This window comes from Herbiconiux sp. (genome assembly GCF_023264855.1).
Classification (GTDB): Bacteria; Actinomycetota; Actinomycetes; order Actinomycetales; family Microbacteriaceae; genus Herbiconiux.
Map to the genome: position 1 here is coordinate 1 of NZ_JAHFUW010000025.1, position 57,085 is coordinate 57,085.

40 protein-coding genes are annotated in these 57,085 nt (G+C 70.3%); 24 read left to right on the forward strand and 16 right to left on the reverse strand.

The features are described 5' to 3' along the window. From pstC to Q0D75_RS11370, 6 genes are all read right to left on the reverse strand, one after another. Positions 1-838: phosphate ABC transporter permease subunit PstC (gene pstC, locus Q0D75_RS11345; RefSeq protein WP_291053453.1), on the reverse strand; the 838-nt coding region annotated here is incomplete at its 3' end. 226 nt (positions 839-1,064) lie between these two features. Continuing rightward, positions 1,065-2,192, reverse strand: coding sequence for a phosphate ABC transporter substrate-binding protein PstS (gene pstS / locus Q0D75_RS11350; RefSeq protein ID WP_291053346.1), 1,128 nt, complete (start codon positions 2,190-2,192; stop codon positions 1,065-1,067). A gap of 183 nt (positions 2,193-2,375) precedes the next feature. Then, positions 2,376-3,305 (reverse strand): NUDIX domain-containing protein, encoded by a 930-nt coding sequence (locus tag Q0D75_RS11355; RefSeq protein WP_291053349.1) that lies wholly within the window; start codon positions 3,303-3,305, stop codon positions 2,376-2,378. Then, on the reverse strand, positions 3,302-5,482 hold the full coding sequence (locus Q0D75_RS11360) for an RNA degradosome polyphosphate kinase (RefSeq protein WP_291053352.1): 2,181 nt from the start codon (positions 5,480-5,482) through the stop codon (positions 3,302-3,304). The genes Q0D75_RS11355 and Q0D75_RS11360 overlap by 4 nt, the downstream gene beginning before the upstream one ends. Positions 5,483-5,494: 12 nt before the next feature. Beyond that, on the reverse strand, positions 5,495-6,538 hold the full coding sequence (locus Q0D75_RS11365) for a LacI family DNA-binding transcriptional regulator (protein WP_291053356.1): 1,044 nt from the start codon (positions 6,536-6,538) through the stop codon (positions 5,495-5,497). 72 nt (positions 6,539-6,610) lie between these two features. Next, positions 6,611-8,155, reverse strand: coding sequence for a sugar ABC transporter ATP-binding protein (locus tag Q0D75_RS11370; RefSeq protein WP_291053359.1), 1,545 nt, complete (start codon positions 8,153-8,155; stop codon positions 6,611-6,613). Positions 8,156-8,436: 281 nt separating this feature from the next. On the opposite strand from Q0D75_RS11370, the gene Q0D75_RS11375 reads away from it, so the two are divergent. The 8 genes from Q0D75_RS11375 (at position 8,437) to Q0D75_RS11410 (ending at position 29,123) form a co-directional block, all read left to right on the forward strand. Further along, the gene (locus tag Q0D75_RS11375) at positions 8,437-9,438 is read left to right on the forward strand and encodes an ABC transporter substrate-binding protein (RefSeq protein WP_291053362.1); all 1,002 of its coding nucleotides are present in this window, start codon (positions 8,437-8,439) and stop codon (positions 9,436-9,438) included. A gap of 113 nt (positions 9,439-9,551) precedes the next feature. Further along, positions 9,552-11,078: a sugar ABC transporter ATP-binding protein gene (locus tag Q0D75_RS11380; protein ID WP_291053364.1), complete on the forward strand. Its 1,527-nt coding sequence runs from the start codon at positions 9,552-9,554 to the stop codon at positions 11,076-11,078. Continuing rightward, entirely contained in the window at positions 11,075-12,205 is a 1,131-nt protein-coding gene (locus Q0D75_RS11385; RefSeq protein WP_291053367.1) for an ABC transporter permease, read from the forward strand. The genes Q0D75_RS11380 and Q0D75_RS11385 overlap by 4 nt, the downstream gene beginning before the upstream one ends. Then, complete coding sequence (locus tag Q0D75_RS11390; RefSeq protein WP_291053370.1) at positions 12,202-13,254, forward strand: sugar ABC transporter permease; 1,053 nt, start codon at positions 12,202-12,204, stop codon at positions 13,252-13,254. Before Q0D75_RS11385 ends, Q0D75_RS11390 begins: the two co-directional genes overlap by 4 nt. A gap of 102 nt (positions 13,255-13,356) precedes the next feature. Further along, the gene (locus tag Q0D75_RS11395) at positions 13,357-18,303 is read left to right on the forward strand and encodes a family 43 glycosylhydrolase (RefSeq protein ID WP_291053373.1); all 4,947 of its coding nucleotides are present in this window, start codon (positions 13,357-13,359) and stop codon (positions 18,301-18,303) included. Between the two features lie 40 nt (positions 18,304-18,343). Then, a complete protein-coding gene (locus tag Q0D75_RS11400; RefSeq protein ID WP_291053375.1) occupies positions 18,344-21,604 on the forward strand; it encodes a cell wall-binding repeat-containing protein in 3,261 nt (1,086 codons plus the stop codon). A gap of 66 nt (positions 21,605-21,670) precedes the next feature. After that, positions 21,671-24,979, forward strand: coding sequence for a cell wall-binding repeat-containing protein (locus Q0D75_RS11405; RefSeq protein WP_291053455.1), 3,309 nt, complete (start codon positions 21,671-21,673; stop codon positions 24,977-24,979). Between the two features lie 52 nt (positions 24,980-25,031). Then, positions 25,032-29,123: a cell wall-binding repeat-containing protein gene (locus Q0D75_RS11410; protein ID WP_291053378.1), complete on the forward strand. Its 4,092-nt coding sequence runs from the start codon at positions 25,032-25,034 to the stop codon at positions 29,121-29,123. Positions 29,124-29,186: 63 nt separating this feature from the next. Here Q0D75_RS11410 and Q0D75_RS11415 read toward each other — a convergent pair whose 3' ends face one another. Beyond that, a complete protein-coding gene (locus Q0D75_RS11415) occupies positions 29,187-31,451 on the reverse strand; it encodes a glycosyl hydrolase family 8 (protein WP_291053381.1) in 2,265 nt (754 codons plus the stop codon). 190 nt (positions 31,452-31,641) lie between these two features. Here Q0D75_RS11415 and Q0D75_RS11420 point away from each other — a divergent pair, with 190 nt between their 5' ends. Beyond that, a complete protein-coding gene (locus tag Q0D75_RS11420) occupies positions 31,642-31,953 on the forward strand; it encodes a helix-turn-helix transcriptional regulator (RefSeq protein ID WP_291053385.1) in 312 nt (103 codons plus the stop codon). Positions 31,954-31,982: 29 nt separating this feature from the next. Here the strand turns inward: Q0D75_RS11420 and Q0D75_RS11425 are convergent, their stop codons facing one another. Continuing rightward, positions 31,983-34,964, reverse strand: coding sequence for an aminotransferase (locus Q0D75_RS11425; RefSeq protein ID WP_291053388.1), 2,982 nt, complete (start codon positions 34,962-34,964; stop codon positions 31,983-31,985). Then, on the reverse strand, positions 34,961-36,943 hold the full coding sequence (locus tag Q0D75_RS11430; protein ID WP_291053391.1) for an MOSC domain-containing protein: 1,983 nt from the start codon (positions 36,941-36,943) through the stop codon (positions 34,961-34,963). The genes Q0D75_RS11425 and Q0D75_RS11430 overlap by 4 nt, the downstream gene beginning before the upstream one ends. Before the next feature lie 307 nt (positions 36,944-37,250). Between Q0D75_RS11430 and Q0D75_RS11435 the strand changes: the two genes are divergently transcribed. The 9 genes from Q0D75_RS11435 (at position 37,251) to Q0D75_RS11475 (ending at position 46,849) form a co-directional block, all read left to right on the forward strand. Continuing rightward, the gene (locus Q0D75_RS11435) at positions 37,251-38,867 is read left to right on the forward strand and encodes an ABC transporter substrate-binding protein (protein WP_291053392.1); all 1,617 of its coding nucleotides are present in this window, start codon (positions 37,251-37,253) and stop codon (positions 38,865-38,867) included. 4 nt (positions 38,868-38,871) lie between these two features. After that, the gene (locus Q0D75_RS11440; protein ID WP_291053395.1) at positions 38,872-39,843 is read left to right on the forward strand and encodes an ABC transporter permease; all 972 of its coding nucleotides are present in this window, start codon (positions 38,872-38,874) and stop codon (positions 39,841-39,843) included. Continuing rightward, positions 39,840-40,733 carry an ABC transporter permease gene (locus tag Q0D75_RS11445; RefSeq protein ID WP_291053398.1) on the forward strand — a complete coding sequence of 298 codons (894 nt, stop codon included), beginning with the start codon at positions 39,840-39,842 and terminating at the stop codon, positions 40,731-40,733. The genes Q0D75_RS11440 and Q0D75_RS11445 overlap by 4 nt, the downstream gene beginning before the upstream one ends. After that, positions 40,730-41,737, forward strand: a complete 1,008-nt coding sequence (locus tag Q0D75_RS11450) for an ABC transporter ATP-binding protein (protein WP_291053400.1) — start codon at positions 40,730-40,732, stop codon at positions 41,735-41,737. The genes Q0D75_RS11445 and Q0D75_RS11450 overlap by 4 nt, the downstream gene beginning before the upstream one ends. Next, positions 41,734-42,489, forward strand: coding sequence for an ATP-binding cassette domain-containing protein (locus Q0D75_RS11455; protein WP_291053403.1), 756 nt, complete (start codon positions 41,734-41,736; stop codon positions 42,487-42,489). Before Q0D75_RS11450 ends, Q0D75_RS11455 begins: the two co-directional genes overlap by 4 nt. Next, on the forward strand, positions 42,486-43,538 hold the full coding sequence (locus Q0D75_RS11460) for a P1 family peptidase (RefSeq protein WP_291053406.1): 1,053 nt from the start codon (positions 42,486-42,488) through the stop codon (positions 43,536-43,538). The genes Q0D75_RS11455 and Q0D75_RS11460 overlap by 4 nt, the downstream gene beginning before the upstream one ends. After that, positions 43,535-44,668, forward strand: a complete 1,134-nt coding sequence (locus tag Q0D75_RS11465; RefSeq protein WP_291053408.1) for a P1 family peptidase — start codon at positions 43,535-43,537, stop codon at positions 44,666-44,668. The genes Q0D75_RS11460 and Q0D75_RS11465 overlap by 4 nt, the downstream gene beginning before the upstream one ends. Before the next feature lie 57 nt (positions 44,669-44,725). Continuing rightward, on the forward strand, positions 44,726-45,799 hold the full coding sequence (locus Q0D75_RS11470; protein ID WP_291053411.1) for a C45 family autoproteolytic acyltransferase/hydolase: 1,074 nt from the start codon (positions 44,726-44,728) through the stop codon (positions 45,797-45,799). Between the two features lie 63 nt (positions 45,800-45,862). After that, positions 45,863-46,849, forward strand: coding sequence for a LacI family DNA-binding transcriptional regulator (locus Q0D75_RS11475; RefSeq protein ID WP_291053415.1), 987 nt, complete (start codon positions 45,863-45,865; stop codon positions 46,847-46,849). A 131-nt stretch (positions 46,850-46,980) separates the two neighbouring features. On the opposite strand, the gene zapE is transcribed toward Q0D75_RS11475, so the two are convergent. The 3 genes from zapE to Q0D75_RS11490 are packed head-to-tail and all read right to left on the reverse strand — an operon-like array spanning position 46,981 to position 49,782. Continuing rightward, positions 46,981-48,189 (reverse strand): cell division protein ZapE, encoded by a 1,209-nt coding sequence (zapE, locus tag Q0D75_RS11480; RefSeq protein WP_291053417.1) that lies wholly within the window; start codon positions 48,187-48,189, stop codon positions 46,981-46,983. Further along, positions 48,189-49,121, reverse strand: coding sequence for a mycothiol synthase (mshD, locus tag Q0D75_RS11485; protein ID WP_291053419.1), 933 nt, complete (start codon positions 49,119-49,121; stop codon positions 48,189-48,191). Before mshD ends, zapE begins: the two co-directional genes overlap by 1 nt. After that, entirely contained in the window at positions 49,090-49,782 is a 693-nt protein-coding gene (locus tag Q0D75_RS11490; RefSeq protein ID WP_291053422.1) for a response regulator transcription factor, read from the reverse strand. Before Q0D75_RS11490 ends, mshD begins: the two co-directional genes overlap by 32 nt. Positions 49,783-49,859: 77 nt before the next feature. On the opposite strand from Q0D75_RS11490, the gene Q0D75_RS11495 reads away from it, so the two are divergent. The 4 genes from Q0D75_RS11495 (at position 49,860) to Q0D75_RS11510 (ending at position 53,260) form a co-directional block, all read left to right on the forward strand. Then, positions 49,860-50,126 (forward strand): hypothetical protein, encoded by a 267-nt coding sequence (locus Q0D75_RS11495; RefSeq protein ID WP_291053425.1) that lies wholly within the window; start codon positions 49,860-49,862, stop codon positions 50,124-50,126. 132 nt (positions 50,127-50,258) lie between these two features. Then, the gene (locus Q0D75_RS11500) at positions 50,259-50,933 is read left to right on the forward strand and encodes an FABP family protein (protein ID WP_291053428.1); all 675 of its coding nucleotides are present in this window, start codon (positions 50,259-50,261) and stop codon (positions 50,931-50,933) included. A 4-nt stretch (positions 50,934-50,937) separates the two neighbouring features. Continuing rightward, positions 50,938-52,137, forward strand: a complete 1,200-nt coding sequence (locus tag Q0D75_RS11505) for a glycine cleavage T C-terminal barrel domain-containing protein (RefSeq protein ID WP_291053431.1) — start codon at positions 50,938-50,940, stop codon at positions 52,135-52,137. Between the two features lie 7 nt (positions 52,138-52,144). Next, positions 52,145-53,260, forward strand: a complete 1,116-nt coding sequence (locus Q0D75_RS11510) for an FUSC family protein (RefSeq protein ID WP_291053434.1) — start codon at positions 52,145-52,147, stop codon at positions 53,258-53,260. Positions 53,261-53,287: 27 nt separating this feature from the next. On the opposite strand, the gene Q0D75_RS11515 is transcribed toward Q0D75_RS11510, so the two are convergent. Both Q0D75_RS11515 and Q0D75_RS11520 read right to left on the reverse strand, forming a co-directional pair. Beyond that, positions 53,288-54,151, reverse strand: a complete 864-nt coding sequence (locus Q0D75_RS11515) for an LCP family protein (RefSeq protein WP_291053437.1) — start codon at positions 54,149-54,151, stop codon at positions 53,288-53,290. Continuing rightward, complete coding sequence (locus Q0D75_RS11520; RefSeq protein ID WP_291053440.1) at positions 54,093-54,419, reverse strand: hypothetical protein; 327 nt, start codon at positions 54,417-54,419, stop codon at positions 54,093-54,095. The genes Q0D75_RS11515 and Q0D75_RS11520 overlap by 59 nt, the downstream gene beginning before the upstream one ends. Before the next feature lie 94 nt (positions 54,420-54,513). On the opposite strand from Q0D75_RS11520, the gene Q0D75_RS11525 reads away from it, so the two are divergent. Further along, positions 54,514-54,942 carry a hypothetical protein gene (locus Q0D75_RS11525; protein ID WP_291053441.1) on the forward strand — a complete coding sequence of 143 codons (429 nt, stop codon included), beginning with the start codon at positions 54,514-54,516 and terminating at the stop codon, positions 54,940-54,942. Between the two features lie 17 nt (positions 54,943-54,959). On the opposite strand, the gene Q0D75_RS11530 is transcribed toward Q0D75_RS11525, so the two are convergent. Further along, complete coding sequence (locus Q0D75_RS11530) at positions 54,960-55,775, reverse strand: class I SAM-dependent methyltransferase (protein WP_291053444.1); 816 nt, start codon at positions 55,773-55,775, stop codon at positions 54,960-54,962. Between the two features lie 44 nt (positions 55,776-55,819). On the opposite strand from Q0D75_RS11530, the gene Q0D75_RS11535 reads away from it, so the two are divergent. After that, positions 55,820-56,575, forward strand: coding sequence for a phosphoglyceromutase (locus Q0D75_RS11535; RefSeq protein WP_291053447.1), 756 nt, complete (start codon positions 55,820-55,822; stop codon positions 56,573-56,575). Between the two features lie 79 nt (positions 56,576-56,654). Here Q0D75_RS11535 and Q0D75_RS11540 read toward each other — a convergent pair. After that, on the reverse strand, positions 56,655-57,085 hold a 431-nt coding region (locus tag Q0D75_RS11540), incomplete at its 5' end, for a PhoU domain-containing protein (protein WP_291053450.1).

Consider the following 57,085-nt stretch of genomic DNA (forward strand, 5'->3'; position numbering starts at 1 on the left):
CGAACAGCAGCAGGCCGGTGCCGATCAGGGCCTCGCGCTGCAGGGTGGTGGCGATCGGGAAGTTGAGGGCGATGTTCGCGGCGATGGTCTGCGAGTTCTCACCCTCGGTGAGCATCCGCACCGACACCAGGATGGCGGGCGAGATGATCAGCGCGATGGCCATCGTCTCGCCGAGCGCGCGGCCGAGGCCGAGCAGGGTGGCGCTGATGACTCCGGAGCGGCCGTAGGGGAAGACGGCGAGCTTGATCATCTCCCACTTGGTGGCGCCGAGCGCCAGGGCGGCCTCTTCGTGCAGGCGCGGGGTCTGCAGGAAGATCTCGCGGGAGATCGAGGTGATGATCGGCAGGATCATCACGGCCAGCACCACGGCGCCGGCGAGGATGGTGGACCCGGTGGTCGACACCTGGCCGCCGAAGAGGGGGATCCAGCCGAGGTAGGTGTTCAGCCAGTCGGAGAGCGGCAGCAGGAAGGGGCGGATGACGATGATGCCCCAGAGGCCGAAGACGATGGAGGGCACCGCGGCGAGCAGATCGACCAGGTAGCCCAGGATGCCGGCGAGCCGGCGCGGTGCGTAGTGCGAGATGAACAGGGCGATGCCGATGGCGATCGGGGCGCCGATGATCAAGGCGATCGCGCTGGCGAACAGCGTTCCCCAGATCAGCGGGCCGACGTACGACCAGAAGCTGTCGTAGCCGGCGGTGGGGCCCTCGGTGAGGTCGGTGTTGGTGGTCCAGTCGGCGAAGATCGCCGGCACCGCCTGGATGATCAGGAACAGCGCGACGCCCGCCAGGATGACCATGATCGAGATCGCGGATCCGGCGGACAGGCCGTAGAAGATGCGGTCGGCCGGGCGGGCCTTGGCCTTCACCTTCCGGGAGGCGCTCTTCGGAGCACCTCCCGGTGAGGTGGAGGAGGTGGTGGCCGATCCGGCCGTCGTCCTGTCGTTCACGCTCGAGCTCCCTGCGGCGGATTGAACAGCTGTGGATTCGCTCACTGCACTCTTTCTCAAGGGTATCGGCGTGGACGCTCAGTACGGCGGCCGGATCAGGCGGGGTGGAGCGGTGTTACTTGACGAGCTCGAGGCTCGTGGTGATCTCGGCCAGCATGTCGGCGGGGATCGGTGCGGAGCCGGCGTTCTTGGCAGCGACCTGCTGGCCGACCTCGCTCGCGATGAACGAGATGTAGCCCTTGGTGACCTCGGCCTGCGCCTCGTCGGCGAAGGTGGTGCACAGGATCGCGTAGGAGACGAGCGGGATCGGGTAGGCGTCGGCATCCGTGATGGCGGTGTAGTCGATTGTCTGGGCCAGGTCGCCCTCGATGCCGGTGTCCTTGGTGGTGGCGGCGGCGGTGAAGGCGTTGGATGCGCCCTCAGCGGAGAACGGCACGTAGTCGGTGCCGGTGCCCACCTGGATGTTGGCGGAGGTCAGGTCGCCGATGGCGCTGTGGTCGGCGTAGCCGATGGTGCCCTCGCCGGACTTGACGGTGTTCACGACACCGGAGCCACCCTGCTGGGCGGAGGAACCGGCGATCGGCCAGGCGTTGCCGGGCGCGTTGGTCCAGATGCTCGGCTGGGTCTGGCTGAGGTAGTTCGTGAAGTTGGTGGTGGTGCCCGATCCGTCGGAACGCGTCACGGTGGTGATCGCGGTGGCGGGGAGGGTGGCATCCGGGTTCTCGGCGGCGATGGCCGGGTCGTTCCAGGTGGTGATCTGGAGCGAGAAGATCTTCGCCAGGGTGGCCGACGACAGGTTGAGGTCGGTGACGCCCGCGAGGTTGTAGATGACCGCGACGCCGTCGAGGTAGATCGGCAGGTTGAGCGCGCCGCCGGGGCCGCAGAGGGTCTGGGCGGAGGCCTGCTGGTCGTCCTTCAGGGGCGAGTCGGAGCCTGCGAAGTCGTAGCTGCCGGCGAGCCAGTTGGTGACGCCGCCGCCGGAGCCCTGCGACTTGTCGTAGTTGATGGTGACGCCGGAGGCCTGCGCGGTGAATGCGGTGGTCCAGGCGGCCTGGGCGTTGGCCTGAGCGGAGGAACCGCCGGCGGTGATGGTTCCGGCGAGCGAGCTGTAGTCGACCGCTGCGGTCGTGGGCGTCGTCGACTCGGCCGGCGTTCCGCTGCTGTCGCTGCTGGCGCATGCCGAAAGTGCGAGGGCGCTGACGAGGACGATGCTGCCCACCGCCGCCACGTTCTTGAGCTTCACTGTGTTCCCTTCGAATTGGGTTATCTCGCGGGCGGCCGCAGTGAATATCGAGAGATCGATCACAGCCGCACGGATCGGGTCGGTGCTGACCCGTCAGCGACGCTAAGCGCGACGTCTGACCAGTCACCCGCACCCAGGTGAACGGAAGGTTAACGGAAGCCGACGATCGGCGTACGGCCGTCGTCAGGTCTGCGGCGTGTGCGTCTCGATGGCGATGATGCCCGCGTTCGGCCGATCGGCCGAGAGGTGCAGCACCGAATACCCGGCGACGGGCAGGTCGCCCGCGCGCGACACGGTCACGGCGGGGGCTGTTCCGGTGGCCCGTGCCACCTCGCGCACGATCTCGGGCAGCACGGGGCCGTGGCTGCACAGTACGGCGGTGACTCCCTTCGCGATGCGGCGGCCGACGACGGAGCGGATGTCGCTCTCGCCGTACTCGAAGGCGTCCTGGCTGATCGCATCCGTGGTCTTGACGCCGAGGGCGAGGGCCTTCGCGAGCGGCTGCACCGTCTGGCGGCAGCGCAGGGCGGTGCTCGAGACGATCTTCTGCGGGGCGAACGACAGCAGGCCGGGAACGATCGACCGTGCCTCGCCGAGGCCGCGTTCGGTGAGCGGCCGCTCGGCATCCGGGCCCGGGAACTGATAGGGCGGCGCGGCCTTCGCGTGCCGCAGCGCGATGATCGCGAAGGTGCGCGTGACGCCCTCCTCCACCAGCATGGCGAAGCGGTCGAGGATGGCGCCGTCGCGGTCGTAGGTGAGGGCGGCGCGGGCCTTCTTGATCGAGAGCCACTCCCGGGCCGCGACCTCGGCGTTGGGACGGAAGGTCGAGACGCGCACGGCCTCGTCGGTCACCTCGGCGGCCCAGTAGTGCACCACCTTCTCGCGCCCGTTGGGCATGGTGTAGTTGGTGACGCCGAGCGGCACCCCGAGGTGCACGCCGAGCCCGGTCTCCTCGGCGATCTCGCGCACCGCGGTCTGCGGCAGCGTCTCGCCCGGATCGACCTTGCCCTTGGGCAGCGACACGTCGCGGTGCGCGGTGCGGTGGATCACCAGCACCCGGATCTTGCCCTCGACGACCCGCCAGCACACGGCCCCCGCCGCGAAGACGGTCACCGCGTGGTGCCCGGGCGCTTGCGGCGGCTGATCTGCTGCATCAGCTCGTCCTGCAGGTCGATCAGGGGGGTGCCGTCGGCGGCGAGATTGGTGCGCGTCCAGTCGCCGGACTCCTCCAGCGACCAGGATGCGACGCCGTCCGACATCGCCAGCTCGAACAGGCTCTCGATCTCTTTGAGATGGCCGGGATCGACCAGGCGCACCAGCGCCTCGACGCGGCGGTCGAGGTTGCGGTGCATCATGTCGGCGCTGCCGATGAACACCTCGCGGTCGCCGTTGTTCTCGAACGAGAAGATGCGCGAGTGCTCGAGGTAGCGGCCGAGGATGGAGCGCACGCGGATGTTCTCGCTGAGACCGGGCTGCCCCGGCTTCAGCGCGCAGATCCCGCGCACCCACACGTCGACCGGGACGCCGGCCTGGCTGGCCCGGTAGAGGCCGTCGATGATGGCCTCGTCGACGATCGAGTTCAGCTTGATCTTGATGCCGGACGGGAGCCCCTGACGGGCGTTCTCGGCTTCGGCCTCGATGCGCTTGAGCAGGCCCTTGCGCAGGTGCAGCGGGGCCACCAGCAGGCGCTTGAACTTCTTCTCGATGGCGTAGCCGGAGAGCTCGTTGAACAGCCGGGTGAGGTCTTTGCCCACCTGGTCGTCGGCCGTGAGCAGCCCGAGGTCTTCGTAGATGCGCGAGGTCTTGGGGTTGTAGTTGCCGGTGCCGATGTGGCTGTAGCTCTTCAGGCGCCCCTTCTCCTGGCGGATGACCAGGGCGAGCTTGCAGTGCGTCTTCAGGCCCACCAGGCCGTACACCACGTGCACGCCCGCCTTCTCGAGCTTGCGCGCCCAGGAGATGTTGGCCTGCTCGTCGAACCGGGCCTTGATCTCCACCAGCGCGAGCACCTGCTTGCCGGCCTCGGCCGCGTCGATCAGCGCCTCGACGATGGGGGAGTCGCCGCTGGTGCGGTAGAGCGTCTGCTTGATGGCGAGCACGTGCGGGTCGGCGGCGGCCTGCTCGAGGAAGGCCTGAACACTCGTGGCGAACGACTCGTAGGGGTGGTGCAGCAGGATGTCGCCGCGCGAGATGGCCTTGAAGATGTCGGGCTTCGCGTTGGGCTCGGGCGGCAGCAGGGCCGCAGCCGTGGTGGGCACGTGCTTGGGGTACTTGAGGTCGGGGCGCGCGATGCGGTTGAGGTCGAACAGGCCGCCGAGGTCCAGCGGCGCGGGCAGGCGGTACACCTCCTGTTCGGTCACGTCCATCTCGCGCACGATCAGCTCGAGCGTCACCGGATCCATGTCGTCGGTGATCTCGAGGCGGATGGGCGGGCCGAAGCGACGGCGCAGCAGCTCCTTCTCGAGGGCCTGCAGCAGGTTCTCGGTCTCGTCCTCGTCGACCTCGACGTCTTCGTTGCGGGTGACGCGGAAGACGTGGTGCTCCACGATCTCCATGCCCGGGAACAGATCGCCGAGGTGGTTGGCGATCAGGTCTTCGAGGGTGATGAAGCGCAGTTCGTCGCTGGTCTCGCGGTGGTCGACGCGGATGAACCGGTTGAGCACCTGCGGCACCTTGAGGCGCGCGAACTCCTCCTTGCCGGTCTTGGAGTTGCGCACGCGCACCGAGAGGTTGAGCGAGAGGCCCGAGATGTAGGGGAACGGATGCGCGGGGTCGACCGCGAGCGGCATCAGCACCGGGAAGATCTGGTTCGAGAAGATCTCGTGCAGGTTCTCGCGGTCGGCCTCGTCGAGCTCGTCGTAGCGCACGATGCGGATGCCCGCCTCGCCGAGGGTGGGACCCACCAGGTCTTGCCAGGCCTTTGCATGGCGGGCCTGCAGTTCGTGGGCCTTGACGGAGATGTCTTCGAGCACATCCGTGGGCCGGCGGCCGACGTTGGTGGGCACGGCGAGGTCGGTGAGGATGCGGCGCTTGAGACCGGCGACCCGCACCATGAAGAACTCGTCGAGGTTGCTGGCGAAGATGGCCAGGAAGTTCGTGCGCTCCAGAACCGGCAGGGTGGGGTCTTCGGCGAGCTCGAGCACGCGCGTGTTGAACGCGAGCCAGCTGAGCTCACGGTCGAGATAGCGGCCCTCGGGCAGCGGCGGACCGGCCGTGGTCACGGCGAGTTCGTCGTAGTCGTCGTCGAAGTCGGTGACGACTCCGGCATCGAGCGAGATCATGTCGTCGTTCATGCAGCCATCATGTCACCCGTGTGTGTCCGTCGGGTGTGCTGTCGTGAGAGCGACGGGCGCCACGGCGGAGGAGCGCACGACCAGCTGCGGCACCGCCTGGTGCACCGGCGCGGGTTGCTCCCCGTTGATCCGGGCGAGCAAGGTGACCAGCAGGTCGGTTCCGAGCTGCCGGAAGTCCTGACGCACGGTGGTGAGAGGTGGGGAGAAGTGCGCCGCCTCGGGGATGTCGTCGAAGCCCACGATGCTCACGTCCTCCGGTACCCGCAGGCCCCGCTCGGTGAGCGCGTGCGTCAGCCCGAGCGCCATCTGGTCGTTGGCGGCGAACACCGCGGTGACCTCGTGGGCGGGAAAGGCCGAACCGAAGGCGAAACCGGCCGCCGGAGTCCAGTCACCGGTGCCGATGACACGGGCGGAGAGCCCGTTGTCGGCGAGCTCGTCGCGCCAGCCGCGTTCGCGCTCCCGGGCGTCGACGGCATCCCTCGGCCCGGCGAGGTGGGCGATCTCGTGGTGGCCGAGGCCGATCAGGTGCCGCACGGCCGCACGGGCGCCCTGGTACTGATCGGTGCCGACGGTCACGATCCCGGCCAGCTCGGTGGCCTGCAGCACCACGAGCGGCACGGTCAACTCCATGCCGGCCACGATGTCGGTGACGCCCTCGTGCGCGCTGATCACGGCGATGCCCTCGACGCTCTGACGCAGGAAGGCCTCGACCGCCGTGCGCACCGAGCCGGGATCGCCGTCGACCATGTTCGCGGTGAAGACCGACCAGCGGGCGTCCCGGGCGGCCGCGTTGAAGTACAGCACCGTCGACGACGGCCCGAACTCGGTGCCCCCGGTGGCCACGACGCCGATCGTGCGGGAACGCCGGGTGACCAGCGCCCTGGCGGCGGGCGAGGGCACGTAGCGCAGCTTCTTGATGGCGTCCTGCACCCGCACCTTGGTGGACGGCCGCACGTTGGGGAGGTCGTTGAGAACCCGCGAGACCGTCTGATGGGAGACGCCGGCGAGCCGGGCGACGTCGAAGATCGTGGCTTGGCGAGGGCTGTCAGCGGGCACGGATCACCCCCCTTCGGCGTGACTGGAAGACTAATGCACCGCTGTCGATGCTCGGCATCGCCGCGGCGGCCCTCATTGCTCGCTCCGCGCCGGCGGCGCGTCGGCGATGGCCGCCAGCAGGCTCGCGACGCTGAGGTCGTGGTTGGGCAGGTCGGCCACCTTGCGCCGGTCGCGCAGCACGGCCACGCGGTGGCTGATGCGCAGCACCTCTTCCAGCTCGGCCGAGATGAACACCACCGAGAGCCCGTTCTCGGCCAGATCGGTGACGAGCTTCTGGATCTCGGCCTTGGCGCCGATGTCGATGCCGCGGGTGGGCTCGTCCAGCACCAGCAGGCGGGGCGCGATGGCGAGCCAGCGGGCCAGCAGCACCTTCTGCTGATTGCCGCCCGACAGGTTCTTCATCAGGGCGTCGGGGTCGTTCGGGCGGATGTCCATGGCCTGGATGTAGCTCGCGGCCAGTTCGTCCTGCCGGGCCCGCGGGATGCGGCGGAACCAGCCGAGATCGGCCTGCAGGGCGAGCGCGATGTTGTCGCGGATCGTCAGATCGCCGATGATCCCCTCGGTGCGGCGGTTCTCGGAGGCGTAGACGATGCGGCGCTTGAGTGCCCGGCGAACCGTGCTGAGCCGGGCGGGACTGCCCTCCACCGCGATCGTGCCCGAGTCGGCGCGATCGATCCCGGTGAGAAGGCGTGCCAGCTCGGTGCGCCCTGAACCCAGCAGCCCCGCGATGCCCACGATCTCGCCCTCGTAGATGCGCAGATCGATCGGCTCGAGGGCGCCGCTTCGGCCGAGGCCGACCGCGGCCACGAAGGGCTGCTCGTCTTCGAGCGAGTCCTCCAGATGGCTGGACTCGAGCCGCTGGTGCAGGTCGTCCAGTGCCGTCAGCTCCTTGCCGATCATCTTCTGCACCAGGTCGATCCGCAGCAGTTCCTGCGGCAGGTACTCACCCACCAGGCGGCCTTCGCGCAGCACGGTGAGCCGATCGGAGATCTCGTAGACCTGGTCGAGGAAGTGCGAGACGAACAGGATGGCCACGCCCTCGGACTTCAGCAGCGCGATCACCCGGAAGAGCTCGGTGACCTCCTCGGCATCCAGGCTCGAGGTGGGCTCGTCGAGAACCAGCACCCGGGTCTGCACCGCCACGGCCCGCACGATGGCGACGAGCTGCTGCACGGCGGGCGGGTGGTCGGCGAGGGTCGAGGCCGGATCGATGTCGAGGCGCATCACCTCGAGCAGCTCCCGGGTGCGGGCACGCATGGCCTTCCCGTCGATGCCGCCCCAGCGGGTTCGGGGCTCGCGGCCGAGCATCACGTTCTCGGCCACCGAGAGGTTCGGCAGCAGATTGATCTCCTGGTAGACGGTGCTGATCCCGGCCCGCTGCGCGTCGGACACCCCGGAGAACGACACCTCGTCGCCGCCCACCAGGATGCGCCCGCCCTGCGTGCGGTACACGCCGGTCAGCGCCTTGATCAGGGTGGATTTGCCGGCGCCGTTCTCACCCATCAGGGAGTGCACCTCGCCCGGGAACAGGCGCAGGTCGACGCCGTCCAGAGCCAGCACGCCCGGGAAGCCGACGGACACGCCGATGAGCTGCACGACGGGTGTGGGCGCGGTCATCTCGGCTCTCCAGTGAGGCAGGGGATCGCGGCCAGTGCTGGATGTTAGGGCTCACATCCCTTGACCGCAAGGAAGTCTATCGCGCGCCATGGCCCGGGAACAAGCGGATGTGAGCGTTCTCAAAATGAGACTTGACACTGACGGGATTTCGTCGCTAACGTTCAGCGCATCGGGTTTGTGAGCGCTCACAAAAGGCGCTCGACTCTCCGCACGCACCACTGCAGCAGACACATTCACACCGCTGCCCGACGAAGGGCCGGCGGATCTCGAGGAGGAGATCAATGTCTAAGACAGCATCGTTCCGCGCATTCGCGGGCATCGCACTCGTGGGGGCCATGGCGCTCGGCATCACGGCGTGCTCGGGCGGCTCGTCCGCCGAGTCGACCGGCGCCGCCGGCTCCGACGGCGAGCTCACCACCATCGGCTTCGTCGCCGTCGGCCCCGAGGGCGGCTGGCGCACGGCCAACGAGCAGAACATCCAGGACTCGTTCTCGAAGGAGAACGGCTTCGACCTCAAGTACGCCCCGGCCACCAACGGCGACCAGAACTCGCAGATCACCGCGTTCACCTCCTTCATCGACGAGGGCGTCGACGCCATCCTGCTCTCGGCCACCGAGGCCACCGGCTGGGAGAGCGTGCTCGAGCGCGCTCAGGAGGCCGAGATCCCCGTGGTGCTGCTGGACCGCGGCATCGAGCCCAACGACACCTCGCTCTACACCAGCCACATCGCGCCCGACAACGTGGGCATCAGCGCCTCGGCCGCCGAGTGGGCGAACGCGCAGTTCCCCGACGGCGCCAACTACGTCGTGCTCGAGGGCCCTCCCGGCCTCTCGGTGGTCAACGACCGCAACAAGGGCTGGGACGAGACGATCGACGCCAACATGAAGAAGCTGGAGAGCCAGTCGGCCAACTGGTCGACCGAAGAGGCCAAGAGCGTCTTCGAGACCATCCTCAAGGCCAACAACAACGACGTGCAGCTCGTCTTCGCCCAGAACGACGAGATGGGCCTGGGCGCCGCGCTCGCCGTCGAAGAAGCGGGCCTGAAGCCCGGTACCGACGTGAAGATCATCACGATCGACGGCACCAAGGCCGCGCTGACCGCCCTCTCCGAGGGCCGGCTCAGCTTCGTCGCCGAGTACAACCCGTTGTTCGGCGACACCGCCATCGACGTGGTCAAGTCGGCGCTCGCCGGCGAGACCGTCGAGTCGGACATCGTGGTGCCGAGCGTGACCTTCGACTCGCCCGAGGCGGCGACCGAGGCACTGCCCACCCGTCAGTTCTGATCCGCCCCGCGCCGCCCGGTTCCTCTCCCGCAGAGGAACCGGGCGGCCCCGGCTCCGGCCGGGTACCCCTTCCAGCGACGACGCCGGGCATCCGGCAGAACGACCAGGCAGACATGGCAGCGACAGAGCCGATCGTCGAGATGAGCGACATCTCGATCGAGTTCCCCGGCGTGAAAGCCCTCCAGCACGTGGACTTCCGGCTGTTCCCGGGCGAGGTGCACACCCTGATGGGCGAGAACGGCGCCGGCAAGTCCACGCTGATCAAGGCGCTCACCGGCGTCTACAAGATCGACGGGGGCAGCATCCGCGTGGCCGGGGCGCCGCGCTCGTTCAGCGGAACGGCGGATGCGCAGAGCGCGGGCATCTCGACCGTCTACCAAGAGGTCAACCTCTGCGACAACCTCACCATCGGTGAGAACGTGATGCTCGGTCACGAGGTGCGGGGACACTTCGGCATCAACTGGGCGAAGACCCACAGCGCCGCGCACGACGCGCTGGTGGGCCTCGGCCTCGGCCACCTCGACACGAAGCAGCCGCTCTCCAGCATCTCGCTCGCGCTGCAGCAGCTGGTGGCCATCAGCCGGGCCATGGTGACCAAGTCGAAGGTGCTCATCCTCGACGAACCCACCTCGAGCCTGGACGCGAACGAGGTCGAGGGGCTCTTCGCCGTGATGCGGCGCCTGCGCGACCAGGGCGTCGCCATCCTCTTCGTCTCGCACTTCCTCGATCAGGTCTACGCCATCAGCGACCGCCTCACCGTGCTCCGCAACGGCGAATTCGTGGGGGAGTACCGCACCTCGGAGCTCGACCGCAGCCAGCTCATCTCGAAGATGATCGGCAAAGACTTCGGCGCCCTCGCGGCGCTCGGCTCCAACCGCGGACGCACCGTCGACGCGGATGAGCCCGCCTTCTACTCGGCGACGGATCTCGGCCGCAAGGGCTCGATCGATCCCGTCGACATCCAGGTGCACCGGGGCGAGGTGGTGGGCCTGGCCGGCCTGCTCGGCTCCGGGCGCACCGAGCTCGGCCGCCTGATGTACGGCGCCGACCGGCCCGACACGGGCGAGGTCACCATCGGCGGCACGACCGTCGAGGTGCACAGTCCCACCGCGGGCCTGGCGAAGAAGATCGCCTTCTCGACCGAGAACCGACGCGACGAGGGCATCATCGGCGACCTCACGGTGCGCGAGAACCTGATCGTGGCCGTGCAGGCCCGCCGCGGCTGGGCCCGCCCGCTCTCCCGTCGCGAGCAGAACGAGCTCTGCGAGAAGTACCTGGTGTCGCTGAACGTGCGGCCGGCCGATCCCGAGCTCCCCATCAAGAACCTCTCCGGCGGCAACCAGCAGAAGGTGCTGCTCGGCCGGTGGCTGGCCACCCAGCCCGAGCTGATCATCCTCGACGAGCCCACGCGCGGAATCGACATCGGGGCCAAGGCCGAGATCCAGGAGGCGATCGCGACGCTGGCCGAAGAAGGCATGTCGGTGGTGTTCATCTCGTCCGAGCTCGAAGAAGTCGTCAGACTGAGTGAACGGATCGTCGTGCTGAAGGACCACCGCAAGATCGGCGAGATCGTGAACGGCCCGGAGATCACCGCAGAGACCATCGTCGACCTCATCGCCACCGAAGGGACCACCCCATGAGCGCGCCAACGCCGCCGCGAGCGAGCATCCCGCGATCCGGAGCCCGGCAGTTCGCCGTCTCCGTCGTGCGCCAGCCCTACATCTGGGCCGTCGTCGCCCTGCTGCTGCTGATCGTGATCAACCTGATCAAGGATCCGGGCTACCTCGGCATCTCGGTGAACGCCACCACCGGCAACCTCTCGGGCAACGTCATCGACATCCTCCGGGCCAGTGCGCCCATCATGATGATCGCCATCGGCATGACCCTGGTGATCGCCACCCGCGGCATCGACCTCTCGGTCGGCTCGGTGATGGCGGTCTCGGGCGCCGTCTCGATGGAGTTCATGAACAGCTCCGGAGACGGCAGCGTCGGCGGCGCCATCCTCGCCGCGGCCTTCGCCATCGGCATCAGCGCCGTGCTCGGCGCGGTCAACGGCGTGCTGGTGTCGATCGTGGGTCTGCAGCCCTTCATCACCACGCTGATCACGATGCTCGCCGGCCGTGGACTCGCGAAGGTGATCACCTCCGGCCAGAACACCTCGGCCAGCAACGAGCCGTTCCGGTGGATCGCGAACGGCACCGTCTTCGGCTTCCCGGTGGTGTTCGTCATCGGCGCCGTGATCGTAGCCATCGTCGCCGTGCTCATCCGCCGCACCGCCCTGGGCCTCATGATCGAGTCGATCGGCATCAACCCCAAGGCCGCGCGGATGGCGGGCATCCGGCCCATCGGCATCCTGATCTCGGTCTACATCGTCAGCGGCATCCTGGCCGGTATCGCCGGCATCTTCTCGACCGCCAGTGTGATGACGGTCGAGGTGGCCAAGACCGGCCTCTCGGCCGAGATGGACGCCATCCTCGCCGTGGTCATCGGCGGTACCTCGCTGGCCGGCGGCAAGTTCTCGTTGACCGGGAGCGTGATCGGCGCGCTGCTGATCGCCACCCTCGACAAGACCATCGTGTTCCTCGCCATCCCCTCCTCGGCCACGCCCGCGTTCAAGGCGCTCGTGATCGTGGTGATCTGCCTGCTGCAGTCGCGCCGGGTCAGAGCGCTGTTCAACCAGCGCCGAGCGCCCCGCACACCGTCGGCCCCCACTGCTCCGGCGCCCACCGCGCCGCGCACGACCCGAAAGGAGACGGTGTCGGCATGAGCACCCTCATCGAACGGCCGCTCTCCGGCCCCTCGGGTTCGCCGGCTCCGGCCCGCCCGACCCCGCTCTCGCGCCTGAAGCCCAAGCTCGAGACGCTGCCCACGCTCGCCGCGGTCGTGATCTTCATCGGCATGATCGTCTACGGCGAGATCGCGTATGGCCGGATCGTGCAGTTCAGCACCGTCTCGAACCTGCTGATCAACAACTCGTACCTGATCATCCTGGCCGTGGGCCTGACCTTCGTCATCCTCACCGGCGGAGTGGATCTCTCGGTCGGCGCGGTGATCGCGATCAGCAGCCTGGTGGGCGTGATGCTGGCCAACCAGGGCTGGAACCCGATCGCCGTCGTCGTGCTGATGATCCTGATCGGCTCGGCCTTCGGACTCGCCTCGGGCATCCTGATCCAGTTCTTCAACGTGCAGCCGTTCATCGCCACCCTGGCGATGATGTTCCTGGCCCGGGGGCTCGCCGCGATGCTGAGCACCACGCCGGAACGCCTCGCCGACGACTCGCCCATCCGCAGCCTGTCGACCGAGTGGAAGGTCATCGACGGGCCGAAGATTAACGACCTCGTGATCACTCCCACCGTGCTGATCGCCGCCGTCGTGGTGATCGTGGCCTTCGTGGTGCTGCACCGCACGCGCCTCGGCCGCACCGTCTACGCGATCGGCGGATCCGAGCAGTCGGCGCTGCTGATGGGGCTGCCCGTGGTGCGCACCAAGCTGCTCATCTACGTCATCAGCGGCACGCTCGCGGGCCTCGCCGCGGTGGTGTACACCTCCAAGCTCGGCATCGCGCAGAACATCACCGGCGTCGGCTGGGAACTGGATGCCATCGCCGCGGTGATCATCGGCGGAACCCTGCTCACCGGCGGTGCGGGCTTCGTGCTCGGCTCGGTGGTGGGGGCCCTGGTGCTCGGCCTGATGAACGTGTTGATCACCCGCGACGGCAGCATCCCGCCCGAGGCCACGACCATCATCACCGGCGGCATCCTGCTCGTGTTCGTGCTGCTGCAGCGGCTCGTGGTGTCGCGCAAACGCAAGACCTAGACCGCCTTCCGGGCCCTTCGGGGCACCTTCTCCCAGCACAGCTCTGCCCTCGTGCAGCTCCGCCCCCGTTCGACGATGAAGCCGATTCAGGAGACATTCCGCATGACACGTCCATCCTTCAAGGCGCTGGTCGCCGCCACCGCCGTGGCGCTCACCGTGCCGTTGCTGAGCGCGACCCCCGCGTTCGCCGAACCCGCCGACCACCTCGTGGCGCACTACGCCCTCGACGAGACGACGGGGAGCACGGCCGTCGACAGCTCCGGCAAGGGCCACGACGCCCAGATCGCCGGCGCACCTGTTCTGGGCGGTGATGCCGGGCTGACGCTGGACGGTGTGGACGATCACGTCGCGCTGCCGAACGACATCCTCGCCGGCCTGGACTCGATCACCGTGAGCACCGAGGTGCTGGTGCGCGGCGAGCAGGGCACGCCGTACTTCGTGTTCGGTCTCGGCAACCCGGCCACGAGCAGCTCGGGTACCGGCTACCTCTTCGCCACCGGCAACACCTACCGGGCCGGCATCACCACCGGGAACTGGAGCGGCGAGCAGGTCGTCGGCTCCGATGCGAACCTGGCCCGGGACACCTGGAAGACGCTCACCTACACGCTCGACGACGCGAGCGACACCGCGCGCCTCTACCTCGACGGCGCCGAAGTGGCCGTGAAGACCGGCGTCACCGTGAAGCCCGGCGAGCTCGGCGGCGGAACCACCACCGCCAACTACATCGGCCGCTCGAACTACGCCTCCGACCGGTACCTCGCCGGCAGCGTGCGCGACTTCCGCCTCTACGACACGGCGCTGAGCGCCACCGAGGTGGCCGCCCTGCAGCCGAGCGACGAGGTACGCCTCGCCCGCGACGCCGAGCAGCTCACGCTCGGCGACCTCTCGGCCGTGCAGAGCGACCTGGTGCTGCCCGGCACCGGCCTGAACGGCTCGACGGTGACCTGGAGCTCGGATGCTCCGGGCACCATCTCGACGACCGGTGCGGTCACGCGCCCCGAGGCCGGCCAGAGCGACGCCACGGTGACGCTCACCGCGACCCTCGCGCGCGGCACGGGCAGCACCACGAAGGACTTCACGGCCACCGTGCTCGCCCTGCCCGACGATCAGTCCGAGGTCGACTCCGCGGCCACCGCCCTGGTGATCAACACCCTCGACGACGTGCGCGGCAACCTGACGCTGCCCGCCGCACCGGAGGGCATCTCGCTGGAGTGGACCTCCTCGGATCCGTCGATCGTGTCGGTCACCGGCGAGGTGACCCGCCCCGAGGCCGACACCGCGGTGACCCTGACCGCCCAGCTCGGCAAGGGCTCGGCCACCGCCACCCGCACCTTCACGGCCCAGGTCAAGAAGGCCGCCGACCTCGCCGCGTACGAGGGCTACGCCTTCGCCTACTTCACCGGCAACTCCCTCGCCGGCGAGAACATCTACTTCGCCGCGAGCGAGGGCAACAACGCCCTCGACTGGAAGGAGCTGAACGGCGGCCGGCCGGCGCTGAGCTCGACCGAGGGCACGAAGGGTCTGCGCGATCCGTTCGTCATCCGCTCTCCCGAGGGCGATAAGTTCTACCTGATCGCCACCGACCTCTCGATCGGCAGCGGCACCTCGTGGGGCGACTCGGTGCGCACCGGCAGCAAGTACATCGAGGTCTGGGAGTCCAGCGACCTGAAGAACTGGTCGGCGCAGCGTCACGTCAAGGTGGCCCCCGACAACGCGGGCATGACCTGGGCGCCCGAGGCCTACTACGACGACACCATCGGCTCCTACGTGGTGTTCTGGGCCTCGGCGCTCTACGGCGACGACGACCCGGGCCACACCGGTGCCACCTACCACCGCATGATGTACGCCACCACGCGCGACTTCGTCACCTTCAGCACGCCCGAGGTGTGGCAGGACCAGGGGGTGTCGCGGATCGACTCCACCGTCATCGAGGAGAGCGACGTCTACTACCGCTTCACGAAGGACGAGGGCGCCGGCGGCACCGGATGCAGCGACATCATCCAGGAGTCCTCCACCGACCTGCGCGCGACGCTCGACTCGTGGACGGTGATGGACAGCTGCATCGGCCGTGACGCCGGCACGAGCGCCGTGGAAGGCCCCACCGCCTTCAAGGCGAACCCCGGCGACGTGAACGGCGACAAGTTCTACCTCTTCGTCGACGAGTACGGCGGACGCGGGTACATCCCGCTCGCCACCGACGACATCGCCCACCCCGACTGGAAGGTCGCTGCGGACTACGACCTGCCCGCCAGCCCCCGCCACGGCACCGTGATCCCGGTCACGGCCGACGAGCTCGCCGCGCTCAGCGTCGACGAGCCGGTCGTGCCCCCGGCACCCGCCAATGAAGACGGCGAGATCGTGCGTTACGACTTCTCCGACGGCTCCGGATCGGTGCTGCACGACGTCTCCGGCAACGGCCAGGACGGCAGCATCCAGGGCGGCGCCACGTTCGCCGACGGCGCTCTGCTGCTGGACGGCGGCGACGACTACGTCGACCTGCCCGACAACCTGCTGGCCGGTGTCGTCGACACCACGGTCGAGGCGGATGTCTGGATCAACTCCGGGCAGGCCACTCCGTACTTCATCTACGGACTGGGCAACACCGTCTCGGGTGCCGGCAACGGCTACCTCTTCTCCACGGGCAACGGTTACCGCACCAGCCTCGCCACCGGCAACTGGACGACGGAGCAGACGGTCGCGCAGGGCGGCGACCTGCCCCGAGGCCGATGGGCCCACCTCACCTACGTGCTGAAGGACACCACCGCCACGATCTACCTTGACGGCATCGCGGTGGCCTCCGGCACGGTCACCACCGATCCCGGCGACATCGGCCAGGGAGTGACGACGGCCAACCACCTGGGCAAGTCGAACTACGACGGCGACCGCCTGCTGAACGGCCGGCTCCGCGGGTTCGCGATCTACAACCGCGCGCTCTCCGACGCCGAGGTGCTCGCCGCCTCGGGCAATACCTCGGCCCTGGCCGGCGTGACACTCGCAGAAGACGTGCTGAAGACTGCACCGATCGTCGACTCGGCCGCCCATACCGTCGTGTTCCCGGTGAAGCCGGGCACCGACCGGAGCGCGCTCACGCCGCAGTTCGCGACCGCGGCCGGTGTGCAGGCGAGCCCCGCATCCGGAACGACCGCCGACCTGCGCGAACCGGTGACGGTCACGCTCACCTCGGCCGGCGCGGACCCCGTCACCTGGACGCTGAGCGCCATCGAGATGGGCAGCCCGAGCATCCCGGGGCTCTACGCCGACCCGAACATCGTGGCCTTCGGCGACACGTACTACATCTATGCGACCACCGACGGCTTCCCCGGCTGGGGCGGCAAGGAGTTCTTCGTCTGGTCGTCGAAGGATCTTGTGGACTGGACGCGATCCGAGACGCCGATCCTCACGCTCGACGGTGCCGACGGGAACGTGCCGTGGGCGACCGGCAACGCCTGGGCGCCGACGATCGCCGAGAAGGACGGGAAGTACTACTTCTACTTCAGTGGGCACAACGCCGAGCTGGACCGCAAGACGATCGGCGTCGCCGTGGCCGACAGCCCGACCGGGCCGTTCGTGGCCCAGCCCGAAGCGATGATCCTGAACGACGAGGCCGTGACCTCGGGCCAGGCGATCGACCCGGCGGCGTTCACCGATCCGGAGACCGGGAAGCACTACCTGTTCTGGGGCAACGGATCGCCGGTGTACGCCGAGCTCTCGGACGACATGCTCTCGATCAAGGCCGAGACGCTGAAGCCGATCTCCGGACTGACCGACTTCCGGGAGGGCACGTTCCTCAACTACCGTGACGGCCTGTACCACCTCACCTACTCGATCGACGACACGGGTTCGGCGAACTACAAGGTGGGCTATGCCACGGCGACCAGTGTCGACGGGCCGTGGACGTACCGCGGAGTCCTGCTGCAGAAAGACACCACCAAGGGCATCCTCGCCACCGGGCACAACTCGGTGCTGAACGTGCCGGGAACGGATGACTGGTACATCGCGTACCACCGCTTCGCGATCCCGGGCGGCGATGGTCAGCACCGCGAGACCACGATCGACGAGCTCACCTTCGACCCGGCCACCGGTCTCATGCAGACCGTGACGCCGACGCTGGAGAGCGTGGCGCCGCAGACCATCGTGACGGCTCCGGTCGAGCCCGAGGTGGGGCGCATCGGGGGCGCGGATCGGTTCGAGGTGTCGGCGAACACGTCGAAGGCCGGCTGGCCGGATGGTTCGTCCACGGTGTATGTGGCGTCGGGCGAGGTGTTCCCGGATGCCCTGTCCGCCGCATCGGCGGCCACGGTCGCGGGTGCGCCGATCCTGCTGGCTCGGTCGGGCGCGGTGCCCGCCGCGGTGAAGGCCGAAATTCAGCGACTCGGCGCAACGGACATCGTGATCGTGGGTGGGCCGAACACCATCGGTGCGGGTGTCGAGGCGGAGCTCGCGAAGCTCGGTGCCGTGACCCGCATCGGGGGAGCGGATCGGTTCGAGGCGTCGCGGAACATCGCGGAGCACGCCTTCCCGGATGGTGCGGAGGTGGCGGTTCTGGCCACGGGCCTGACCTTCCCGGATGCGCTCTCCGCAGGTGCTGCCGTGGCCGGTCGCGGCCCGGTGATCCTGGTGAACGGCGGGGCTGCGGGTCTGGATGCGGCGACGAAGGCGCTGCTGACCGACCTCGGGGTCGATGAGATCGCGGTCGCCGGTGGCACCAACTCGGTTTCCACGGGCATCCAGTCGGATGCGGCGAAGATCGCCGACACCGTGCGCCTCGGTGGCGCGGACCGGTTCGAGGCGTCGCGCACGATCACCGCGCACTTCGTCACCTCGGCGAAGAACGTGCTGCTGGCGACGGGTTCGAACTTCCCGGATGCTCTCTCGGGTTCGGCGTTCGGCCCCCGTACGGGTGCCCCGCTGTTCACGGTTCAGGGTTCCTGCATCCCGGCGGAGACGCTGGCGCAGATCACGGCTCTGGGTGCCGAGCAGATCACTCTCCTGGGCGGCCCGAACACGCTGAGCCCCGCGGTCGAGCAGCTCCAGCCCTGCGCCGGCTGAGCCGTACCATCCTCCATCACTACGACGAAGTAGGAAACGAATGAAGCGACTCCTCTCGACCCGCGGTGCGCTGGTCGCCTCCGCCCTGGCCGTGCTCCTCGCCACCTCCGCGGCCGTGCCCGCCGGCGCCGCCACGGCGGGCACGGCCGGCACGGTTGCGGTGGCCGACGGATCGGCCGACCTGGCCGCGCTCGTCATCCCCTCCGCCGACGACGTGCGCGGAAACATCCATCTCCCCGAGGCCGGCAGTGTGAGCGGCAGCCCCATCACCTGGAGCTCCTCGAACGAGGCGGTCGTCTCCGACACGGTCGCCGAGACCGCCGAGGGCAGCATCGCCCCCGGCGCGGTCACCCGGGGGAGTGCGGACGTCTCCGTGCAGCTGACGGCGACCGTGGAGGGGCAGTCGAAGACCTTCGAGCTGCACGTGCGGGCCGCGGCCCCGGCCGTCGACCCCGCCGGCTACCTCTTCAGCTACTTCGCCGGTGAGTCCACCGACGCGGGCGAAGAGATCTACTTCGGCACCAGCGAGGGCGACAGCCCCCTCGAGTGGGACGAGCTCAACGGCGGCCAGCCGGTGCTGAACTCGGAGTTCGGTGAGAAGGGTCTGCGCGACCCGATGATCATCCGGTCGCCCGAGGGCGACCGGTTCTACATCGTGGCCACCGACCTCAAGATCTACCCGAACGGCGACTTCGGCCGCGCCCAGCGCACCGGCAGCGCCTACCTCGAGATCTGGGAGTCGACCGACCTCGTCACCTGGTCCGACCAGCGGCACGTCAAGGTGTCGGATGAGGCCACGGTGGGCAACACCTGGGCCCCCGAGGCCTTCTACGACGAGACCATCGGCGAGTACGTCGTGTACTGGGCATCCAACCTCTACGACGCCTCCACCCCGGTGTCGGCGCGCGACAACTTCGCCACCTACAACCGCATGATGTACTCCACCACGCGGGACTTCGTGACCTTCTCGAAACCGCAGATCTGGAGCGACTCGAAGCGCGGCAACGGCCTCGGACTGATCGACTCCACCGTCATCCAGGACGGCGACACGTACTACCGCTTCACCAAAGACGAGGGCACGATGAACGTGCTGCTGCAGAAGTCCGACTCGCTCCGCGCCACCAGCGGCGACCCGATGGTGGTGACCGACGACCCGAACGCCTGGTCGCTCGTCACCCGCGAGATCGGCCGCAACCAGAGCTACTCGGCCATCGACGGCTCGACCCGCACCTACACCGGCGGCGAAGGCCCCACGGTGTTCAAGGACGTGCGCGACGACGGCACCTGGTGGCTGTTCATCGACCAGCCCGGATACCACGGCGGAGTCGGCTACGTCGCGTTCCGCTCCACCGACAAGGGGCTCACCTGGGAGGCCCAGGACTCCTCGGGCCTGCCCGGAGTTCCGCGCCACGGAACGGTGCTGCCCATCTCAGCCGAGGAACAGGCACGCCTGCGCACCGCCTACAACACCATCGAGAGCGTGCAGTCCACCACCTTCGCGATAGAGGCCGTTCAGCGGAACGCGCCCGACCTGCCGCGGTCGGTGCAGGCCACCTACACCTCGGGCGCCGTCGGCTCCGCGCCCATCACCTGGGACGCGATCGACCCGGCGTCGTATGAACGACCCGGCACGTTCAGCGTCTCGGGACACGTCGACGGCTTCGCCACGGAGCTCACGGCCACGGTGACGGTCGTCGAGGCGCCCAGCCTGGAGAGCGGATTGGTGGCCCGGTACACGCTCGACGAATCCGACGGCACGGCCGTGACCGATTCCTCCGGCAACGGCCGCGACGCGGTCGTCGAGGGAACACCCCAGTGGCGCGGAGCCGAGGGCTTCGAGTTCACCGGCGGATCCGTGGCCACGGGCAACCGCATCAAGCTGCCGAACGACCTCGTGACCGGACTCGACGACGTCTCGGTGAGCTACGACCTCTGGGTCGACCAGGGGCTGCCGCAGAACACGATGTCGTTCGTGGTGGGCAACCCGTCCACCGCGAACAGCGGCTACCTGTTCGTCACCGCCCGCGACTACAACAACGTGTTCCGTGGGGCGATCACCCGCACGAGCGGCTCGTCGGAGCAGAGCTCGGCCGGTTCCGCCCTCCTGCCCCAGGGCGAATGGGTGCGGGTCACCTACACCGTGGCCGGCGGCGACAGCACGAACCCCGGTGTGGCGAAGCTCTATCAGAACGACGCCCTCGTGGCGACGAACACCGGCATCACCACCACGCCGGGCGCCCTCGGCGACGGCTCGACGACCTTCAACTACCTGGGCCGCTCGTCGTGGGCGGCCGATCCGCTCTTCGACGGCCGGATGCGCGACTTCCGCGTCTACGACCGGGCGCTGGATGCCGCGTCGGTCGCCATTCTCGCGGGCGACGGCGTCGAGCCGCAGCCCGAGCCCGAGGTGTCGCGGATCGCGGGTGCGGACCGGTTCGAGGTGTCGGTGAACACCTCGAAGGCCGGCTGGTCCGACGGGTCCGACACCGTGTACGTGGCGTCGGGCGAGGTGTTCCCGGATGCCCTGTCGGCTGCTTCCGCGGCCACGGTCGCGGGTGCTCCGATCCTCCTGACGACGTCGGGGTCGCTCCCGGCCTCGGTGCGTGAGGAGATCGTGCGACTGGGTGCGACGGACATCGTGATCGTGGGTGGCTCGAACACCATCGGCGCTGCGGTCGAGACCGAGCTGAAGACGCTCGGTACCGTCACGCGGATCGGTGGCGCCGACCGGTTCGAGGCGTCGCGGAACATCGCGGAGCACGCCTTCCCCGACGGCGCCGAGGTCGCAGTTCTGGCCACGGGCTTGAACTTCCCCGACGCCCTCTCGGCCGGTGCCGCGGTCGCAGGTCGTGGCCCGGTCGTGCTGGTGAACGGCGGCGCCACGGGTCTGGACGCGGCGACGAAGTCGCTGCTGACCGACCTCGGCGTGCACGAGATCGCGGTGGCCGGCGGCACCGCATCCGTCTCGGCGGGCATCCAGACGGATGCGGCGAAGATCGCCGACACCGTTCGTCTCGGTGGTGCCGACCGCTACGAGGCGTCGCGGACCATCAACGCGCACTTCGTCACCTCGGCGAAGAACGTGCTGCTGGCGACGGGTTCGAACTTCCCGGATGCCCTCTCGGGTTCCGCGTTCGGCCCCCGCACCGGCGCCCCGCTCTTCACCGTCCAGGGCACCTGCGTTCCGGCGGAGACCCTCGAGCAGATCACGGCTCTGGGCGCCGAACAGATCACCCTCCTCGGTGGCGAAGCGACCTTGTCGCCCGCCGTCGAGCAGCTCCAGGCCTGCGCGAGCAGCTGACGAGCATCCCGACACCCGACGATCACCCGAGCAACTGACGACGACGACAGGAAGCAGACGACCGTGATGCGCGACGTATTCAAGAGGACGGCGGCGGTGGCGACATCGCTGCTGCTGGTGGGTGGCTTCGGCGCGGTCTCGGCGGGAGCTGCAGCATCCGCTGCCGCCGCCGAGACTGCGGCGCCGAGGGACGGTCTGATCGGGGAGTACCTGTTCAGCCAGACTTCCGGAACCACGATCGCCAACGCGGCCACCGGAGACGGTGCGCTGGCTGCCGCCACCGTGGTCAACGGCGACGACAGCCAGTGGACCGGTGATGCGCTGCAGTTCACCGGCGGGGCGAAGTCGAGCTCCACCGCGAACTGGGTCGAACTGCCCGACGGCATCCTCACCGGTGCCTCCTCGGCCACCATCACCACCGAGGTGAAGATCGACGTCTCGATGAAGTCGACCTTCAACTTCCTCTGGAACATCGGCAACGACACGACCGCGCAGTACTACTTCACCTCGGTGCGCGACACCCCGCGCACGGCCATCACCACGAACGGCGGCGGGGGCGAGATCAACGCCCGGTCGGCGGCCGCCCTCGACGCCGACCGGTGGTACAGCCTCACCTCGGTGATCGACGGCACGGCCGGCACCATCGCCTTCTACGTCGACGGCGTGAAGGTGGGCGAGGCGGTGAGCACTCTCACCCCGGCCTCCATCGCCGACCAGTCGCTGAACGCGATCGGCCGTTCACCTTGGCCCGATCCGTTCTTCAAGGGCGAGGTCTCCTCGTTCCGGGTCTACGACCGGGCACTCACGGCCAGCGAGATCGGCGCGGTCTCCGACGCGGATGCGACGGCGCACGCCGCCAGCTTCCAGGCGGTGGCGCAGGCCACGGTCGACGCCCTGTCGCCCGTGACCATCGACGACAGCTCGCTCGTGCTGCCCGACCTCGGCGGCTCGGTGAGCTGGGCATCCGACACCCCGGGCATCGCGATCGGGGCCGACGGCGTGACCGCCACGGCGGTGCAGCCCGAGCCCGGCCAGCCGGCGCTGACCGGCACCCTCACCGCCACGGCGACCGTGCGCGGCGTGACCGCTTCGCGGAGCGTCGAGGTGACGGTGACACCGATGGCCGAAGCCGGTGACGATTACGGCTACCTCATGGTGCACTTCATCGAGGACTCCGCGGGCTACGCCGAGAAGATCTACCTCGACGTCTCGCGCGGCGACAACCCCGAGCAGTGGGATCCGCTGAACGGCGGCGTGCCCATCCTGGCCTCCGACCTCGGCACCACCGGCGTTCGCGACCCGTACCTCACCTACAACCCCGAGACGAAGACCTACTACGTCATCGCCACCGACCTGCGGGTGTTCGGCGGCGACTCGGGCTCCGGAAGCTGCACCACCTGGTGCTACTGGACGAAGAACGCCAGTACCAAGCTCAACATCTGGGAGTCGAAAGACCTCGTGACCTGGGGAGACCTGCGGCAGATCGACATGGCCGTCGACGCGAACGGCGGCACCGTCGCCGAGCTCGGCATGGCCTGGGCTCCCGAGGCCACCTGGGTCGACGACTACTACCCCGACGGGCGCGGCGCCTTCGTCGTGTACTGGGCCTCGAACGTGTTCCCGGCGAACGACCCGAACCACGACACCGCGAGCTACAACCGCGTGCTGTGGGGCGCCACCAGCGATTTCACGCAGGGCACCTACGCCTTCGGCGGCGACTTCGTGAACACCGGCGGCAACGCCATCGACACCACGATGATCCAGAACGACGGCACCACCTACCGCATCACCAAGGACAACGGATTCGGCGACGGCATCTACATGGAGTCGACGACCGCACCCCGCTGGTGGGAGGCGGGCACGGCCTGGACGCGCATCCAGTCGAAGATCGGCGCGGTGTGGGCCGGGGGCAACGCGGGCGGAGTCGAAGGACCCGCGGTGTTCAAGAGCCACAGCGAAGACCGCTGGTACCTCTACGTCGACGTGATCCCCAGCACCGGGTACCGCCCGATGGAGACCACCGACCTCGATGCCGGCTGGACCCAGCTGACCGACCCCGGCTTCTCGATGGCCCCCAACACGAAGCACGGCGGCATCGTCTCGCTCACGAAGGCGCAGTACGACACCGTTCGAGCGGCGGATGCGACATCGGCCGTCACGGCCGACCTCGGCACCACCTCGCTCGGCCAGGGCGGCACGGTCGAGGAGCTCGCCGCGGCCCTGCCGGCCACCGCTGCGGTGAACCTTGCCTATGGGCGGGGCACGGCGGACCTTCCGGTGGAGTGGGACACCTCGGCGGTCGACCTCGCGACGCCCGGCACCTACGCCGTCACCGGCACGGTGCGCTCGCTCGGCGCCAACCTGAACGACTGGGTGGGTGAGGGCGGTTCGACCGCGTGGAACGCACCCGGCAAGGAACTGTTCAGCTCGAGCGCCATCACCGTCACGGCCGAGGTGGCGGTCACAGCGCCGGTGGCGCCGGAGGTGGATCGCATCGGGGGTGCGGACCGGTTCGAGGTGTCGGTGAACACCTCGAAGGCCGGCTGGCCCGATGGTTCGTCGACCGTGTATGTGGCGTCGGGCGAGGTGTTCCCGGATGCCCTGTCCGCCGCGTCGGCGGCCACGGTCGCGGGGGCACCGATCCTCCTCACCACGAAGGGCTCGCTGCCGGCGTCGGTGACGGCGGAGATCCAGCGTCTCGGCGCGACGGACATCGTGATCGTGGGCGGGCCGAACACCATCGGTGCCGGTGTCGAGGCTGAGCTGGCGAAGCTCGGCACCGTGACCCGGATCGGGGGAGCGGATCGGTTCGAGGCGTCGCGGAACATCGCGGAGCACGCCTTCCCGGAGGGTGCGGAGGTCGCGGTTCTCGCGACGGGTCAGACCTTCCCCGACGCGCTTTCGGCGGGTGCCGCTGTTGCGGGTCGTGGCCCGGTGATCCTGGTGAACGGTGGTGCTGCCGGTCTGGATGCGGCGACCACGACGCTGCTGACCGGGCTCGGGGTCGAGGAGATCGCGGTTGCCGGTGGCACCGCATCCGTCTCCGCGAGTATCGAGACGGATGCCGCGGAGATCGCGGACACGGTCCGATTGGGCGGCGCGGACCGGTTCGAGGCGTCGCGCACGATCAACGCTCACTTCGTCACCTCGGCGGAGAACGTCCTGCTGGCCACGGGGTCGAACTTCCCCGATGCCCTCTCGGGTTCGGCGTTCGGCCCCCGGATCGGTGCCCCATTGTTCACGGTTCAGGGTTCCTGCATCCCGGCGGAGACGCTGGAGCAGATCCGCAGCCTCGGAGCATCGCAGGTGACGCTCCTGGGAGGCCCGAACACCCTGAGCCCCGCGGTCGAGCAGCTGCAGACCTGTGCCGGCTAGCGCCGGAACGAACTCGAAGACGAGCGAAGGATCGACGATGTTGAAAAGAATCATGACCAGGAGCGCGGCAGCCGTCGCGTCGCTGGCCGTCGTGGCCACGAGTCTCGTGAATGCCGGAGCGGCCACGGCCGCCGAGCGACCGGCCGACGGGCTGATCGGGGAGTACGTGTTCTCCCAGACCGCCGGCGACTCGGTGGCGAACGCCGCCGCCGGTGCCGGCGCGCTCGGCGCCGCCTCGGTGGTCAACGGCACCGACGCCGCCTGGACGGGCGACTCACTCGTCTTCTCCGGCGGAGCCAAGTCGAGCGGCGCCACCTGGGTGCGCCTGCCGAACGACATCCTCGCCGGAAAGACCTCCGCCTCGGTCACCACCGAGGTGAAGATCGACGCCTCGATGAAGTCGACCTTCAACTTCCTCTGGAACGTGGGCAACGACTCGCCCACCTCCTACTTCTTCGCCTCGGTGCGGGACACGCCCCGCACGGCCATCACGACCGGGTCCAACGCCGGAGAGGTGAACGCCCGCTCCGGAACCGCACTCGAGCCCGACCGCTGGTACAGCCTCACCTCGGTGATCGACGGCGCGGCCGGCAGCATCGCCTTCTACGTCGACGGCGTGAAGGTGGGGCAGGCCGAGACCGCTCTGACACCGGCCTCCATCACCGACCAGTCGCTCAACGCCATCGGCCGCTCACCGTGGCCCGATCCGTTCTTCCAGGGCGAGGTCTCCACTTTCCGGGTGTACGACCGCGCGCTGTCCGACGCGGAGGTGGCCGCCGTCTCCGACACGGATGCCGCGATCCACGCCGAGCAGATGGCCGCGGCCGCCCAGGGCATCCTCGACGGTCTCGATCTCGCCGACCAGACGGTCGACAGCAGCTACGTCGGTCTGCCCACGGCCGGTGGTGCCGTGACCTGGGCCACGTCCGATCCGGCGATCGTCGCCGCCGACGGCACCGTGAACCAGCCCGGTGAGGCCGAGGGCCCCGCGACCGTCACGGCCACCGCCACGAGCACCGTGCGCGGCGTCACCGCGACCACGAGCATCACCCTCACCGTGCTGCCCACCAGTGACGACGAGCGGGTCGCGGCGGCGGCCGCCGGCTACGTGCTTCCTCCCGTGGTGGTGTCGGGCAGCATCCTGCCCCCGGCCGTCGACGGCACGTCGGTGACGCTGCAGAACGCCCAGGGCATCGCGATCGCGGCCGACGGCACGGTCACGGCCGCCGAGGGAGCCGCGGTCGACGCCGACGGATCCGTCACCGGCACGGTCGACGCCATCGTGTCGAAGACCGGCACGCCCGACGTGACGGTGCAGAAGCGCTTCACCGTGACGGTGCTCCCGGTCGAGGGCACCGAACAGCTGCTCGGCTATCACCGCACGCCCACCAGCGCGAACGAGGCCAACAACGCCGACGTGGCGCTGAGCCTGCACCTCGCTCTGAAGACTCCGGATGCCGCCGACTGGACGCCCCTGAACGAGAACTACGGCATCTTCTTCCCGAAGACCTCGGTGACGCCCCCGGCCGAGGGAACCTCGGACGCCATCATCCGGAGCCTGGTGAACCCGTCGGTGTTCACCCTCGAAGACGGCTCCTACGGCGTCATCGCCACCCGCACCGCCCGAGGCGGCGGGGCCGATGGCACGGCCACCTCGAGCGTGCTCATCGCGACCTCGGCCGATCTGCTCTCGTTCGACGAGGTGGGTCTGCTCGACCTCGGCGAGACCAACGGCGTCAACGCGCCCCACGCGGTCTACGACTCGGCGGCCGACACCTACCTCGTGGCCTGGACCGACGACTCCGGCACCGCGAAGCACACCACGGTCGGCGACCTCGCCGATGCCGGCACACGCGGCGCCGTGGTGGCCGGTGCAGTGACCTCGCAGGGCGCGGTCGACGCCGCATCCGGAATCGACGACTTCGTGGCCGGTCGCGCCATACCCGTGCCGGCGGCGACGGTCACGGCGCTCCAGGAGCGCTTCGGCCGCATCGCGAACACGGGATACACGCCGTTCGGCGACGTCACCACCGCGGTGGGAACGGATGCCTCGACGCTGGAGCTGCCCGGAACGGTGGGCCTGGACTACTCCGACGGCTCCACCGGATCGCTGCCCGTGACCTGGGACACCAGCACCGTCGACACCTCGACGCCCGGCACCTACCCGGTGACCGGCACGGTGAAGCAGACCCCGTATCCGGTTCCGTTCGCCGACGAGCGCGCCGACCCCTCGGTGTACAAGTACGACTGGAACGGCACCACGAAGTACCTGATGATCGCCACCAACGACCTCTACGGCTCCAACATCGAGCAGCAGGGCGCCGCCAAGATGCCGATCCGGGTCGCCGATTCCATCACCGGGCTGTCGGATGCCGCGGGCGCGCCGGAGATCGACCTGCTGAAGCGAGGTGACACGGATGCGGAGGGCGCCGCGATGACCGGCTGTTTCTGGGCGCCGGAGTACCACGAGATCGACGGGCGCCTGTCGATCCTGTTCATGCCCTGTTACGGCAGCAATCCCGACATGTGGTCGGGCCGCGCGTCCATCATGCAGCTGAAACAGGATGCGTCCGGTCTCGACCTCGACCCGGCCGTGCCGGCGAACTGGACCAAGCCCGAGAAGGTGCTGCGCACCGACGGCTCCGACCTCAACCAGGTGGCCGGCATCTCGCTGGACATGACGTTCTTCCAGGACGAGAAGGGCCGGTCGTACTACGCCTGGCAGCAGCTCGGCGCCATCTTCATCGCGAAGGTCGACCCCGCCGAGCCCACCCGGCTCACCTCGGAGCCCGTGCGCATCCTGGCGCCCGAGTACGCCTGGGACAACACGATCGCCGAGGGCCCGAACGTGGTGAACCACGACGGCGTGCTGCAGCTGATCTACTCCGGATCGACCGTGGGCGACACGTACACGACGGGCCTCGCCACGGCGGACGCCTCGGGTGACACCGACCTCACCTCGCCCTCGGCGTGGACGAAGCTGAACTACCCCATCCAGAAGTCGGGCCTCTACGACGGCGCCTGGCAGCTCGGCACCGGGCACGGCATGTGGTCGGAAGACGAGGACGGGAACATGATCTACGTCTTCCACGCCCGCACCGATCACAACGACCTGAGCGGGCGCGACATGTTCGTGCGCCGGGTGCACTGGTCGGCCGAGGGCCTGCCGGTGCTCGACATGGAGTCCGAGGAGGAGCTCGCCACGCCCACCGTCACGCTCGACGTGGTGGTGACGGGCGTGCCGGAGCTCGCGGTGGATCGGGTGTCGGGCGCGGATCGGTTCGAGGTGTCGGTGAACACGTCGAAGGCCGGGTGGCCGGACGGTTCGTCGACCGTGTATGTGGCGTCGGGCGAGGTGTTCCCGGATGCCCTGTCGGCTGCGTCGGCGGCGACCGTGGCGGGGGCTCCGATCCTGCTGACCCGGTCTGGTTCGCTGCCGGCGTCGGTGAAGGCGGAGATCAAGCGTCTCGGCGCGACGGACATCGTGATCGTGGGTGGCTCGAACACCATCGGTGCGGGTGTCGAGGCTGAGCTGGCGAAGCTCGGCACCGTGACCCGGATCGGCGGCGCGGATCGGTTCGAGGCGTCGCGGAACATCGCGGAGCACGCGTTCCCGGAGGGCGCCGAGGTCGCGGTTCTCGCGACGGGCCTGGCGTTCCCGGATGCGCTCTCGGCGGGTGCTGCCGTGGCCGGTCGTGGCCCGGTCGTGCTGGTGAATGGCGGGGCCGCGGGTCTTGATGCGGCGACGAAGTCACTGTTGACGGGCCTGGGTGTCGAGGAGATCGCGGTCGCCGGTGGCACGGCCTCGGTTTCCGCGGGCATCCAGTCGGATGCCGCGAAGATCGCGGACACCGTGCGCCTCGGCGGCGCAGACCGGTTCGAGGCGTCGCGCACGATCACCGCGCACTTCGTGACGGATGCCGATCGGGTGCTGCTCGCGACGGGGTCGAACTACCCGGATGCACTTTCCGGCTCGGCGTTCGGCCCGCGGGTCGACGCCCCGCTGTTCACGGTGCAGGGTTCCTGCGTCCCGGCGGAGACGCTGGAGCAGATCCGCAGTCTCGGGGCATCGCAGATCACTCTCTTAGGAGGCCCGAACACCGTGTCGCCCGCGGTGGAGCGCCTGGAGACCTGCGCCGGCTGATCTGCCGGCCTGCTCCGAGGGCCCGCGCTCGTTCTCCGGAACCGGCGCGGGCCCTTCGGCGTGTCAGCCGCGCGCGACGAGGTAGGTGGCGAGGGCGGCGACGGTCGCGTCGGAGACGGTGTTCGGGCCGCCGGGCACCACGATGGCGTTCGGGCCGAGCCGGGTGAGCTCGGCGGCGGTGGCAGCGGGCACCGCGTCTTTGGCCACGAGCAGCACGGGGGCGTGCGCGGCGATGGCGGCAGCCGACGCCGAGAGCGCGTCGGGGAAGACGGCTCCGGATGCCGCGTAGACCGTGGTGGTGCGGATCGGCGCGAACACCCTCTTCGAGACGGCGGCAGCCACCGCGTAGCGGTCGGCGCCGCCGATGCGCGTGACATCGGCCCCGGGAACAGCGGACTCGAGCGCCCTGCGGGTGGCCTCGGTGACGGTGTTCGCCCCGCCGAGCAGCACGATCCTGGCCGGGGCGAGCCGCTGCAGCTCGGCCTTGACCACCGCGGGCAGCGCGTTCTTCTGGGTGAGCAGCACCGGGGCGCCCTGCGCGCCGGCGGCGGCGGAGCCCGAGAGGGCGTCGGCGAACACCTCGCCCGAGGCCACGTAGGCCACCTGGCCGCCCGGGGCGAAGGTCTGCGCCGACAGGGTGGCGGAGACGGCGTAGCGGTCGGCACCGCCGATGCGGTCGACGGTGCCGGGAGCGGAGACGTAGCCGCGCAGCGCCGTCTCGACGGCGGGGGTGATGGTGTTGACACCGCCCATCAGCACGATCCGTTTCGGGGTCAGGCGGGTCAGCTCGGCGGCGACGGAGGCGGGGATGCTCCCCTTCGAGACGAGCAGCACCGGGGAGCTGTCCGCCCCTGCGGCGGCCGACGCCGACAGCGCGTCGGGGAACACCTCGCCCGAGGCGATGTAGACCACCGGCGCGCCCGGCGCGAAGACGCCGGCCGACACCGCCGCCGAGACGGCGTAGCGGTCGGCGCCGGTGATGCGCGCGATCGAGGGTGCCGCCGTGGCCTGCGGCAGCCAGCTGTTGCCCGAGGCGAGCAGCATCACCTGCAGCCGGATCGAGTCTCCGAAGTACTGGCCGGTGCCGGCGGAGGTGAGCCGCGTCCACACCCGGTCGACCCAGCCCTGGTCGCGCGCATCCGGAAGCCCGCCGGCACCGAACGGAGCCGTGAAGACGAGGTCGGTGTAGTTCGCCAGCGGAGTGCCGTCGAGCTCGTAGCCGGCACGGATCGCGGAGGGCACGCCGCTCGTCTCGGCGACGATCCAGTCGGTCATCCGCGCCACTGCGGTGCGGGAGGCGGCGTCGCCGGTGAGCAGCGCGCTGGAGGCGAGGCGCCACGGCGTGCGGGCGGCGTTGTAGCCGTAGGCGCCGTCGTCGGGTGACTCGAGGAAGTCCGGCGGCGCGGGCTTCGGCGCCGTTTCGGTGTCGACCACGAAGTCGGGCAGCAGGCCCGTCTCCGGCGCGAACTGCTCCTGCAGGGTCGTCACGAGCTGCGTGGTCGCCCGGGTCACTTGCCCCCAGAACTCGTCGCCGGTGGCGTTCTGGAAGGCGACGAAGTGATCGACCATGAGGTCGGAGGTGCGGGTGGCGAACCAGTACGTCGTGCCCGGGCTCGTCCAGTCGCCCAGCCGCGGCAGGAGGGTCTGCGGATTGATCTCGCTGCGCTTGATCGCCGCGATCATGGTCAGCGCTTCGGTGCGGTAGTCGATGGCGCCGCCCGAGCCCCACTGGGTGTCGGCGAGCAGCAGGGCGTACGCGATGTCGAAGTCGCCGTCGGTGGCCGAGCTGTTGTCATTCGGGTAGTTCGTGCAGGCCGTGTCCTGGTGCCAGGCCATCAGGTCGGGGTCGGAGGCGCTCGGGTGGTCTTGCACGTAGCGGTAGAGGCCGTCGAACGCCGTGCGGGCGTTCGGGTCGTAGCCCGCCATCAGCGCGGTCACGACCATCCCGTAGCCCTGGCCTTCGGAGACCACCAGGGAGTTCGTCGCCGAGGAGGCGTCGACGTAGTAGCGGCCGGTGCCGCAGCCGGCCTTGAGGTAGGCGGCCTTCCATGCGTCGTAAGCGGCTGCGGTGGCCTGGTCGGCGGCGGCTGTGCCGCCCGGTGCCCTCGCCGCACCCACCGGGAACGGTTCCGGATGCGACCCGAACGGCCGTGCGGGCGCCGCGAGCAGCTCGGCCTCGGCGGCTTCGGTGGCGATCTCGGCCGTGGTCGGCGGCGCGGTCGGCGCCGGGGTGTCTGCGAGAGCCGCCGGACCGAACAGGGTCGAGCCGGCGAGCGTCGCGACCAGTAGCGCGACGAGGGCGGCGGCCCGGCGGGGGAGCTGTCTCATGGTCGGTGGGCCCTTCGATCGCATCGGGCGGACACCATCGAGGATACGTCGGGATCCGCGTCCCGTGGGCGGGTCCCGAGCGACCGACGGCGCGCGGGCCGCCAGAGTCTGTGGTGTATAGGCCACTAGCGTGAACGCTACGGGTTTCCACGCTCTGTTCTCCAAGACATGCGGCCGGTAAGCATGAGGCGTGAATCCGACCGTGTCCGAGGCTGCGCGCCTGCTGGGCTCGCGCATCCGTGGAGAGCGTCTGCGGTTCGCGATCAGCCAGATGGAGCTCGCCGAACTCTCGGCGGTGCACTTCACGAACCTCGGCCGGATCGAGCGCGGTCAGGCCAACCCGTCGCTGCACACCATCATCCGTATTGCGGGCGCGCTGAACCTCGACCCGTCCGTGCTCGTCGCCGGCCTGGCGCCCGACCTCGTCCCGGTGCCGGCCCACCGAGTCACGGTCGCCGACCTCATCCGCGCCCGCGAGGCCCAGGACGGCACCGCCTCGTAAGCGATGGATGTTCAGGCGGATGGTCCGCCTCACCAGCCGTTCGTGAGCACGTCGTCGAGGGTGTCGACGAAGAAGTCGGCGCTCGCGGTGGTGAGGGTGAGCGGCGGCTTGATCTTCAGCACGCACTGCCGGTCGGACGTGGGCTGCACGATCACGCCGCGCTCACGCATCCGCTCGCACAGCGCCGCCGTCTCCTCGGTGGCGGGCTCCAGCGTCTCGCGGTCGCGCACGAGCTCCACGCCGAGGTAGAGGCCGAGACCGTGAACGGCGCCGATCAGCGGATGCCGTTCGGCCAGCGCCTCGAGGCGTGCCTTGAGGTGCGCGCCCACCTCCCGGGCGTTCTGCTGCAGATCCTCGTCGCGGATGATGTCGAGCACCGTCGTGCCCACCACCGAGCTCACCGGGCTGCCGCCGGCCGAGGAGAAGAAGTAGCCCTGCGAGCGGTAGGCGTCGGCCACCTCGCGCCGGGTGATGACGGCGCCGAGCGGATGCCCGTTGCCCATCGCCTTGGCCACGGTGACGATGTCGGGCACCACCCCTTGCTGCTCGAAGCCCCACAGGTGCTCGCCGAGCCGGCCGTAGCCGACCTGCACCTCGTCGGCGATGCACAGCCCGCCGTGCGCCCGGATGGCCGGGTAGACCGCCTGCAGATATCCCTCGGGCAGCGGCATCCCGCCCGCGTTGCCGTAGAAGGACTCGGCGATGAAGGTGGCGGGCGCGCGGCCGGCGGCCACGAGCGCCTCGATCTCGGCCACGGCATCCTGCGCGTACCGGTGCGCCTCGGCTCCCCGGTGGAGGCCCCGATAGGCGTTCGGCGCGTCGAGCGCGTGCACCCAGTCAGGACGCGTCGAGAGCGCCTGAGGGTTGTCGGCCACCGAGGTGGACACCGCATCCGCCGCGTCCGACCAGCCGTGATAGGCCTCGCGCACCGACACCACGTCGCGCCGGTTCGACCAGGCCCACGAGATTCGCAGGGCCAGGTCGACGGCCTCGGTGCCGCTGTTGACGAAGAAGACGGTGTCCAGGGGGCCCGGCAGCAGCCCCGCCAGCCGCTCCGAGAAGTCGACGATCGAGGAGTAGTTGAAGCGCGAGTTCGTGTTGAGCAGGTTCAGCTGCGCGGCCACGGCATCGGCGATCCGCGGATGCGCGTGCCCCACCGAGGCGACGTTGTTCACCATGTCGAGGTAGGGGCGGCTGTCGGCGTCGAAGAGGTGGTGCCGCCAGCCGCGCTCGATCTCGGGCGGGTCGGCGTAGTAGTGCTCCTGCACCTCGGCGAGGGAGCGCTCGCGCCGTTCGAGCAGATCGGGGTGGGTGCGCGGGGCCGCCGGTAGGGCGCCCGGAATCAGGATGGCCGGGTCGCCGGCGAGCGTCTCCCAGCCGGCCGCGAGCTCGGCGGTCGCGAACCAGGGCACCTGCGCCGTGTCGACGCCGGAGCACAGCATCCGCACCCCGAGGTGCGTAGCGGTGCCGAGGAGTTCACCCGCGGCCACGGTCACGTCGGCATCGGCGGCGGCGGGCAGACCGTCGGCCGGCACGACCTCCGAGAGTTCGAGGGTGCCGGCTTCGGTCACCAGCCGCAGGTGGGTGTCGTCGACCCGCGAGAGCAGCCCGGCCCACGGGGCGGCCACCGGCTGCGGTGCGGCGAACCAGACCTCCAGGCCGAGCGCCGAGCACGGGTGCGCGGTGGCCGACTCGCGGAAGGAGCGGGTGAGGCGGCGCTCGCCGAAGCGGGTGACGGCTGCGGCGGCACCGGCGGCGAGGGCCGCCTGCGCGATGGCCGACTCCGCATCGGGATCGGCGAAGCGACCGCGGGCGAGCGCGGGGCCGGTGGAGGAGAGGTCGAGCGCGGCGACCCGGTCGGTGTCGAGGCCCGGCAGCAGGGCCGCCTCCGGTGCGGGGATCGGGATCGACCCGCCGGCGCGAGACGCGTGCCCCGCCGTCTCGCGCACGAGCCCCGTCATCACGGCGAGCGGCACGCTCGTGGCCACCTCGAAGATGAGGTGCTCGTGCTCGAAGTTGGCGCGGGTGTAGGCGGTGCCGGGGTCGGTGGCCGCCGCGTGATGAGCGCTCACGACCAGCGTCGCGGCGCGCAGCACCACGAGCGGCCAGAGCACGTCGGCCTCGGCCGGGGCGAGCGGGCGGGCGGCGTGGAACGCGCGCACCGCGGGCAGGATCGACGCGGGGGTCGCGCCGTGGTGATGCAATACGGCCGAGCAGGTGACCGCGATCTCCGACACCGCCCAGCTGTGCATCACGTCGCCGAAGTCGATGATGCCGCAGGGCACCAGCCGGCCCGAGGCATCCGCGAGCCCAACGACGTTGTCGTCTGTGATGTCGCCGTGCACGACCTGGCGAGGCAGCTCGGGCTCGCGCTCGAGCACGCTCGCCCAGGCCTCGGCGGTGGCGGCCTGCAGGCGTCCGGCGAGCTCGGCGTCGTCGACGAAGGGCAGCAGGTCGTCGACCAGGCGCTTGGAGTGCCGCAGGTCCCATTCGAGGTCGCGCTCGGTTCCCGGATGCGCGAACGCGGCCAGGGCGAGCACCGAGCGGGCGGCGAACGACCCGAAGGCGGCGACGACGGCAGGTGCGAGGTACCGCCCGCCGGACAGCGGCGTTCCCTCGACGAACTCCAGCAGGCGCACGGCCAGGGTGCGGCCGTCCACCTCGACGACGCGGAGCAGGGCTCCGTCGGGCTGGGTGACCGTGCGCGGCACCAGGATCCCGGGCGCCGCGTCGCCCAGGTGGGCGGCCGCGAGCGACTGCGCCTGAAGTTCCTCGGTGCGCGTGACCGGGTTGGCGAACTTCAGCAGGAAGCGGCCGCCGCCGGATCCACCCGCGCGCGGCGCCTCGCCGATCACGAAGTTCGCATCGTGCTGGCTGCCGAGCGCCTTGACCGGGCCCTCGATGCCGAAGACGGCGCGCGCCACGTCGGCGGCGGCGCTCTCGGACACCTCGGGCGCCGGCGTCAGCAGCTCGGCGAAGGATCGGTCGTTCGGCTGAGTGGTCGCGCTCACGCGGAGGCTCCTTCGGGGGTCGTCTCGAATTCGGTCGCCGCATCCGTGGTCGCCGCCTCGGCATCGCCCGGCAGGACGACATCCGAGGTGGGCACGGCGCAGCAGGTGAGGATGCGGCCGTCGGCCGGCCGGATCACGGGTTCGGTGAGGTAGGCCACGGTTCCGGAGGCGAGGAACCGCTCACACGTGCCGCAGGCGCCGGAGCGGCAGGCGGAGGGCCAGTCCTGCCCCGCCGCCTCGGCGACGTCGAGCAGGCTGCCGGAGTCGGCCTTCCAGGTGGCGGCGCCGCCTTCGCGGCCGAAGCCGACCGTGAAGGGGCCGGGAAGCGGTGGCTGCTTCGGCTCGGGATCCGGCAGGACAGGCGTGTAGAACACGTCGAAGTGGATGCGCGAGCGGTGCACGCCCGCTCCCTCGAGGGCGTCGCGAGCGGCGTCGAGAAAGGGAGCGGGGCCGCACACGAACGCCGACACGGGGTCGAGGCGTACGCCGGCACCGCCGGAGAGGCGGATGGCCAGCTCGGCGATCTGCCCGGGGGAGGGCCGGCCGGCCCGCACGGTGAGTCGTGCGGACTCCGAACGGGCCACGCCCTCTCCCGTCAGGTGCAGGGTGAGGCGCGCATCCGGCAGGGTCTCGACGAGCTCGATCAGCTCCGCACGCAGGGCGACGTCGTCATCCGCTCGGTCGACGTGCAGCACCGCGACCGGGCGGGTCGAGCCGGCGGCCGCCAGTGCGCGCAGGATGGCGATGGTGGGCGTGATCCCGATGCCGGCGCTCAGCAGCACGACCGGCTCCGATTCCGCCGGCGCGAACTGCACCCGGCCGAACGGCCCGCTGACGAGCACCTCGGATCCCTCGTGCAGGGTCTCGTGCACCGTGCGGGACAGGGTGCTGGCCCGCCTGACGGTGATGCGCACCCGCCCCGGCTCGATGCGCGAGATCGTGTAGTTGCGCCAGTTCGGCGCGGCCTCGCCCGGAAAGTGCAGACGCACGTGCTGGCCCGCTGCGGCTCGGCACAGCAGGCCCACCGAGTCCTCGAGCCAGAGGCTCACCGCGTCGGCCGTCTCGTCGGCGCGGCCCGTGACCCTGGCGAGCCGAGGCCAGGTCTCCTCGGGGTGCAACGCCGGAGCATCGGGCCAGGGTGCGCCGGTGACGGCATCCGGAGCGCCGGTGACGACGGTGATCGGCGCGCCCACCGCGATCGACCCGGCGCTGCGGGGGCGCAGATACACCCCGCAGTACATGTGGCCGAGCCGGGAGGCGAGCGCGGCGGGAACGTTCAGATCGACCACCCCGGTGGCGGGATCGACGGTGGTGGCCCGGCAGCGGTCGGTCGGCTGGAAGACGTCGAACAGCACCTCGCCGATCGCGATCGTGGAGCCCACCAGCCCGAATTCCGACCAGGGCGGCAGGCCCTGCACGAGCAGGTTGCCGCGGAACCGGCGCGGATCCACCGGCCGCCCCGTCGAGGCGGCCAGCGCGGCCACCGACTCGAGGTTGATCAGCGAGATCAGCGCCTTCGGCCAGTCCCACATCCGCACGCTCGGGGCGGTGACGGATGCGGCACCGTGGCCACCGGGGGCGAACCACGAGCCGATCTCGCCGTTGGCCTCGTCGAGGTCGACCTCGGGAAAGCGGATGCGGGCTTCCGCGCCGGCCGGGTTGCGGATGCGCAGGAGAACGGATGCGCCCGGTTCGTCGAGCCCCGCGTGCGGGTCGGCCGCCCCGGGGCCGTCGCCGGCCAGCGACGTCTCGAACAGGACGAGCTCGGGGTTCTTCGCGAGGTGGTGGAACACCGCGCGGGGCCGCCAGCCGCCAGCGTCGACGGGAGCGGCGGCACCGGTCTCGATCGCGAGCACGCGGTCGAACGGCAGGCCTTCACCCGGAGTGATCCGCGCCCGGTGGGTCGAGACCCCCGGCAGGCCCTTGACGGGGAAACGGGTGATGCGGGCCAGCGAGGCGCCGAGTTCGCGCTGCGTCATCCGGTGCTCCGATCCTGGCCAGTCGTCCGTCGCCCACCATTGCATGCCGGATCGTTCCGGCAAGGCAGCACGTTAGCGCGGAAACACGTCTCGGTCAATGCGGCCGAAGTCGGCGGGTGGCCCGCCTCGCGCGCACGCGAGCCTCTTGCTGTACGAGGCCCCGTCGCCGCGCCGAATCGTGTTACGACTTCGTTTCCGAGCCCATTTCCGATTGACGCCCGTTCCGGAACCGGTCTATATTCGCCACCATGCCGGAACGATCCGGCTCCCCGCGCTCCACCCTTCCCGCACCGAGGAGTACGCCCTGATGAAGAGAACCCCGCTTGCGATCGGCCTGCTGGCCACCGCGCTCGTTCTGACCGCCTGCACGGCCCCGACGACGGAGTCGACGGCCGCCACCGAAGAGCAGCCCGGCTACCTCGCCGTCGCTGATCCGTCGCTCGCCACGGGCGGCGACCTGAGCGTGCAGCTCGACTACGACTCGGTGGAGGCGAACGGGCTCGATCCGCAGACGGCCACCACCGCCCGATCCTGGACCCTGATGGGCCTGGTCTACGACACCCTCGTCACCGTCGGTCCCGACTTCTCGATCGAGCCGGGTCTCGCCACGAGCTGGGACACGCCCTCCGACACCGAGTACGTGTTCACGCTTCGCGACGACGCCGTGTTCTCCAACGGCCGGCCGATGACCGCGGACGACGTGGTGGGCAGCCTGCAGCGCCTGCTCGACAGCAAGTCGGACTGGTCGCTGCAGCTCGGCCAGGTCTCGTCGGTGCAGGCGACCGGCGGGAACGAGGTGACGGTGACGCTGGCTGCGCCCTACACGTCGTTCCTCGGCGCCCTCGCGAACACCCCGGCGGCCATCCTGCCGATGACCGAGATCGCCGACGGATCGGTCGACATCACCACGACGATGCTGGGCACCGGCCCCTACGTGGTGCAGGACCACGTGCAGGACCAGTCCTGGACCTTCGGCCCGAACGAGCACTACTACGGCGCCGCGACCCGCGGCCCCGAATCGGTCGCCGTCGACATCGTGACCGAGGAGAACACCCGCCTTGCCGCCATCCGCGACGGCAGCGCCGACTACGCCTTCTTCAACAACGTCGACGCCCTCGACCTGCTCGGCGGCACCGAGAACGCCCGGGTGGTGAACCAGCAGAACACCGACTTCTACTACCTGATCATCAACTCGCAGAACCCGGATTCGCCGCTGGCCGACCAGAAGGTGCGCTTCGCCATCAACAGCGCGCTCGACCGCCAGGAGATCTCCGACATCGCCCTCGCCGGCCAGGCCCTGCCCACCGGTGTCACCCCCGCCACTCTGCCGGGCGCCTGCCCCGCCGCCGACCTCCCTTCGGAGAAGCCGACGACCGACGAGATCAAACAGGCTCTCGCAGACGCCGGAGCCGAGGACCTCGACCTCACCATCACGCTCTACAACACCGAGCCCGCGCTGGCGCAGATCGCTCAGGTGATGCAGCAGGAGCTCGCGGCCGTGGGGGTGAACCTCACCATCGAGAACCTCGACATCGGATCGTTCGTCGACAAGATCTACTCCAGCAGCCCCAGCGACATCGACCTCGCCCTCAGCTGGTACGCCGGCTACGGTGACGCCGCGATGGTGTCGAAGTGGTGGAACGGGGATGTCTCGACCTTCACCGCCGGCTTCAAGGCCAACGATCCCGCCCAGAACGCCCTGCAGGTGGCGGCCGGCTCCGAGCCCGCCGGCGCCGAGCGCGACGCCACCATGGTCGAGCTCTGCGCATCCGTCGACGAGTCGAGCGAGCTGGTGCCGCTGGTCACCCGCCCCGGCGTGATCGGCTACCGCACCGATTCGCTGAGCCCCACCATCAACACGAACGAGGGCTACGGCAGCGTGCTGCGCGACATCGTCGACTACCGGATGATCGACGCGGGTTGATCTCATGCGTCTCCTCCTCTGGCTGCCGGGGCGGCTGCTCGGTGCACTGGTCGTGCTGGTCGGGGTCTCGATCCTGATCTTCGCGGCCGTGCGCAGCCTCCCCGGCGGCTATGCGGACGTGATCCTCGGATCCCTGTCCTCTCCCGAAGCGCGGGCCGCCCTCGCCGAGCAGTACGGGCTCGACAAGTCGATCCCCGAGCAGTACCTGCTGTGGGTGCTCTCCGCGCTCCGCGGGGACTTCGGCACCTCGATGGTGAGCCAGCTGCCGGTGACGGACGAGTTCGCCTCGCGGTTGCCGCTCACGCTCGGTCTGGGCGTGATCGCCATCGCGCTGACCGTGCTGATCGGCATCCCGCTCGGCGTCTACACCGGCACCCGCTCCACCGGCGGGCGGTCCAGCGTGCTGGGCCGGCTGGTGAGCAGCATCGGCATCAGCGTGCCGGAGTTCGTGCTGGCGAGCGTGATCGTGTTCCTGTTCTCGCGTTTCGCGCTGGGGCTCCGGGTGGGGAACGTGGTGTCGCCCGCCACCGACCTGGCGGCGAGCATCCCCACGCTCATCCTGCCGGGCGTCGTGCTCGCGGTGTTCTGCATCGCCTCCACCGCCCGCACCACCCGCGACGCCGTGCTCGGCGTGCTGGTGGAGCCGCACGTGGGCGCGGCCGTCGCCCGCGGCGAATCGAAGGGCTTCATCATCCGTCACCACGTTCTGCGGAACGCCTCCATCCCCATCCTCACCCTCGTGGCCACCCTCACCGCCTATCTGCTGGGTGGCGCCGTGATCGTCGAGACGGTGTTCGACGTGCCGGGCCTCGGCTCGTACCTCGTGCAGGCGCTCGGCCGCCGCGACTACGCCGTGATCCAGTCCGGCGTGCTGCTGGCCACCGTCGTGTTCGTCGTGATGAGCCTTCTCGTCGACGTGCTCACCGGCCTGATCGACCCGCGGGTGAGCGTCGCGAAGAAAGGACGGTGGGCATGACCGGCACGGTCGCACCGATTCCGCGCGCCACCGCCGCGCAGGCCGCCCGGAGGGGACTGCGCCGGGCGGCGACGACTCTCGATCCGCTCGCCACCGTGGCCGCCTGCGTGCTGCTGGCGATGTTCGCAGCCACGATCCTGGCCCGCCTGGTGGGACTCGGCGGCAGCCCGACCGAGATCGTCGGCACCCGGCTCGCGGCGCCCTCGCTCGCCTTCCCCCTCGGCACCGACAGCCTCGGCCGTTCGCTCGTGCCGCGGTTGCTGGAGGGAATCGGCACCACGCTGCTGCTCTCGGTGATCGCCGTGGCCATCACCGCGGTGCTCGCCTCCACCGCCGGCATCGTGGCCGGCTACCGTGGCGGCCGGGTGAACGGAACCATCATGCGCGTGGGCGACATGCTCTACGCCTTCCCCTCCATCATCCTGGCCATCCTGGTGGCCGCCGTGGTGGGCCCGGGGCAGGTGGCCGCGCTCGCCAGCATCGTGCTGGTGACCGTGCCGCTGATGACCCGCCTGGTGGCGGTCTCCTCCCGGGCCGTCGCCGACCGCGACTTCGTGGCCGCCGCGGTGATCAGCGGGGTCTCGACCCCGCGCATCCTGGTGCGGCACATCCTGCGGAACGTCGCCGGCACCATCGCGGTGCAGGGCACCTACGCGCTGTCGATCGCGATCCTGGTCGAGGGCGGCCTGAGCTTCCTCGGCTATGGCGTTCAGCTGCCGGGTTCCTCGCTCGGCCTCCTGATCAAAGAAGGCACGACCTACATGGTGAAAGCCCCCTGGCTGATCGTCGCACCCGGTGTCGTGCTCGTGATCGCCATCCTCTGCATCAACGTCATCGGCGACAGCCTGCGCGACCGCCTCGAACCCCGGGAGACGAGGTCACTCGTATGAGCGCCCCGAACGCATCCGCGGCACAGATCGTCGTCGAGAACGCGGTGGTCGACTACGTCACCCCGAGCCGCACCGTGCGCGCCCTCGACGGCGCCACCCTGCGCATCCCGGCCGGCCAGAGGGTCGGTGTGGTGGGGGAGAGCGGATCGGGCAAATCCACGCTCGGCCTCCTGCTCGGGCGCCTCCTGCCGAGTCTCGCCACCGCCACCGGCGCGGTCGACGTGGCCGGCAGCCCCGTGCTCGAGCTCACACCCGCCGCGATCGCCCGGCTGCGCCGCAGCGAGCTCGCGTTCATCGCCCAGGACGCCGTGGGCTCCCTGAACCCCACGTTGCGGATCGGCCGGCAGCTGAGCCTGGCGATGCGGCCGGCGAAGCCCGCGCCGGGCGAGCTGGTGGCGATGCTGGAGCGGGTGAGGATCCGCGATCCCGAACGGGTGCTGCGGCTGTTCCCGCACGAGATCTCCGGCGGCATGGCCCAGCGCATCGCGATCGCCATGGCCATGCACCGTGCCCCGCGCATCCTGGTGGCCGACGAGCCCACCGCCGCGCTCGACACCCAGGTGCGCGACGAGGTCACCCGGCTCGTCTTCGAGCTCGCCCGCGAGGCCGGAAGCACCGTGCTCTGGCTCAGCCACGACCTGATCGCGGTCGCGAAGTGGTGCGATCGCATCGTGGTGATGTACGGCGGGCGGGTGGTCGAAGACGGCGTGGCCGCCGAGGTCATCGCCCGGCCGCGGCATCCGTACACCGCGGCGCTCGCCGCCTCCCTGCCCGCGCGGCTGGCGCCCGGCGAACGGCTGCCCGCCATCACGGGCAGCCCGCTGGTGCTCACCGGCCCGGCCGCCGGATGCGCGTTCGCGCCCCGGTGCCCGTTCGCGGCGGAGCAGTGCTCGACCGTACGGCCCGAACCGGTGATCCGCGAGAGTCGCGGCATCCTCTGCCACCGGATCGACGAGATCCCGGCACTCGTGGCGGCCGGGGCGACGAGCGGGGAGACGTCATGATCGAGAACGTGCTCGAACTCGACCAGGTCTCGACGGTGTTCCGCTCCGGCTGGGGCCGCGGCCGGCGCGAGCTCACGGCGATGGACGACATCACCCTCTCGGTGCCCGCGGGCGAGACCCTGGGCCTGGTCGGGGAATCCGGATCGGGCAAGACGACCACCGGATCCGTGGCCCTCGGCCTCCGCCGGCCCACCTCGGGCACCGTGCGGTTTCTCGGGCGGCCGTTCGACCGGCGACGGGGCACGGCGGGGCAGATCCAGGCCGTGTTCCAGAACCCGAACTGGTCGCTGAACCCCCGGCTCACCGTGGGTGCCTCGATCGCCGAACCGCTGTCGGCGGCCGAGGGCGGCTCGCTGAGCTCGCACGAAGACGCCGTACTGACGATGCTCGACGAGGTGGGCCTGCACCGCTCGGTGGCCGAGCGGCACCCGCACGAGCTCTCGGGCGGGCAGCGGCAGCGGGTCGCCGTGGCCCGGGCGCTGATCACCCGGCCGCGCTTCATCGTGTTCGACGAGGCGGTGAGCGCGCTCGACGTCTCGGTGCAGGCGCAGGTTCTCAACCTCATCAAAGACCTGCAGGCGCAGAACGGATTCGCCGCCCTGTTCATCTCGCACGACCTCGGCGCCGTGCGATACGTGTCCCACCGCATCGCGGTGATGCGGCTCGGCGAGATCGTCGAGCTGGCCGAGACCGAGCGCTTCTACGACGCACCCGAACACGACTACTCACGACGACTCCTGGAGGGCATGTGACCACGAACGACAGCACCGAGGCCGGCGAGGCCGCCGTGCACCGGCTGACCCCGGTGCCCGATTTCGGCGACCGCCCGGGCAACGACGACGCCGAGCTGGTGCCCTCCTACGGCTCGGGCAGCGGATCGGTGCCCTACGACTTCGACGGCGTGCTGGTGGGCACGGCCGAGTACGAGGCGGGCCCCACCGGCGCCACCGTGATCGCCATCCCGGCCGGCGCGCGGATGGCGATCGACGCCCGAGGCGGCGCCATCGGCCTGACCAGCGGTTTCGAGTTCCACGCGCACGCCATCTGCCTCGCGGGCGGTTCGATCTACGGGCTCGCGGCCGGCGCGGGGGTGCAGGACGAACTGCTCCGCCGCGCCGGCAACCGCACCTCGGTCGGCGCCCTCCGACTTGTCTCCACGGCCGTCATCTACGACTTCGCGGCGCGCGACAACGCGGTGTACCCGGATGCGGCGCTCGGCCGCGCGGCTCTGCTCGCCGCGAAGACCGACCGCATCCCGGTGGGCCGGGTGGGGGCGGGATCGAGTGCCTCCAGTGGCAAGGTCGACTGGGGCCGCTGCGAGTTCACCGGCCAGGGCGCCGCCTTCGGGCGCTACGGCGAGTTGAAGGTGCTCGTCGTCACGGTGGTGAACCCGGTCGGCGTGATCGTCGACCGCAGCGGCGCCGTCGTCCGCGGCAACTACTCCTCGGCCACCGGCGAACGCCATGCGACCGCCGACGACTACGAGGCGGCGCTCTCTGAGGGCAGTTCGCCCGTCACCCGGAACGGCAACACCACTCTCACCGTCGTGGTGACCAACGTGCGCCTCACCGACCGCGAACTCGCGTTCTTCGGGCGTCAGGTGCACGGCTCGATGCACCGCGCCATCCAGCCCTTCCACACCACCCACGACGGCGACACCCTGTTCGCGCTCACGACCGACGAGGTCGACCTGCCACCGCACGGGTCGTCCGACCGGGGAGTGAACGCGGTCAGCTCGATCGCTCTCGCCACGGTCGCCTCCGAGCTGGCGTGGGACGCCGTGCTGAGCAGCGTCTCGTGAGCGCCCCCCGCGCCGGCGGCATCTCCCGCCCCGACATCCCCACCACCAGAACGGAACACGCGATGGATGCGCAGCAGCAGTTCGTGACGGCCGTCGAGGCCGCGAGGGCGGCGGGCGGCCCCCGCCTCGTGCCCGAGCCGGTCTACGGCGACGGCCTCGGCAACGCCGACTTCGACCTCACCCCGGTCACCCTGCCGGGCACCGGCCGGGTCGCCTTCGACTTCCCCGGAGTCAGCGTCGGCACCGCCGAATACCTCGAGGGCCCCACGGGCGCGACGGTGCTGCACTTCGACAAGCCCGCCCGCACGGCGGTCGACGCCCGGGGTGGCGCCATCGGCATCACCGGCAAGTACGAGACCGTCAACGACGCCATCTGCCTCACCGGCGGCTCGGTCTACGGCCTCGCCGCCGCCACCGGTGTCGAGGACGAGCTGCTGCGCCGACGCCACGGGCGCGTGGGCTGGGCCGACCTGCAGACCGTCTCCGGTGCCGTCATCTACGACTTCGGGGCGCGCGACAACGCGGTGTCCCCGGATGCGGCGCTCGGCCGGGCGGCGCTGCTCGCTGCCTCGACCGAGAGCATCCCGGTCGGCCGCTGCGGCGCCGGCGTCAGCGCCTCGGCCGGCAAGATCGACTGGAGCCGGATCGAGTACACCGGGCAGGGTGCCGCCTTCCGTCAGGTCGGGGCGGTGAAGATCCTGGTGGTCACGATCGTGAACCCGGTCGGCGTGGTGATGGATCGCGACGGCACCATCGTCCGCGGCAACTACGATCGCGCGACCGGCGCCCGCCGGCATCCGTCGCTCGACTACGAGGCGGCCTTCGCGGCCGGCACCGAGCCGACCTCGGTGGGCGGCAACACCACCATCACCTGCCTCGTCACCAACGTGCGGCTGGCCGACAAGGAGCTCGAGCACTTCGGCCGCCAGGTGCACAGCTCGATGGCGCGCGCCATCCAGCCCTTCCACACCACCCACGACGGCGACACCCTCTTCACCGTCACCACCGACGAGGTGGAGCTGCCGGCCGCCGGCGCCCGCCCGTTCGGCGTCGACTCCATCAACTCGGTCGGCCTCGGCACCATCGCCGCCGAGGTGGCGTGGGATGCGGTGCTCGCGAGCAGCCGATGAGCGGGCGATGATCCGCCGCCCCCGCAGAACCACCCGTCACCAGCAGGAAAGCACAGCATGACCGTTCACAGATTCGTGTCCACCGAGACGGATCCCTTCCGCCGCGGAATCGAGCTCGGCCGCTTCGGCGCCGTCGACATCCGCGCGAACATCGACATCTACACCGAGCTGTTCCGCACCGTGGGCGTGACAGCGGCGGCCTTGCGCGAGCAGGGCGGGGAATCCATCCGGCGAATCCGCGACTGGGCGCCCGAGCTCGAGGCCGAGCTGCGTGGCGTGGCCGAAGGATCGGGCGTGCCGCTGGAATCGCTCGGGATGCTCAACGCGCGCACCGAGGTGCTGGCGATCGTCGGCGAGACCGGCGAGGGGGAGTGCTCCACCGTCGTCTCCGTGCCCGACGGCGCAGCACCGCGGTCGATGCAGACCTGGGACTGGCACGACGAGTCGAACGCGAACACACTCGTGGTCGAGCATCCGCGGGCCGGCGGAGGGACGGTGAAGTACTTCACCGAGTTCGGGCTGCTCGGCAAGATCGGGCTGAACAGCGACGGCCTCGGGGTGCACTTCAACATCCTGAACAACGCGGCCGACGGCGACCACGTGGGGGTGCCGGTGCACGCGGTGGCGCGGCAGATCCTGGAGGAGGCCTCGACGGTGGCGGAGGCGATCGCGATCGCGCGCTCGGCCGAGGTCACGGCCTCGACCGTGCTCACCGTCACCACCTTCGACGGCGAGCGGGGCGACGCGGCCTGCATCGAGCTCAGCCCGGAGCGCACGGCGGTCATCCCGGTCGACGACTCGCGCCTGCTCGTGCACACCAACCACTTCCTCGACGAGCAGCTCGCGGCGGGCGAGCTGTCGCTGGATCGCTCGAGCACCTACCCGCGGCGGCGCATGCTGGCCGAGCGCGCCGAGGTGTTCGCCGGTGCCGACCCGGTCGATCGGGCGCTGGCCATGGTGATCCATCAGGAGGACGGCGCGGCGGTGTGCTGCCATCCGGATCCGGCGCTGCCGCCGCACCTGCGCTGGGAGTCGCTGATCACGATCGGTCTCGATCTGCAGGGCACCACCCTGCAGTTCCACGACAGCCGGCCGTGCCAGGTGCGGCGGGAATCGTGGCAGAGCTTCTGAGCGCCCTGCCGCGGATTCCGGGCGGGCGCATACGATGAAGGCATCCATGAGCGAGGGGCGGGCGTGGGCTCAGCAACGATAGTCGACGTGGCGCGCGCCGCCGGGGTCTCCAAGACCACGGCGTCGGACGCGCTGCGCGGTCACGGGCGTGTGTCGGAGGCCACCCGGGTCGCGGTGGCCGAGGCTGCGGCGAGCCTGGGCTACACGATCAACCGCTCGGCGCGCTCGCTGCGCACGGCCACCACCGGGGCGATCGGGCTGTACGTGCCGCAGGTGATCTTCCGCTCGGAGTACTACCTGTCGTTCGTGTACGGCGTCGCGAACGAGGCGGCGAAGGCCGAGTACGACGTGACGCTCATCATGTCGGGTCAGCTGCCGAGCCACGGGCACCTGCCCAACGTCGACGGCATCGTGCTGTGCGACCCGGTGGCCTCCGACCCCGTCGTGCGCGGTCTGATGGCCACGGGACTGGCCGTCGTCACCTGCGAGCGCTACAACGGCGACCGGGTGCCCAACGGGGTCATATGGTCGGACCACGCCGCGTATCTCGAGCAGTTGCTCGACGAGCTCGCGGGGGCGGATGCCCGTCATCCGGCGATGCTCGCCTCCACCACGGTCTCGGACTGGTCGATCTCGCTGGTGCAGAAGTACCGCAGCTGGTGCCTCGCCCGGGGCATCGAGCCGGTCATCCGCGAGGTGCCCTTCGGCACCGATCCCGCCGCGCTGCAGGACACCACGCTGCAGTTCCTGCAGGAGAACCCCACGGTGGACGCACTGGTCTGCGCCGCCGACGGGGTGGCGGCCGCCGCGATCCCGGCCATCCGGCTGCACGGTCGCACCATCGGCGAGGACTTCCTGCTCGCCTCCTGCGTCGACGGCACCTCGATGCGTATCGCCGATCCCGCGATCACCGCCATCGACACCAAGGGCGGCGAGGCCGGCAGCGAGTGCGCCCGCCTGCTCTTCGAACTGCTCGACGGCTCCACCCCCGAGGGCACCGTGCGCGAGATGCCCCTCGAGCTCAACCAGCGCGCCTCCACCGGCGCCTGACCCGTCCGCCTCCACCTCCTCCACCTCTACCACTTGTCCAAAACGAAGGAGCTTTTCGCCGACGCGCCGGTCGGCGCTCGCCGCAGGCGGCGTGGCGGGAAGAAACTCCTTCGTTTTGGATGGCGAGAGTGTCAGGAGACCACGCGCAGGAGGGCGAGGCGGCTGGCGAGCCGGGCGTCGCCCGCGCGGGCGACCGCCGCGATCTGCTCGTCGCGCGAGACCTCCGACAGCATCACGGTCGGCACTCCCGCGTCGCAGAGTACATCGACGGCCGTGAGGAAGCGCAGCTGCGCGTCGCGCGCGAGCCGGCCGTAGCCAGGCACGCCCGTGATGACCCAGCGCGCGGGGAAGCGGTCGGCCCAGTCGAGGTACTCCATCGTCGAAAGAGGCCGCAGGCAGAGCTGCTCGAAGCTCACCCAGAGCTCGCCGGGCCGGGCGGCCGTCACCTCGAACGAGCGGCCGCCGATCCGCAGTTCGCCGGCCTCGCCGGGGCCGGGGGAACGCAGGCCGAGCGCCTCCAGCGCAGCTTCGGCCTCGGGCGCCCTGCCCGTGCCGAGTGCGCTCTCCGCTTCCGACGCTGCGACCGTGCCGGTCGCGCTTCCTGCGTCCGGCGTGCCGAGGGCCCCGCCGTGCACCCACGCGCCGGCCGCGAACCCGTCCCGCCGCTCGGCGGAGCGCCCGTCGGCGTGCTGCCGGTAGTCGACCTCGCCGGCGAGCTCCAGCACGTCCATCTCGGCGCGGATCAGCCGGATGCCGGGCTCCATCAGATGGTGCCGCACCGGATCCGGCAGCAGTTCTTCCGGCGCCTGGTTCGACGACAGCAGCAGCGCCACCCCGTCGTCGCGCAGGTCGTGCAGCACCCGCACCAGCAAGGTCGCGTTGCCCGGGTCGTCGACATGGAACTCGTCGAACACGAGCAGGCGCGCGCCACCCACCAGCTCGCGCAGGGTGCGCTCGAACGCTTCCTGCCGATGCTCGGGATCGCGCCCGCGCTGCACGAACAGCTCCCGGTGCAGCGCGTCGAAGAAACCGTGCGAGTGCACCCGGCGAACGGGCCCGGATGCCGCGGGCAGCACGCGCACGAAGGCGTCGAGCAGCCAGGTCTTGCCGCGCCCGACGGGCCCCCACAGGTACACGCCCCGAGGCGGGTCCGATCCCTCCGGGCCACTCGCGACGGGCGGCGTCGGAGACGGATCCGCGTTCTGCTCGTCGTTCTCCGGTGCCGACGGTTCGGCCCGTTCCAGCTCCCGGGCCAGCACCTCCAGCCGCGCGAGCGCGGCGCGCTGACCGGCATCCAGCTCGAACCCGGCCGAGACGGCCTGCTGCTCGACGGCGAGCATCAGGCTCGGCCCGGGCGCCCGCCCGGCCGGTGCTCGTACTGCACGTCGATGGTGTGGTCGGTGAAGCCGAGCGAACGGTAGAGCGCCACGGCCCGCTCGTTGTCGCCGTCCACGTACAGCGCGGCCTGCGACGCGCCCCGCGCGGCCATCCGGGCCAGCCCACGGTTCATCAGCTCGCGCCCGAGGCCCTGGCCGGCGTGGCCCTCTTCGACGCCGACGACATAGATCTCGGCCACCCGCGGGTCGTCGGGCTCGATCTTCAGCCAGTTGTAACCCACCAGCCGACCGGATGCGTCACGCAGCAGCAGGAAGTCCTCCGGCTCGAACCATGACTCCGACATGCGGAACCGCAGGTCGTCGGCGGTCAGCCCACCCTGCTCGGCGTGCCCGGCGAACACCCGCGCGTTGAGCGCGACCCACTCGTCGACGTCGGCTCCGCCGCGGAACGTCGTCACCGAGAACCCCTCCGGCAGGGCGCCGGGAACGGCCGACGAAGCGGAGGACGGCGGCGGCGACGCCACCTCCCGTCGCAGCTGCAGCAGCGTGCGAACCGGTGCGAACCGGTGCGTCTGCGCGAGACGCCGGCTGCCGGGATGGTCACCGTGCGCCCAGGCGAGAAGAGCGCCGCCCGTGGCATCCGGAGCCGGCGGATTGCGCAGCACGATCTCCAGCAGCTGACGCCCGAGCCCCTCCTGGCGCCACTCCGGGTCGATCACGAACTCGAGTTCGCCCTGCCCCACGATGGCGGCCCCCACGACCGAGCCCGAGCGCTCGGCGAGCAGCAGCGAACGGGTGCCCTTGCCGATGTCGACCAGTGCCTGGTCGTTGAACGGATGCTGCCCGTCGACCAGCGCGGCCCGTGCGGCCAGCCGCAGAAAGGGTTCGCGGGCCTCGTCGGGGCTACTGACCGAGAGTCTGAGCGAGTCGGTCATTGTCGTCCTCGAAGAAGTTGAAGCGGTAGCCGACGTTGCGCACGGTTCCGATCAGGGATTCGAGGTCGCCCAGCTTCGCCCGCAGCCGCCGCACGTGCACGTCGACCGTGCGGGTGCCGCCGAAGTAGTCGTAGCCCCACACCTCGCTGAGCAGCTGCTCGCGGGTGAACACCCGCGAGGGGTGCATGGCGAAGAAGCGCAGCAGCTCGAACTCTTTGAAGGTGAGGTCGAGCGGGCGGCCGTGCACGCGGGCCGAGTAGCTGGCCTCGTCGATGACGACGCCGGAGGCCTGGATCTTGGAGGTCGACTGGTCTTGCACCTGGCGGCCGATGGCCAGACGGATGCGCGTGTCGACCTCGGCCGGCCCCGCCGACTCGAGCACGACGTCCGCCGCTCCCCACTCGGCGCTGACGGCCGTGAGGCCGCCCTCGGTGAGGATGAGCACGACGGGCACGCCGATCCCGGTGGTGCTCAGGATCTTGCAGAGCGAGCGGGCCGAGGCCAGGTCGTGCCGGGCGTCGACGAAGATGAGGTCGCTGTTGGGGGTGTTCACGAGCTGCGAGGGCTCGGCGGGGATCTGCCGGGTGCGGTGACTCAATAGGGAGAGTGCGGGTAGCACCTCTCGGTCGACCGCAGAGGTCAGGATCAACAACTGCGCCACGTAAGATCCTCCAGAGAACGCCTGCGGTACATACTACTCGGGCTGAGTCGGGCAGAATGGCGGGTATGAGTCTGCTCATGAGAAGCGTAGTCCCGGTGTGGATCGTGTCCATCCTCGCCGTGATCGCGGTCGGGGTCTTCGTCACCCCCGACATGTACCTCGTGTTCCTGCCCGTCGTGCTGGGGCTGGTTCTGCTCATCACCTTCGGCATCCAGCTGCTCGTGCCGGTGCGCAAAGGCTTCGTCGACCGGGTGTCGGCCAGCGTCGGGGGAGCGGTGCTCATCCTCGCCGTGGCCACCGTGGTGCTCGGTCCCCTCGCCTTCGCCGCGGGCGCTACAATCTAGTCATGTCCTACGTTGCGCTCGAACTCCTGTTCATCGGCCTCCTCGGGCTTGCGAGTCTCGCAATCGCCTGGACTGCCGGTGTCGTCATCTACAAGCTGTACCGCGGCCAGCGCTGACCGGCGCTGAAGCGCTGTGATCGAGATCCCCACCGGCCTCCCGGCCGAGCTGGTGCCCCTGTCCTGGCTGATCGGCGTCTGGGAGGGCACCGGCGTCATCGACTACGCCATCGGCGAGGGCGAGGATGCCACGCGGGTCTCCCGCGAGTTCGGCCAGCGCGTGAGCTTCAGCCACGACGGTCTGCCCTACCTCAACTACAGCTCGTACACCTGGCTGCTGCCCGAGGGCGACGTGCCCACCGAGCCGCGCCTCTCCGACGAGGCGCAGGGCGATGCGGCCGTCTCCCCGGCCGAGGCGACGCCCCTCACCGCCGAGACCGGGTACTGGCGCCTGAGCCGTCTGCACATCGAAGGCGATGCCGGGCCGGGTCTGCTCCCGGGCGTCGGCGCGCGGCCGTTCAACACCGCGCAGGCGGTCGAGACGCTCCGCAACGCGGCGGGCGGCTTCGACATCGAGGTGTCGATCGTGCACCCGACCGGGATCAACGAGCTCTACCTCGGGCAGGTCAAGGGCCCGCGCATCGATCTCGCCACCGACGCCGTGGTGCGCACGAAGTCGGCCAAGGAGTATGCGGCCGCCACCCGCCTCTACGGCCTGGTGGAGAACCACATGCTCTGGGCCTGGGACATCGCAGCCCTCGGTCAAGACCTGCGCACCCACGCCTCGGCACGCCTGGCCAAGGTCGACTGAGGCCATGACGGCCTCCGAGACACCCACCCGCTCACCGTTCCTCGCGCTCCCCGGCGCCGTCGCCACATCCGAGGCTGCCGACGCGGTCCCGGCGCACTACGGCAACCCGATCGGCGAACAGCGGATGCTCGACGCGGCCGGCGCCGCCGGTTCCGTCTCCGTTCCGGTCGTGGTCGACCTCTCCGACCGCGGTGTGATCTCGGTGGGCGGTCCCGACCGGCTCAGCTGGCTCGACTCGGTCACCAGCCAGAGCATCCGGGCCCTGCAGGCGGGCGAGTCGGCCGAGACCCTGCTGCTCGGCGCGAACGGCCGCATCGAGCACGCCATCCGGGTGTTCGACGACGGCGAGACGGCCTGGCTGCTCGTCGACGCGTCCGAGACGGCCGAGCTCGAGGCCTGGCTGCAGCGCATGCGCTTCATGCTGCGGGTCGAGATCGCCGACCGCACGGCCGAGTTCGCCACCGTCGGCTGGCTGGCCGCGTCGTCGTCCGACTCGGACGCCGAGCGATCGACCGGGCCCGCGCTGGCCGCCGTGGCCGCCGCCGGGAACGGCCACGAGCTGACCTGGCGCGATCCGTGGCCCGAGGTGGTCGCGGGCGGTGTGCAGTACGCGCAGGTCGACGCGCATCCGGGAGCCGCCTGGTTCTGGCGCGAGACCCTCGTGCCGCGTGCCTCGCTCCCGGAGCTGGCCGACGCCGTGCGCACCGGTGAACTCGCCGCCGCCGGCCTGCTGGCCGCCGAAGCGCTGCGGATCGCCGCCTGGCGCCCGCGGCTCAGCACCGAGGTCGACGAGCGTTCCATCCCGCACGAGCTCGACTGGATGCGCTCGGCCGTGCACCTGAACAAGGGCTGCTACCGCGGGCAGGAGACGGTCGCGAAGGTGCACAACCTCGGGCACCCGCCGCGCCGGCTGGTGCTGCTGCAACTCGACGGCTCCGACGCCGTGCTGCCGGCCGCCGGCGACGAGGTCGCGGTGGCCGGAGACGAAGCCGCGGCCGGTCACGTCACCTCGGTGGGCATCCACCACGAGTGGGGCCCGATCGCTCTCGCCGTCGTCAAGCGGCAGCTGCCGGTCGATGCCGCGCTCGTCGTGCGCACGTCGCAGGGTGAGGTCGCGGCCACGGCCGAGACGATCGTGTCGCCGGATGCCGGTGCCGCGGTGGGCCGCGTGCGCCTGCCCAAGCTCGGCGCCCGAACCCGGTAGGGCGGCGGTGACCGGGCTGCCGGCCTCGATGGCCGATCCGGTGTCCCGGCGCGATCGCTGGAACGCCGAATTGCGCGCCGCCGTCGAGCGCACCGTCTCGAGCGGGCCGGCGATCGCCCAGCTGGTGGTGGCCGTGACGGTCGCCTACCTCATCACGCACTTCCTGCTCGGCCACCAGTATCCGATCGCCGCCGTCACGGTGACGCTGTCCAGCCTCGGGCTGGTGCTCGACGCCCGGCCCCGCCGCGTGCTCGAGACGGCCATCGCCATGACGATCGGCATCCTGCTCAGCGAGGTCATCCTGCTCGCCTTCGGGCAGGGCATCTGGCAGTTCGCGCTCACGGTGCTCGCCGCGCTGGCGGTGACGCGGTTGCTCTCGCCGGTGCCCGGGCTGCCGATCATGGCTGCGGTGCAGGCCTCACTGGTGTCGCTGATGCCGATCCCGGCGGGCGGCCCGTTCACCCGCACCGCGGATGCGCTGGTGGGCGGCGCGGTCGCCATCCTGGCCACGGCACTCATCCCGCGCGATCCGCGCCGGGCGGCCCGTCGCGAGGCGCTGAAGTTCTTCGCGGCGTTCACCGCCATCCTCTCCTCCCTCGTGACGGTGCTGCGGATCGGCGACCCCGGCACCGCCGAGATCGTGCTCGGCCGCGCGCGCGGCACCCAGGCGCTGATCGAGAGCTGGCGCTCCTCGCTCGAGTCGGCGGTGGCCATCTCGCGCATCTCGCCGTTCCTGCGCCGGCACCGCGGCGAGCTCGCCGAGCTGCAGCGGATGCAGCTGCACATGGATCACGCGGCCCGCAACCTGCGCGTCGTCTCGCGCCGGCTCAGCCTCGGCCTGGATTCCCGCCCGCGCCCCGAGCTCGCCGAACTGATGGCGGCGCTGCAGAGCGCCGTCTCGATGCTGGCCCAGAGCATCGACCACCCGGAGCTGCGCCCCGTCGTTCGGCAGAGCCTGGTGCTGATCGCCATCACCCTCGACCCGCGCCGTCTGGCCCCGGGGGAGCCCTATTCCGAGGCCGCGCTGGTGGTCACCATCCGTCCTCTCGTGCTCGACCTCCTGGCCGCGAGCGGCATGCCCCTCGACGAGGCCCGCCGTACCCTCCCCGACATCACCACCTGAGCACTTTTGACGCCATAGTGAGCGCCGTCACCCGGAGAACGCGCTCGCGCACGTCTCCTGGTCGGCGCGCTGGCCGGTGAGTCCTTGGATCGCTGCGGGACCGGCCGTCGCCGATGGCGCCTCGGTCATTGCCGGGCCCGCATTCTCGGGCGAGGAGGGAGCAGGGGTGGCGAGCGTAGTCCCGGATGCAGTCGAGTCGTCAGGAAGCACGACAGGCTCGTCGGCGAGAATCCTCGTGAAGAGCTCCTCGGCCAGAGCGAACGCCGGTTGTACCTTGTTGGTGTCTTCGACGTAGGCGGTGACGGGGTACTGCACGAAGACGATGCTGCTCAGATCGACGTCTTTGAGGGTCAGCGCCAGAGACACCATGGTGTCCGCGCTTCCCAAGCTCGTCGACGGGATGATGTTGTGACCGGCCGCCTGGGCGAGGGCATAGAGCTTCGCCGGGTCGGACAGGGTGCTGTCGGAACGGATCGTGCGCAGCAGGGACGAAAGGTACTGCTGCTGACCACCGATGCGCGACAGATCGCTGCCGTTACCGATGCCGTGCCGGTTGCGCAGGAAGGCGAGCGCGGTCTGCCCGGCGACGGTCGTACGCCCCGCCGGAAGGTTGACCCCGGAGTCGGCGTCGACCATCGGTTCGGTCACGCAGACCTCCACGCCGCCGACGGCATCGGTGAGGGCGATGACGCCGTTGAACGACGACGCTGCGGCGTACTGGATCGGTAGACCGGTGAGCGCGGAGATGGTTGCGGCGACGCAGGCGAGGCCTCCCCGGCCGTACGCGACGTTCAGAGGCTGGGCGCCCATCGAGTCGAATCGATCGCCCGTCTCAGGATCGACGCACTCCGGATGCGGGATCACGAGGTCGCGGGGGAGGCTGACGACCACCGCGTCGTGGTGGTCCGACGAGCATCGTGAATCCACCCTCGAACGCACCGAGGAAGGGTGGTGGAGCCTGCTCGGCCTCGCCCGCGATCTCGACCGCATGGTCGCCGAACGTCTGGGCGAGGCTCGCCGCCTCGACGGTGATCACGGCTCCCGCGCTGACCGCCAGCACCGCCAGCCCGATGGCGATGCGACGCGCGATGAAGGCCAGTGGCGAGCGACTGGACAGCCGCCCGTGCCGGATCTGGGACGGAGCCCTTCGAATGCGCACACCGGGATATTAGGTGATGAAACCTCATAAACGTCTCCGAGTCCGGCGCGGATCCGCGCACGCGGCGACCCGCGGGATTCGATACCTTAGAGCCATGAAGATGCGAAAGCTTGCCACCGTCTCCGCCACCGCACTCGCGTTCGCATTCGTGCTGACCGGCTGCACCATGACCGGTCCCACCACCAACTTCTCCGGCCTGCCCGACGAAGAGAAGCTGGTGACCGAGCTGGAGCCCTCCGACTCCGGCCTGCAGGGCTTCTGGATGCAGGAGGGCTCGCAGATCGGCGTCGCCATCTCCGGCAGCTCCACCTGCCCCGTGATCGGCTCCGACATCAAGGTCATCGAGCCTCGGGGTGAGGGCAACACCGTCGAGATCACCACGGTGCCGATGCCCGACGACCAGATCTGCACCATGGACTACGTGCCGCACACCTCGGTGTTCTGGACCCCGTCGAACATCACCACCACTGAGCCGCTCACCATCCGCGTCGGCGATGAGGAGATCGAGGTCGAGGTCAAGTAGGCCACGGGGCTCCCGCCTCAGAGCGGGGCCACGGCCTCCCACGGCACGGTGAGCTCGCCGAGACGGCGCCGGCGCGCGAGGGTGCGCACGGGCCATCCGGAGCCCTCCATCGCGGCGACGGTCGCCACCCAGCGCTGCACCGGTCCGTAGGTGCCGAGGGCGGCGTTGTGCTGCCAGAACCGGTCGAGGTCGGCGAGGAAGCGGTGGATCGGCTCGCCCGGCACGTTGTGGTGGATGAGCGCCTTGGGCAACCGTTCCGCCACGACCGACGGATGCTCGAGCCCGGCCAGGCGCAGCGACACGGTGAACGAGACGGGCCCGCCGTGCTGCACGGCCACCCAGCTGGCCACCCGCCCCACCTCGTTGCAGGTTCCTTCGACGAGCACGCCGCCGGGCTGCAGGCGCGACACCATGAGCGCCCAAGCGGCGGCGACCTCGGATTCGTCGTATTGCCGCAGCACGTTGAAGGCGCGGATGACGGCGGCCCGGCGCGCAGCCCCGCCCGGCAGGGGCACCTCGAAGCCGCCGACCGCGAAGTCGACGCGCGCCGCCGGGTCGAACGAGGTGCGCCCCGCCCGCACCTCGGCCAGCTGCGCTCGCGCGGTGGCCACCCGGCCCGGCTCGATCTCGAGACCGGTGACGTGCACATCCGGCCGCACCGTCGCCAGCCGGGCCTGCAGTTCGAACGCGGTGACGCCGCTGGCGCCGTAGCCGAGGTCGACGACCAGCGGATCGGCCGTCTGCCGCAGCGCCGGCAGGGTGCCGATCCAGCGGTCGACCCGGCGGAGGCGGTTGGTGCCCGTGGTTCCCCGGGTGACGGCGCCGATGGGCATGCCTCCATCCAAGCACGCGCGGCGGTCGGCAATAGACTGAAACCATGCCAACAGAGCCCTATACCCTCATCCTGCTGCGCCACGGCAACAGCGACTGGAACCAGAAGAACCTGTTCACCGGCTGGGTCGACGTGCAGCTCAGCGAGCAGGGCGTCGGCGAGGCGAAGCGCGCGGGCGAGCTGCTCGCCGCCTCGGGTGTTCTGCCCGACGTGCTGTACACCTCGCGCCTCACCCGCGCCATCCGCACGGCCGAGCTGGCGCTCGCCGAGGCCGGCCGCTCGTGGATCGACGTCAAGCGCTCCTGGCGCCTCAACGAGCGCCACTACGGCGCCCTCCAGGGCAAGGACAAGGCGCAGACCCTCGCCGAGTACGGCCCCGAGCAGTTCCAGACCTGGCGACGCAGCTTCGACGTGCCGCCGCCCCCCATCGCCGACGACGACCAGTACTCCCAGGTCGGCGACCCGCGCTACGCCGACCTCGGCGACGCCGTGCCGCGCACCGAGTGCCTGAAAGACGTCATCGACCGGATGCTGCCCTACTGGGCATCCGACATCCAGCCCGACCTCGCCGCCGGCAAGACCGTGCTGGTCACCGCCCACGGCAACTCGCTGCGCGCGCTGGTGAAGCACCTCGACGGCATCAGCGACGACGACATCGCCGAGCTGAACATCCCCACGGGCATCCCGCTGGTCTACAAGCTCGACGCCTCCTTCGTTCCCGTCGGCCCCGCCGAGTACCTCGACCCCGAGGCGGCGGCCGCCGGTGCAGCCGCCGTGGCTGCCCAGGGCGCCAAGAAGTAACCGACCGGCTCCACGCGAAAGGCCCCGCACCTCGTGAGAGGAGCGGGGCCTCTTCGGTGACCGGATGCCGCGGGAGCGGTTACGGGTTCTGCGTGTTGCCGGGCCATTCACCCGTGGCGAGGTACTGAACCTTCTTGGCGATGGAGACCGCGTGGTCGGCGAAGCGCTCGTGGTAGCGGCTGGCCAGTGTGACGTCGACGGTGTCGACGGCCTCGCCCTTCCAGTGCGAGCCGAGCACGGCGTCGAACACGCTCACGTGCAGCTCGTCGATGGCGTCGTCGTCGTTGCGGATCTGCTCCGCCAGCTGCATGTCCTCCGTGCGCAGCAGCACGGTGAGCTTCTTCGAGATCTCCACGTCGAGCCGGCCCATCTCGGCGAAGGTCTGGCGCAGGCTCTTCTTCACCACCTTGTCGGGGTAGCGGTACCGGGCCAGCTGGGCGATGTGCTCGGCGATGTCGCCCATCCGCTCGAGCGAGGCGCTCACCCGCAGCGCGGTCACGACGATGCGCA

Coding starts and splice junctions, on each gene's coding strand:
- Q0D75_RS11360 (WP_291053352.1), bottom strand. CDS start 5,482: ATGAACGACGACATGATCTCGCTCGATGCCGGAGTCGTCACCGACTTC.
- Q0D75_RS11370 (WP_291053359.1), bottom strand. CDS start 8,155: ATGACCGCGCCCACACCCGTCGTGCAGCTCATCGGCGTGTCCGTCGGC.
- Q0D75_RS11375 (WP_291053362.1), top strand. CDS start 8,437: ATGTCTAAGACAGCATCGTTCCGCGCATTCGCGGGCATCGCACTCGTG.
- Q0D75_RS11380 (WP_291053364.1), top strand. CDS start 9,552: ATGGCAGCGACAGAGCCGATCGTCGAGATGAGCGACATCTCGATCGAG.
- Q0D75_RS11385 (WP_291053367.1), top strand. CDS start 11,075: ATGAGCGCGCCAACGCCGCCGCGAGCGAGCATCCCGCGATCCGGAGCC.
- Q0D75_RS11390 (WP_291053370.1), top strand. CDS start 12,202: ATGAGCACCCTCATCGAACGGCCGCTCTCCGGCCCCTCGGGTTCGCCG.
- Q0D75_RS11395 (WP_291053373.1), top strand. CDS start 13,357: ATGACACGTCCATCCTTCAAGGCGCTGGTCGCCGCCACCGCCGTGGCG.
- Q0D75_RS11400 (WP_291053375.1), top strand. CDS start 18,344: ATGAAGCGACTCCTCTCGACCCGCGGTGCGCTGGTCGCCTCCGCCCTG.
- Q0D75_RS11405 (WP_291053455.1), top strand. CDS start 21,671: ATGCGCGACGTATTCAAGAGGACGGCGGCGGTGGCGACATCGCTGCTG.
- Q0D75_RS11410 (WP_291053378.1), top strand. CDS start 25,032: ATGACCAGGAGCGCGGCAGCCGTCGCGTCGCTGGCCGTCGTGGCCACG.
- Q0D75_RS11415 (WP_291053381.1), bottom strand. CDS start 31,451: ATGAGACAGCTCCCCCGCCGGGCCGCCGCCCTCGTCGCGCTACTGGTC.
- Q0D75_RS11430 (WP_291053391.1), bottom strand. CDS start 36,943: ATGACGCAGCGCGAACTCGGCGCCTCGCTGGCCCGCATCACCCGTTTC.
- Q0D75_RS11435 (WP_291053392.1), top strand. CDS start 37,251: ATGAAGAGAACCCCGCTTGCGATCGGCCTGCTGGCCACCGCGCTCGTT.
- Q0D75_RS11440 (WP_291053395.1), top strand. CDS start 38,872: ATGCGTCTCCTCCTCTGGCTGCCGGGGCGGCTGCTCGGTGCACTGGTC.
- Q0D75_RS11445 (WP_291053398.1), top strand. CDS start 39,840: ATGACCGGCACGGTCGCACCGATTCCGCGCGCCACCGCCGCGCAGGCC.
- Q0D75_RS11450 (WP_291053400.1), top strand. CDS start 40,730: ATGAGCGCCCCGAACGCATCCGCGGCACAGATCGTCGTCGAGAACGCG.
- Q0D75_RS11455 (WP_291053403.1), top strand. CDS start 41,734: ATGATCGAGAACGTGCTCGAACTCGACCAGGTCTCGACGGTGTTCCGC.
- Q0D75_RS11470 (WP_291053411.1), top strand. CDS start 44,726: ATGACCGTTCACAGATTCGTGTCCACCGAGACGGATCCCTTCCGCCGC.
- zapE (WP_291053417.1), bottom strand. CDS start 48,189: ATGCTCGCCGTCGAGCAGCAGGCCGTCTCGGCCGGGTTCGAGCTGGAT.
- mshD (WP_291053419.1), bottom strand. CDS start 49,121: ATGACCGACTCGCTCAGACTCTCGGTCAGTAGCCCCGACGAGGCCCGC.
- Q0D75_RS11495 (WP_291053425.1), top strand. CDS start 49,860: ATGAGAAGCGTAGTCCCGGTGTGGATCGTGTCCATCCTCGCCGTGATC.
- Q0D75_RS11505 (WP_291053431.1), top strand. CDS start 50,938: ATGACGGCCTCCGAGACACCCACCCGCTCACCGTTCCTCGCGCTCCCC.
- Q0D75_RS11525 (WP_291053441.1), top strand. CDS start 54,514: ATGAAGATGCGAAAGCTTGCCACCGTCTCCGCCACCGCACTCGCGTTC.
- Q0D75_RS11530 (WP_291053444.1), bottom strand. CDS start 55,775: ATGCCCATCGGCGCCGTCACCCGGGGAACCACGGGCACCAACCGCCTC.
- Q0D75_RS11535 (WP_291053447.1), top strand. CDS start 55,820: ATGCCAACAGAGCCCTATACCCTCATCCTGCTGCGCCACGGCAACAGC.